At 45.9% G+C, this 57671-nt stretch carries 57 protein-coding genes, 1 tRNA gene and 1 riboswitch (2 of these 59 cut by a window edge); of the genes, 22 read left to right on the top strand and 36 right to left on the bottom strand.

Features of this window, described 5'->3' with window-relative positions:
- The 14 genes from thrS to G464_RS08470 all read left to right on the top strand — a co-directional run.
- A protein-coding gene (gene thrS, locus G464_RS0101580; RefSeq protein WP_022856471.1) for a threonine--tRNA ligase crosses the window boundary here: on the top strand, positions 1-900 show its end. Its footprint begins 1143 nt before the window's first position; the window shows 900 of its 2043 coding nt (coding positions 1144-2043); its start codon lies beyond the left edge, outside the window; the stop codon is at positions 898-900.
- 63 nt (positions 901-963) lie between these two features.
- Positions 964-1545: an HIT family protein gene (locus G464_RS0101575; protein WP_021618383.1), complete on the top strand. Its 582-nt coding sequence runs from the start codon at positions 964-966 to the stop codon at positions 1543-1545.
- Positions 1546-1549: 4 nt separating this feature from the next.
- Entirely contained in the window at positions 1550-2173 is a 624-nt protein-coding gene (gene pgsA, locus G464_RS0101570; RefSeq protein ID WP_022856470.1) for a phosphatidylinositol phosphate synthase, read from the top strand.
- Between the two features lie 53 nt (positions 2174-2226).
- Positions 2227-2982 (top strand): YebC/PmpR family DNA-binding transcriptional regulator, encoded by a 756-nt coding sequence (locus G464_RS0101565; protein WP_021618385.1) that lies wholly within the window; start codon positions 2227-2229, stop codon positions 2980-2982.
- A 10-nt stretch (positions 2983-2992) separates the two neighbouring features.
- A complete protein-coding gene (ruvC, locus tag G464_RS0101560; RefSeq protein WP_022856469.1) occupies positions 2993-3574 on the top strand; it encodes a crossover junction endodeoxyribonuclease RuvC in 582 nt (193 codons plus the stop codon).
- A gap of 57 nt (positions 3575-3631) precedes the next feature.
- Positions 3632-4273, top strand: a complete 642-nt coding sequence (gene ruvA / locus G464_RS0101555; protein ID WP_022856468.1) for a Holliday junction branch migration protein RuvA — start codon at positions 3632-3634, stop codon at positions 4271-4273.
- Positions 4274-4299: 26 nt separating this feature from the next.
- Positions 4300-5346, top strand: coding sequence for a Holliday junction branch migration DNA helicase RuvB (gene ruvB, locus G464_RS0101550; RefSeq protein WP_208853772.1), 1047 nt, complete (start codon positions 4300-4302; stop codon positions 5344-5346).
- Positions 5347-5383: 37 nt separating this feature from the next.
- The gene (gene yajC, locus G464_RS08485) at positions 5384-5752 is read left to right on the top strand and encodes a preprotein translocase subunit YajC (RefSeq protein ID WP_022856466.1); all 369 of its coding nucleotides are present in this window, start codon (positions 5384-5386) and stop codon (positions 5750-5752) included.
- 19 nt (positions 5753-5771) lie between these two features.
- A complete protein-coding gene (locus G464_RS0101540) occupies positions 5772-6350 on the top strand; it encodes an adenine phosphoribosyltransferase (RefSeq protein WP_021618390.1) in 579 nt (192 codons plus the stop codon).
- 39 nt (positions 6351-6389) lie between these two features.
- Positions 6390-7658, top strand: a complete 1269-nt coding sequence (sucC, locus tag G464_RS08480) for an ADP-forming succinate--CoA ligase subunit beta (protein WP_022856465.1) — start codon at positions 6390-6392, stop codon at positions 7656-7658.
- Positions 7658-8581: a succinate--CoA ligase subunit alpha gene (sucD, locus tag G464_RS0101530; protein WP_026472521.1), complete on the top strand. Its 924-nt coding sequence runs from the start codon at positions 7658-7660 to the stop codon at positions 8579-8581. Before sucC ends, sucD begins: the two co-directional genes overlap by 1 nt.
- 2 nt (positions 8582-8583) lie before the next feature.
- Entirely contained in the window at positions 8584-9999 is a 1416-nt protein-coding gene (locus tag G464_RS08475; protein WP_022856463.1) for a cell division protein PerM, read from the top strand.
- The gene (gene purH, locus G464_RS0101520; RefSeq protein ID WP_022856462.1) at positions 9992-11587 is read left to right on the top strand and encodes a bifunctional phosphoribosylaminoimidazolecarboxamide formyltransferase/IMP cyclohydrolase; all 1596 of its coding nucleotides are present in this window, start codon (positions 9992-9994) and stop codon (positions 11585-11587) included. Before G464_RS08475 ends, purH begins: the two co-directional genes overlap by 8 nt.
- A 21-nt stretch (positions 11588-11608) precedes the next feature.
- The gene (locus G464_RS08470) at positions 11609-11878 is read left to right on the top strand and encodes a hypothetical protein (RefSeq protein WP_022856461.1); all 270 of its coding nucleotides are present in this window, start codon (positions 11609-11611) and stop codon (positions 11876-11878) included.
- Positions 11879-11936: 58 nt separating this feature from the next.
- On the opposite strand, the gene G464_RS0101510 is transcribed toward G464_RS08470, so the two are convergent.
- Entirely contained in the window at positions 11937-12902 is a 966-nt protein-coding gene (locus G464_RS0101510; protein ID WP_022856460.1) for an MIP/aquaporin family protein, read from the bottom strand.
- Between the two features lie 99 nt (positions 12903-13001).
- On the opposite strand from G464_RS0101510, the gene G464_RS0101505 reads away from it, so the two are divergent.
- The 7 genes from G464_RS0101505 (at position 13002) to G464_RS0101475 (ending at position 22953) form a co-directional block, all read left to right on the top strand.
- The gene (locus tag G464_RS0101505; protein WP_022856459.1) at positions 13002-13775 is read left to right on the top strand and encodes a pseudouridine synthase; all 774 of its coding nucleotides are present in this window, start codon (positions 13002-13004) and stop codon (positions 13773-13775) included.
- Positions 13772-15955, top strand: a complete 2184-nt coding sequence (gene der / locus G464_RS0101500) for a bifunctional cytidylate kinase/GTPase Der (RefSeq protein ID WP_022856458.1) — start codon at positions 13772-13774, stop codon at positions 15953-15955. Before G464_RS0101505 ends, der begins: the two co-directional genes overlap by 4 nt.
- An 827-nt stretch (positions 15956-16782) precedes the next feature.
- On the top strand, positions 16783-18729 hold the full coding sequence (locus G464_RS0101495; protein ID WP_022856457.1) for a helix-turn-helix transcriptional regulator: 1947 nt from the start codon (positions 16783-16785) through the stop codon (positions 18727-18729).
- A gap of 149 nt (positions 18730-18878) precedes the next feature.
- Positions 18879-19286 (top strand): hypothetical protein, encoded by a 408-nt coding sequence (locus G464_RS08465; RefSeq protein ID WP_022856456.1) that lies wholly within the window; start codon positions 18879-18881, stop codon positions 19284-19286.
- A 16-nt stretch (positions 19287-19302) separates the two neighbouring features.
- Positions 19303-21828 carry a DEAD/DEAH box helicase gene (locus G464_RS0101485; RefSeq protein ID WP_022856455.1) on the top strand — a complete coding sequence of 842 codons (2526 nt, stop codon included), beginning with the start codon at positions 19303-19305 and terminating at the stop codon, positions 21826-21828.
- A 71-nt stretch (positions 21829-21899) separates the two neighbouring features.
- Positions 21900-22247, top strand: coding sequence for an RNA polymerase-binding protein RbpA (locus tag G464_RS0101480; RefSeq protein WP_021618402.1), 348 nt, complete (start codon positions 21900-21902; stop codon positions 22245-22247).
- Positions 22240-22953: an HAD hydrolase-like protein gene (locus G464_RS0101475; RefSeq protein ID WP_022856454.1), complete on the top strand. Its 714-nt coding sequence runs from the start codon at positions 22240-22242 to the stop codon at positions 22951-22953. Before G464_RS0101480 ends, G464_RS0101475 begins: the two co-directional genes overlap by 8 nt.
- 122 nt (positions 22954-23075) lie before the next feature.
- Here G464_RS0101475 and G464_RS0101470 read toward each other — a convergent pair whose 3' ends face one another.
- From G464_RS0101470 to G464_RS0101365, 22 genes are all read right to left on the bottom strand, one after another.
- Positions 23076-23732 (bottom strand): MerR family transcriptional regulator, encoded by a 657-nt coding sequence (locus G464_RS0101470; RefSeq protein ID WP_021618404.1) that lies wholly within the window; start codon positions 23730-23732, stop codon positions 23076-23078.
- A gap of 65 nt (positions 23733-23797) precedes the next feature.
- Complete coding sequence (locus G464_RS0101465) at positions 23798-24235, bottom strand: FHA domain-containing protein (RefSeq protein ID WP_021618405.1); 438 nt, start codon at positions 24233-24235, stop codon at positions 23798-23800.
- A gap of 5 nt (positions 24236-24240) precedes the next feature.
- On the bottom strand, positions 24241-25074 hold the full coding sequence (locus G464_RS0101460; protein ID WP_022856453.1) for a DUF881 domain-containing protein: 834 nt from the start codon (positions 25072-25074) through the stop codon (positions 24241-24243).
- Positions 25075-25085: 11 nt separating this feature from the next.
- Positions 25086-25418: a small basic family protein gene (locus G464_RS0101455; protein WP_021618407.1), complete on the bottom strand. Its 333-nt coding sequence runs from the start codon at positions 25416-25418 to the stop codon at positions 25086-25088.
- Positions 25419-25420: 2 nt separating this feature from the next.
- Entirely contained in the window at positions 25421-26389 is a 969-nt protein-coding gene (locus G464_RS08460; RefSeq protein WP_022856452.1) for a DUF881 domain-containing protein, read from the bottom strand.
- Positions 26379-26987 carry a CDP-alcohol phosphatidyltransferase family protein gene (locus tag G464_RS0101445; RefSeq protein WP_026472519.1) on the bottom strand — a complete coding sequence of 203 codons (609 nt, stop codon included), beginning with the start codon at positions 26985-26987 and terminating at the stop codon, positions 26379-26381. The genes G464_RS08460 and G464_RS0101445 overlap by 11 nt, the downstream gene beginning before the upstream one ends.
- A gap of 42 nt (positions 26988-27029) precedes the next feature.
- Complete coding sequence (gene hisG, locus G464_RS0101440) at positions 27030-27881, bottom strand: ATP phosphoribosyltransferase (RefSeq protein ID WP_022856450.1); 852 nt, start codon at positions 27879-27881, stop codon at positions 27030-27032.
- A gap of 27 nt (positions 27882-27908) precedes the next feature.
- Entirely contained in the window at positions 27909-28172 is a 264-nt protein-coding gene (locus tag G464_RS0101435) for a phosphoribosyl-ATP diphosphatase (RefSeq protein WP_021618411.1), read from the bottom strand.
- Entirely contained in the window at positions 28169-28834 is a 666-nt protein-coding gene (gene rpe / locus G464_RS0101430) for a ribulose-phosphate 3-epimerase (protein ID WP_021618412.1), read from the bottom strand. The genes G464_RS0101435 and rpe overlap by 4 nt, the downstream gene beginning before the upstream one ends.
- A 40-nt stretch (positions 28835-28874) precedes the next feature.
- The gene (lgt, locus tag G464_RS08455; RefSeq protein WP_022856449.1) at positions 28875-30014 is read right to left on the bottom strand and encodes a prolipoprotein diacylglyceryl transferase; all 1140 of its coding nucleotides are present in this window, start codon (positions 30012-30014) and stop codon (positions 28875-28877) included.
- A gap of 40 nt (positions 30015-30054) precedes the next feature.
- Positions 30055-30417: a phosphoribosyl-AMP cyclohydrolase gene (gene hisI / locus G464_RS0101420; protein ID WP_021618414.1), complete on the bottom strand. Its 363-nt coding sequence runs from the start codon at positions 30415-30417 to the stop codon at positions 30055-30057.
- Positions 30414-31196 (bottom strand): imidazole glycerol phosphate synthase subunit HisF, encoded by a 783-nt coding sequence (gene hisF, locus G464_RS0101415; protein WP_021618415.1) that lies wholly within the window; start codon positions 31194-31196, stop codon positions 30414-30416. The genes hisI and hisF overlap by 4 nt, the downstream gene beginning before the upstream one ends.
- A 27-nt stretch (positions 31197-31223) precedes the next feature.
- Positions 31224-32417, bottom strand: coding sequence for a dual-specificity RNA methyltransferase RlmN (gene rlmN, locus G464_RS0101410; RefSeq protein ID WP_021618416.1), 1194 nt, complete (start codon positions 32415-32417; stop codon positions 31224-31226).
- Between the two features lie 17 nt (positions 32418-32434).
- Positions 32435-33394 carry a phosphatidate cytidylyltransferase gene (locus G464_RS0101405; RefSeq protein WP_021618417.1) on the bottom strand — a complete coding sequence of 320 codons (960 nt, stop codon included), beginning with the start codon at positions 33392-33394 and terminating at the stop codon, positions 32435-32437.
- 591 nt (positions 33395-33985) lie between these two features.
- Entirely contained in the window at positions 33986-34540 is a 555-nt protein-coding gene (gene frr / locus G464_RS0101400) for a ribosome recycling factor (protein ID WP_021618418.1), read from the bottom strand.
- A 57-nt stretch (positions 34541-34597) separates the two neighbouring features.
- Positions 34598-35314 carry a UMP kinase gene (pyrH, locus tag G464_RS0101395; RefSeq protein ID WP_022856448.1) on the bottom strand — a complete coding sequence of 239 codons (717 nt, stop codon included), beginning with the start codon at positions 35312-35314 and terminating at the stop codon, positions 34598-34600.
- A 553-nt stretch (positions 35315-35867) separates the two neighbouring features.
- Positions 35868-36722: a translation elongation factor Ts gene (gene tsf, locus G464_RS0101390; protein ID WP_021618421.1), complete on the bottom strand. Its 855-nt coding sequence runs from the start codon at positions 36720-36722 to the stop codon at positions 35868-35870.
- A gap of 33 nt (positions 36723-36755) precedes the next feature.
- Positions 36756-37580, bottom strand: coding sequence for a 30S ribosomal protein S2 (gene rpsB, locus G464_RS0101385; protein WP_022856447.1), 825 nt, complete (start codon positions 37578-37580; stop codon positions 36756-36758).
- Positions 37581-37834: 254 nt separating this feature from the next.
- Positions 37835-38320 (bottom strand): peptide deformylase, encoded by a 486-nt coding sequence (gene def, locus G464_RS0101380; protein ID WP_021618423.1) that lies wholly within the window; start codon positions 38318-38320, stop codon positions 37835-37837.
- A 3-nt stretch (positions 38321-38323) separates the two neighbouring features.
- Positions 38324-40369 carry an AMP-dependent synthetase/ligase gene (locus tag G464_RS08450; protein ID WP_022856446.1) on the bottom strand — a complete coding sequence of 682 codons (2046 nt, stop codon included), beginning with the start codon at positions 40367-40369 and terminating at the stop codon, positions 38324-38326.
- Between the two features lie 177 nt (positions 40370-40546).
- Entirely contained in the window at positions 40547-41020 is a 474-nt protein-coding gene (locus G464_RS08445) for a hypothetical protein (RefSeq protein WP_021618425.1), read from the bottom strand.
- A 188-nt stretch (positions 41021-41208) separates the two neighbouring features.
- A complete protein-coding gene (locus tag G464_RS0101365) occupies positions 41209-42333 on the bottom strand; it encodes a GuaB3 family IMP dehydrogenase-related protein (protein WP_022856445.1) in 1125 nt (374 codons plus the stop codon).
- Positions 42334-42529: 196 nt separating this feature from the next.
- Here G464_RS0101365 and G464_RS0101360 point away from each other — a divergent pair, with 196 nt between their 5' ends.
- Positions 42530-43927 carry a substrate-binding domain-containing protein gene (locus G464_RS0101360; RefSeq protein WP_160300838.1) on the top strand — a complete coding sequence of 466 codons (1398 nt, stop codon included), beginning with the start codon at positions 42530-42532 and terminating at the stop codon, positions 43925-43927.
- Here the strand turns inward: G464_RS0101360 and G464_RS08440 are convergent.
- The 13 genes from G464_RS08440 to G464_RS08435 form a co-directional block, all read right to left on the bottom strand.
- Positions 43902-44309, bottom strand: coding sequence for a M23 family metallopeptidase (locus tag G464_RS08440; protein ID WP_039777348.1), 408 nt, complete (start codon positions 44307-44309; stop codon positions 43902-43904). The genes G464_RS0101360 and G464_RS08440 overlap by 26 nt on opposite strands.
- 720 nt (positions 44310-45029) lie before the next feature.
- Positions 45030-45102 (bottom strand) — tRNA-Asn (locus tag G464_RS0101350).
- A gap of 148 nt (positions 45103-45250) precedes the next feature.
- Entirely contained in the window at positions 45251-45898 is a 648-nt protein-coding gene (locus G464_RS0101345) for a nitroreductase (RefSeq protein ID WP_021618430.1), read from the bottom strand.
- Positions 45899-45908: 10 nt separating this feature from the next.
- On the bottom strand, positions 45909-47192 hold the full coding sequence (clpX, locus tag G464_RS0101340) for an ATP-dependent Clp protease ATP-binding subunit ClpX (protein WP_022856443.1): 1284 nt from the start codon (positions 47190-47192) through the stop codon (positions 45909-45911).
- A gap of 100 nt (positions 47193-47292) precedes the next feature.
- A complete protein-coding gene (locus G464_RS0101335) occupies positions 47293-47940 on the bottom strand; it encodes an ATP-dependent Clp protease proteolytic subunit (RefSeq protein ID WP_021618432.1) in 648 nt (215 codons plus the stop codon).
- Between the two features lie 12 nt (positions 47941-47952).
- Positions 47953-48555, bottom strand: a complete 603-nt coding sequence (locus tag G464_RS0101330) for an ATP-dependent Clp protease proteolytic subunit (protein ID WP_021618433.1) — start codon at positions 48553-48555, stop codon at positions 47953-47955.
- A 71-nt stretch (positions 48556-48626) separates the two neighbouring features.
- A complete protein-coding gene (locus tag G464_RS0101325) occupies positions 48627-49883 on the bottom strand; it encodes a chloride channel protein (RefSeq protein WP_021618434.1) in 1257 nt (418 codons plus the stop codon).
- A 94-nt stretch (positions 49884-49977) separates the two neighbouring features.
- Complete coding sequence (locus G464_RS0101320) at positions 49978-50652, bottom strand: TenA family protein (protein ID WP_021618435.1); 675 nt, start codon at positions 50650-50652, stop codon at positions 49978-49980.
- Positions 50641-50727, bottom strand: a riboswitch (TPP riboswitch). It overlaps the preceding gene by 12 nt.
- Positions 50728-50789: 62 nt before the next feature.
- Positions 50790-52154: a trigger factor gene (gene tig, locus G464_RS0101315; RefSeq protein WP_021618436.1), complete on the bottom strand. Its 1365-nt coding sequence runs from the start codon at positions 52152-52154 to the stop codon at positions 50790-50792.
- A gap of 64 nt (positions 52155-52218) precedes the next feature.
- Positions 52219-53517 (bottom strand): HRDC domain-containing protein, encoded by a 1299-nt coding sequence (locus tag G464_RS0101310; RefSeq protein WP_026472517.1) that lies wholly within the window; start codon positions 53515-53517, stop codon positions 52219-52221.
- Positions 53518-53565: 48 nt separating this feature from the next.
- Entirely contained in the window at positions 53566-54438 is an 873-nt protein-coding gene (pflA, locus tag G464_RS0101305) for a pyruvate formate-lyase-activating protein (RefSeq protein ID WP_021618438.1), read from the bottom strand.
- A 110-nt stretch (positions 54439-54548) separates the two neighbouring features.
- On the bottom strand, positions 54549-56906 hold the full coding sequence (pflB, locus tag G464_RS0101300) for a formate C-acetyltransferase (protein ID WP_022856442.1): 2358 nt from the start codon (positions 56904-56906) through the stop codon (positions 54549-54551).
- A gap of 170 nt (positions 56907-57076) precedes the next feature.
- On the bottom strand, positions 57077-57671 hold the end of the coding sequence (locus G464_RS08435; RefSeq protein WP_420834439.1) for an NAD+ synthase. 1229 nt of this gene lie beyond the right edge of the window; 595 of the gene's 1824 nt are visible here — the last part of the coding sequence; the start codon falls outside the window, past its right edge; its stop codon occupies positions 57077-57079.

Here is a 57671-nt window from a genome sequence, read left to right as displayed (position 1 = left end):
TTTGAGTTCGGCACGGTTTACCGTTATGAGAAGTCAGGCGTTGTACATGGTTTAACTCGTGTGCGCGGTTTAACTCAGGATGATTCCCATATTTACTGCACTCGCGAACAGATGCGTGATGAGCTCAAGAGCCTGCTTGAGTTCGTTTTGAATCTTCTGCGCGATTTTGGTTTGAATGACTTCTACTTGGAGCTGTCTACTAAAGACGAGCACAAGTATGTGGGTTCCGATGAAATCTGGGAAGAAGCAACGAACACGCTCGCTTCTGTTGCTAAAGAATCTGGTTTGGAGCTTGTAGACGATCCTGCAGGCGCTGCTTTCTATGGTCCTAAGATTTCCGTTCAGGCACGCGATGCATTGGGTCGCACCTGGCAGGTCTCCACGATTCAGCTTGATTTCAATCTTCCTGAGCGTTTTGATTTGGAATATATTGCAGCCGATGGCACGCGTCAGCGTCCTGTAATGATTCACCGTGCTCTGTTTGGTTCGATTGAACGCTTCTTTGCTATTTTGCTTGAACATTATTCTGGCGCTTTCCCTGCTTGGATTGCTCCAGTACAGGTTTTGGGGGTGCCTGTAGCAGAGAACTGCTTGGATCATGTCAACTCGATTATGAGCAAGCTTGATAAGACGATGGTGCGCAGCGAGGTTGATTCCTCGAACGATCGCTTCGGTAAGAAGATCCGTAACGCATCGAAGTCGAAGGTTCCGTTCATTTTGATTGTGGGCGAGGAAGATATGAACAATAACGCTGTATCTTTCCGCTTCCGCGACGGTAGTCAGCTCAACGGTATTGCAGTCGATACTGCAGTTGAGTGGATTAATCAGGCGATTGATTCGCACGCGCTGATTAATTCTGTGGATGACTTCACAGCTCATACCGACGCTCACGCTGAGTAAATAAACCTCGAAAAGACCTTGTCTTTGTGGCAAGGTCTTTTCGTATGCGTAAAGTCAGCAAGTATGACAGATGTACAGATTGATGACCCTCAGAATTTTCCACCGCAGGAAGATCATTACGAACGCTTGTGGACTCCACAGCGCATGAGCTATGTTTTGCGCGATTCCAAGCCACAAACAGACAAGCCAAAGCAGCCAAAACCATGCCCATTCTGTGAAGCACAGACAAAGAGTGACGAAGACGGTCTTATTGTATGGCGCGGTAAAAACGTGTTTATTATTATGAATCTGTATCCGTACAATAGTGGCCACGTTATGGTGTGCCCAAACGAGCATGTGGCTTTGCTCACCGATGTGCACAGCGATGCAGTTCTTTTCGAATTCGAAAAAGCTACTCAAATGGCTATGCAGGTTATGACCAATGTGTCTCATCCTGACGGTTTTAATATTGGCGTAAATCAAGGAGAAGCTGGGGGAGCAGGAGTGGCTACCCACTTGCATCAGCATCTCGTACCTCGATGGAATGGCGATTCAAACTTTATGCCTATTGTTGCGCAAACGCGCACCATACCTATTCTTTTAGAGAATCAGCGTGCCGCCTACGCAGCAGAAGCCGCTCGTATCGCTCCTGAGTTCGGACTGTAAAATCATGCTCGAAAATCTGCGCTCACCGCTCAAGAAAATCATTGAGCCACTCGCAGCTGCCTTAGTGCGCGCCCATATTAGCGCAAACGCAGTTACGGTAGCCGGTTCCGTGCTCACCATCGTGGTAGCTATCTGCACGGGAATGAGCGGCTATCTGTTTGCTGGCGCGGCCGTGCTTACTGTTCTCGTACTGTTCGATTCGCTCGATGGATCGGTGGCAGCTCTCAGCGGTGGCAGTACTGCTTTCGGGGCGTTCCTCGATTCAACTCTCGACCGTATTGCAGACTGGGTGCTCTTGCTCGCAGTCATCTTGTATTTCGCGCTGCACACGCCTATCGATAATGCGTGGACCATCATCGGAATAATCAGCGCGTTAACAGCTATGCTCACGTCTTTTGTAACGCCCTACGCGCGCGCTCGAGCAGAAGCGGTCGGCTTCGAAGCGAAAAACGGTATTGCTACGCGTGCAGATCGTATCACCATCATCCTTATTGCGCTGGCTCTACGCGGTCTGGGGGCTCCCGTGGCTGTGCTCGCGCTGGCAATGCTGCTGCTCACCGTACTGGGAATAATCACAGTTTTTCAGCGCATAGCTACGGTCTACAAGCAATCAGTGCACTCTGTCTGAAGGGGTGCATAAAATAAACACGGTTTATTCGTACGTATATTACGAGGAGAGTCATGTCAGGACATTCCAAGTGGGCTACCACCAAGCACAAGAAGGCCGCTATTGACGCAAAGCGTGGTAAGCTCTTCGCAAAGCTCGTAAAGAACATTGAAATCGCAGCACGTAACGGTGGTGGAGATCCTGATGGTAACCCAGCGCTCTACGATGCTATTACCAAGGCTAAGAAGAACTCTCTTCCAGCAGATAACATTACTCGCGCAGTTAAGCGCGGTTCTGGTGAAGAAGCAGGTGGCGCAAACTACGAGGAGATTACTTACGAAGGTTACGCTCCTGGCGGCATCGGCCTTATTATTAACTGCCTAACCGATAACCGTAACCGTGCAGCTGCAGACGTGCGTTCTACACTGTCTAAGAATGGCGGTTCCTTGGCAGAAAACGGTTCTGTATCCTTCAACTTCGAGCGTAAGGGGCAGATTGTTGTTCCAGCTGACGGCGTTGATTTCGATAAGCTCTTCGAAGTTGCTGCCGAAGCAGGTGCAGACGATGTGGTAGAAGAAGACGATGTCTTCACTATTACCACCGCCCCAAGCGATGTTGTAGCTGTGCGTAAGGCTATTCAGGATGCAGGTTTCGACTACGATTCTGCAGAATCTACTCTTATTCCTTTGAACGAAGTCGAACTCGATTTCGAGGCCGCTTCTAAGGTGAACCGTTTGATCGATGCCTTGGATGAGCTCGACGATGTTCAGGATATTTTCGCTAACTGGACCGCTTCTGACGAAGTGATGGCTCAGCTGGACGAAGAGTAGAGATTACTGAGTGATTATTTTAGGCGTTGACCCCGGGCTTACTCGCTGCGGAGTCGGTGTTATAGAAGCCGGCCATTCGCGCCGGCTTTCTTTTATTCATGTAGACGTTATTCGTACGCAGCCAAATACTCCTCAGGATGCGCGTTTGCTCACGATTTTTAACGGTTTGAGCGCTAAGCTCGACGAGTTTGCTCCCGATGTTGTCTCCATTGAACGAGTTTTCGCTCAAGAGAACCGTGCTACTGTGCTCGGCACAGCTCAAGCAGCTGGTTTAGCTATGGTAGCAGCAGCTCAACGGCGTATTCCTGTAGCATTGCACACGCCAACTGAGGCAAAACTTGCCATTACTGGTAATGGGCAGGCTGATAAGCCTCAGATGCAACGCATGGTTACTAAAATTTTGGGATTAAATTCCATTGTTAATCCTCCTGATGCAGCCGATGCTTTAGCCTTAGCTATGTGCCATGCTCTGCGTCCAGCGGGAGCTATTGAAGGCGGAGAGCGTGAGCAGCATCTCACTGCCGCACAAAAGCAATGGGCAGACGCTCAACGCAAGGCACGATTTGGCCGTGGTGTCCGCCGAGACATGTAAGCTAGATATACTTTTCGAACAAATGTTCTAACTTTTAATCCTGTTGAGGTGGTGGCTATGATTGCGAGTTTGCGCGGTGAAGTTGCTGGCGTCTACGCCGATTCCGCGATTATTGAAGTAGCGGGAGTAGGGTACAGCGTGCGCATGTCGGGTAAAGATTTAAGCCAACTGCGTGCAGGTAGAGAAGTTTATGTTCTTACTACCATGACGGTTTCTCAAGATGCTATAGCCCTGTATGGTTTTTTGCATAAAGCAACGCAAGACTTTTTTGCTCAGCTTACTAAGGTTAATGGCATTGGACCGCGTGTAGCCATGGCTATCTTATCGACGTTAACAACCGAAGATCTTATTAAAGCCATTCGCAATAACGATGTTACTGCACTGACTAAAGCTCCTGGACTTGGCAAGAAGGGCGCACAGAAAATTATTGTGGAACTAAGTGGGTCGGTCAATCTTGACTCCTTAGTCTCTGATTCATCTTCTGATTCCGCGCAACCAGCTCCTCATGGTGCATCTACAAGCGATGAAGGCGCACGCCAAGTGGTTCAAGGCTTAGTATCCTTAGGCTGGCAGCTTAAAGATGCTGCAGCAACTGTTGAGCAAACTATGACTGATTTAGGATTAGAAATTCCGTTACATACTTCTCAAGTTCCAGTCGTCTTGCGTGAAGCTTTAACTCGTTTAGATAGGGGACGTTAATGTCTGATTCTATGAATCAACCAGACATGCTCAATATGCCAAATGATGCGCGCGAAGAAGGTCTGCGCATGATTTCCGCTGAACCTCATACTAATGAACAGGTCAGCGATGAAGAGTTGCGTCCAGACACTCTCGATACTTTTATTGGGCAGCCACAACTCAAGGCGCAGATGAAGCTATTTCTTGATGCAGCTCAATTGCGCGCTGTTCCACCTGATCATATTTTGCTGGCTGGTCCTCCAGGTCTTGGTAAAACTACTTTATCTATGATTGTGGCACATGAATTAGGAGTACCGATTCGTGTTACCTCTGGACCTGCAATTCAGCATGCAGGAGATTTAGCATCGATAGTGTCATCTTTAGAAGAAGGCGAAGTTCTTTTTATTGATGAAATTCATCGTTTGCCCCGAGCTGCAGAAGAATTGCTGTATATTGCAATGGAAGATTTCCGTGTAGACGTTATGGTGGGTAAGGGGCCAGGTGCTTCCTCTATTCCGCTGACTTTACCACGTTTTACTGTTATTGGTGCTACCACGCGCGAAGGCATGCTACCATCTCCGTTGCGCGCACGCTTTGGTTTTACAGCTCACTTGGATTATTACCCAACAAGTGAGTTAAAAAAACTTATTCTACGGTCTGCCGATGTGCTTGGCATTCGCGTTGATGATGATGCAGCTTATGAGCTTGCCATTCGCTCTCGTGGCACACCACGTGTAGCTAACCGTCTACTTCGTCGTGTGCGCGATTGGGCAATTGTTCATTCCTTAGATGTTGTTAATTCAGAATCTGTGCTCGATGCTTTGGAACTGTATCAGATTGATTCCCAAGGTCTAGACCGCTTAGATATTGCTGTGCTTACAGCAATGTGCAAGAATTTTGCCGGCGGACCTGTAGGACTCAACAACTTATCTGCCATGGTGGGTGAGGAGTCTGAAACAGTAGAAACAGTATGCGAACCGTATTTAGTGCGTGAAGGCTTTATGACACGCACTCCACGCGGTCGTGTAGCTACTTCAAAAGCGTGGAATCATTTGGGTTTAACGCCTCCTGATGATGTCACATCACTGTTCTAGAATCTAAAAGTATTTTTTATCTCTCAAGGAGTTTTACATGGGTTACGAGATGCTGATTATTCTGCTCATTGCCATGATTGGTTTCACTTTTTGGAGCACTCGTCAGCAAAAGAAGCAGCAGCAAAAGGTACAAGATTACCGCGAAAGCTTGAAACCAGGCACTGAGGTTGCTACTGTTTCCGGTCTGTTAGGAACCGTTGAATCCGTTGATTTAGATCGCGATGTTGTGATTATCAACTCTGAAGGTAGCTTAACCAAGTGGCGTATTCAAGCAATTACAGAGCCTCCAGTTATTCCAGCATATGTAAGCGATGATGACGTTGATGAAGATGGCAATCCTCTAGAGTCTGAAGACCTAGACCAGAAGGACGCTACAGAAGCTGAATCAGAAACCGTAACTAAGTAGAATCGATAATCTTACCACAATGACTTCTGATATTTCGTTATCAAGCCCCAACTTACTTCCACAAGAGGATGCAGACTATCTGTGCTCTCTTATTCGCACTATTCCTGATTTTCCATCTGAGGGAATACTTTTCCGTGACTTTATGCCAGTTTTTGCTCAAGCAAAAAGCATGAATCTTCTTATTCAAGGGCTTGTTAATGCTTTACCTGTTATGCCTAGCGAATTTGACTATATCGCTGGTTTGGAAGCACGCGGTTTCCTTATTGGTACGGCATTAGCTCAAAAACTCGATAAAGGTTTTATTGCTGTGCGTAAAGCAGGCAAGTTGCCACCACCAGTGCTTTCTCAAAGCTACGACTTAGAGTATGGCAAGGCAACTATGGAAATCGAAAAAGATTTAGTTAAGCCAGGTTCTCGCATCCTCATCGTCGATGATCTCATCGCAACTGGTGGTACTGCATGGGCGGCAATGAAATTATTCGAAAGTATTGACTGTTCTGTTGCTGGCTTTAGCTTTGTTATGGAGTTGGACGGTTTAGATGGCACAGCCAAGTTAGATAACCATCCTATGTCTACCATGATGGTTATGCCTGCTTAAATAACCGCGTTCTACATGGCAGTGTGAGGAGCAATAAGAATGGATTTATACGAATACCAAGCTCGTGAACTTCTGCAGGAGAATAATGTTCCTGTTCCAGAAGGGATTTTCGCAAGCACAGTAGATGAAGCTGTTGAAGCTGCACGCTCTATCGGCTATCCATGCGTCATCAAGGCACAAGTACGCATTGGGCATCGCGGTCAAGCTGGTGGTGTAAAAATCGTGCACGATGAAGAAGAAGCTCGCTTTATGGCGCAGCATATTCTGGGAATGACTATTCATGGTCATAAAGTGCGAGGTCTGCTCATTGTTAAAGCAGCATCAATTTTACACGAATACTATGTGTCCATTTCTGTAGATCGTTCTTCACGTGATTATGACGTTCTTGCCACAGCAGCTGGCGGCACTGAAGTTGAAGAAATCGCACGCGAACATCCTGAGCATGTTAAGCGATTGCACATTAATCCTTTGGATAATTTCGATTTCGAAGCTGCTCAAAAAATGGCTCAGGAAATTGGTTTCCACCATGCAGACAATGACCAAGCTGCTCAGGTTCTCTTAGACATGTGGCATACATTTATTGAGAATGATGCAACGCTTGTGGAAATCAATCCTTTAGCTAAGATTGGGCACCCAGAAGATGAATCATCCAAACGCTTAATTGCTCTTGATGCTAAGATTTCTCTTGATTCCAACGCTGCTTTCCGTCACGATAACTGGCACCGCTTCGACACGACTTTTGAACAAGATCCACTCGAAGCTCGAGCTGCGCAGTATGATTTGCACTATGTACACCTCGACGGCGAAGTAGGAGTTATTGGTAACGGCGCTGGTCTGGTTATGAGCTCCATCGATGCAGTAGCTGATGCAGGTGCACGGTATGAGCAGCCTATTAAACCTGCCAACTTCCTCGATATCGGGGGAGGAGCATCAGCACAGATTATGGCCGAAAGCCTGAGCATCGTTATGTCGGACTCAAAGGTTCAGTCTGTTTTCGTGAACGTTTATGGTGGTATTACTTCCTGCAAACTCGTTGCTCAAGGTATTCTTCAAGCAGTAACGCAGCTGGAAGAATCTAGCGAACAAGTCAAAGATATTGTTATCCGTTTTGACGGTAATGAGGGTGCTGAAGGACTAGAGATTCTTCATCAGGCAGCACATCCACGTATTCATGTTGCACATACCATGATTGAAGCTGCTGAAAACGCTGTACGCAAAGCTGCTGAAAACGCTGTACGCAAAGCTGCTGATGCACTGCATATCACAGCTGTAGAGAGTGCAGACAGTGCAAACAGTGAGGAGGCATAATAATGAGTTTTATTCGTCCTAATGCTCCTGTAATTGTGCAAGGTATGACTGGACACCAGGGAATGACCCATACCGCACGTATGTTGAAGGCTGGTACCAATATTGTAGCTGGTGTTAATCCACGCAAAGGCGGTCAATTCCTTCAATTTGAAGACATGCAAGGTACGCGCGATGTAGCTATTTATGCCACTTGTGCTGAAGCAAAAAATGCTACTGGTGCTCAAGCTTCTGTTATTTTTGTGCCACCACGTTTCGCTAAATCAGCTATGGTAGAAGCTATTGAAGCTGAAATTCCACTCATCGTGGCCATTACCGAAGGCATACCTGTAGCAGACACAGCATACTGCGTTGCATTAGCACGCCAACACAATGTGCGTATTGTAGGACCAAACTGTCCAGGGTTATCCACCTATACGTCAGCGGATGAACAAACTGAAGGTTTATACGGCGTTAATTTAGGTATTATTCCCGATGGTATTGTATCCACCGGTAGCCTTGGTTTAGTCTCTAAGTCTGGTACCTTAACCTATCAGCTTATGTCCGAACTTGCTGATTATGGTTTCCGCGCAGCTATCGGCGTGGGTGGAGATTCTATTATTGGTACAACTCAGCAAGAAGCTCTTGAAATTCTCAACAATGATCCTCAGGTCAAAGCCTGCGTACTCATTGGAGAAATTGGTGGTAGCGCTGAACAAGAACTCGCCTTATGGGCTCGTGAACACATGACCAAGCCAATTGTTGCCTATATCGCCGGTTATAGCGCGCCAGAGGGTAAGCAAATGGGGCATGCAGGTGCTATCGTATCAGGTGGAAGCGGAACAGCTCAGGGTAAAAAGGAAGCATTGGAAGCCTGCGGTATTCAAGTAGGTCGTAATCCAAGCGAAACAGCCCAACTTATGCGCAACGTTATGGAGAATCTCTAAATATGCCACAAGGCCGCACGATTTCATCCCAGGACTACACAGCAGATACAGCTACGCCATCTGCTGCACCTGCAAGAAGTCATATGCGAAGCATCGTCTATGGTATGCTTTCTGCGGTCATAGCGTTCTTCTTATTTGCGCTGTTTGTATTTCTCGCATCCGCGTTATTCCTGCTTATAGCAGGTATGGATGCGGGAACAGATCTCAGTGATATTAGTTCCTCATTCACTGCAATGATTATTGTGCTGTCTCAAGGTATAGCCATAAAAACAGATACATTAGTCTTGTCTATTATTCCTTTGGGATTAAGTGCAATCTGTATCAGCGTTTTTCGTCGTGTATTACTGCGTCGTGCTAATACTCTTATAGGAAACATCGCAAGCATAGTCACGTGGACAGCAATTATTGCTCTTGTTGCGCTGTATATACGCTCGTCCATTGCCTCACCGTTATGGGCAGTGCTCTTGTATCCCACATGCATCGCACTCATCGCTTATCTATGGTCTCGATCTAAAGAATCACCTGAATACACATGGTGTTCCACGCAACTCAAACGCTATTTATCTGCAACAACGCGCAGAACAATTGCCTTAGGATTGCGCACTGCCTGCCGCATACTGTGGATTTATGCTCTTATAGGCATTGTCACGCTTATCATGTGGATTGCATTAGGTTATCAATCCATGCTTAAAGTCTTCTCCATGACTCATATGGGCATAGGCTCACAAATTATGACGAGTATTTTTACTCTTGCATGGTTGCCTAACCTGATTATTTGGGCTTTGGGTTGGGTGCTGGGAGCAACTATTTCCATTGGTACACTAGGGCAATTCAATTTGTGGATTGGTCAATCCTCTCATTTACCTCCTATCCCAATTTTCGGTGTTCTGCCTGAACCTGTATCTACGCAGATAGCTCAACGCGCTATTCTCCTTGTACCTATTGTGTGCGTTATTCAATTGGGTTTGTATTCTTTGTATAGTCCGCGTGAATATCGATTGCTGAAAAAGCGTCGCACTTTAACGAGCTTTATTGATTTTCTTTATCCTATTGGAAGTTTTATTACCAGTATTATTATTGTTATTCCTGTTGTTATGCTGCTTATTCCGGCTTCTTCTGGCGCTTTAGGTCATAAAAATCTTGCGCATGTTGGACTATCTATAGGCGCAAGCATGAACACTTTTGGTCGTCCGCTGCAGTGGGGGCTTATGGTTGCATGGCTTCTTGCTTTAATGATTGCTTTACTGCAAGCAGCTTTCACATATATAACCGACCGTAAGCATACTGCAACTGATGCGTCTGAAAATACAGCGACAACAGACGACAACGACGAAACTGAAAACAGCGACCTCGGTGATGAGGATGCTTCTGAGATTTTCCCAATCCACAACCACCCACGGGAGGACAATAATGAGTGAAACCACCTCACGCCCAATTAAGCGTGCGCTTGTTTCCGTCTACCACAAGGAAGGTCTTGAAGTTCTGGCTCAAGCCTTCGTTAAAGCAGGAACCGCTGTGGTCTCCACAGGTTCCACAGCTCAAGCATTAGCAAGCTATGGTGTAGATGTTACCTCAGCAGAACAGGTAACAGGCTTCCCAGAATGCCTTGATGGTCGCGTAAAAACTCTGCATCCACGTATTCATGCTGGAATTTTGGCAGATATGACTAATGCCGATCATGTTGCTCAGCTGAAGAATCTTGAGGTTGAGCCATTTGATGCGGTTATTGTTAATCTTTATCCATTCGCAGATACCGTACGTTCCGGTGCTGGTGAAGCAGATATTATTGAAAAGATTGATATTGGCGGACCTTCTATGGTACGCGCTTCAGCAAAAAATGCAGCAACAGTAGCAGTTATTACTGATCCAGCTGATTATGCTTTACTCGCCGAGCGCGTAGATAACGGTGAAGGATTCACTCTCGAAGAGCGTCGTTATCTCGCAGCTAAGGCTTTCGCTCACACTGCAGCTTATGATTCCACCATTATTGAGTGGGCAAGCAAGCAGTGGACGAAGCCAGAAAGCATGGGGGAGAAGAGCGACTTCGCTACTTATTCCCGCACATGGGATAAGGCTGCTGTATTGCGTTATGGCGAGAACTCTCACCAAAATGCATCTCTCTATGTTGATCCATTAACTAGCGGTGATTTTGCTCATGCTGAGCAGCTCGGCGGTAAGCCTATGAGCTACAACAACTATGTGGATGCAGATTCCGCTTGGCGCAGTGTGTGGGATTTCCCAGAGCAGATTGCTGTTGCCGTAGTGAAGCATTCCAATCCTTGTGGTTTAGCTATTGGAGACACTGTTGCCCAAGCACACAAGAAAGCTCATGCATGCGATCCTATGAGCGCTTACGGCGGAGTCATCGCAGCTAATACCACAGTCAGCCTCGAGATGGCACAGAATGTGAAGCCAATCTTCACCGAGGTTATTGTTGCTCCAGATTATGAGCCTGAAGCTTTGGAACTCTTGCAAACGAAGAAGAATCTTCGCATTTTGAAAGTTCCTGTATCTCCTGTGTCTCATCCACAGATTCGCCAGATTGATGGCGGTTTGCTCGTACAGGATATGGATATTTTCCAGTCTGAAGGCGATAATCCAACCAACTGGACACTGGTAGCAGGCGAAGCTGCAGATGAGCAAACCCTTGCTGATTTGCAGTTCGCATGGCGTGCTGTACGTTCGGTAAAGTCAAACGCTATTTTGATTGCGCATGACGGTGCAACTGTAGGTATTGGTATGGGTCAGGTGAACCGTGTAGATTCCTCTCACTTGGCTGTTGACCGTGCTAATACTTTGGCTGACGGTGCAAACCGTACTCAAGGTGCTGTTGCCGCTTCCGATGCATTCTTCCCATTTGCTGATGGTATGAAGATTCTCACCGATGCTGGCGTTAAAGCAATCGTTCATCCTGGTGGTTCTATTCGTGATGAGGAAGTATTCCAGGCTGCACAAGAAGCCGGCATTACCATGTACGTTACTGGCACTCGTCACTTCTTCCACTAAAAAGCACACAGGAGATTGCCCATGAAACGCACACCGGATCATATTGAACCGTTATGGCCAAGTACTATAACTCTGAGTGTTATTGTGCTCGCAGTGATCTTCACATGGTTCGATCATGTTGACTGGGCAACCTACTTGTTTGCAGCTTTTGCATTTCTCATGGGACTGTGGCGTGTTCTTGCCCGTGACAAAGCCCCATGGAAAATACGTTCCGTAGCTTTCGATGCTTTTATTAGTTTCGGTTTATCCATAGGATTAGTAGGAACGTATATAAGCATTATGGCTCTCTAATATAATTTTGCCCTATCGCTTGAAAGCGATAGGGCAAAATTATATTAGAGAAAGATTGTTATTCTTTCTCAGCGTTTGGCTCTTCAGTTTCAACAATGACCTCAGGTAAGGATTCTTCTGCATCCTCATCTGTTGCCTCATCATCACCGTCATCAGCAGCTGCAGCAGCTTCCTGTTCTAAACGTAAAGCAGCAACAGCAGCCTCAGTTTCAGCGCGCTGAGCCTGAACAGAATCACGAATAATCAAACCAAAAGCAACCACAGCAGCAGCAACCAAAGGAACAATCCAAAATACCCATAACTGCTGTAATGGGTTCGTAGTCAAACCATCAAAAGAACCTACCACAGCAATACCTGTAGAACGAGCAGGATTTAATCCCACACCGTCGACCAAATACAAAGCCATAGCACTCACGCCATAAGCAGCAGCAAGAGCAAAAGCATGATTCTTGTGTGCAGAACCGTTAGGGCGAACAGTGGTGTAGAAAGCAGTAATCACAACAATCGTAAACACAAGTTCCATAACAACAGCTGCGGTAATACCAAAGCTCAAGCCTGAGCTGGAACCGAGCAAAGTAGCAGACGTAGAGTTCGTGCCGAAACCATTAACAACAATGCTCATCCACATCTTGCGAGGTGCATTCTGAGACACAGGAGTGAGCAGATGCCATACACCTGCAGCTGCTAAAGCACCCAAAACTTGAGCGACGATATAGAGCAGACCTTGCAGCCATGTAACAACACCAGTCAACATACCAGCAAAACTCACAGCTGGATTAAAATGACCGCCACTTGCACGACCGAAGGTTAAGCTTGCGGCAGCATAAGCTAAACCAGTACCCACGCCAACCATAATCAGGCTCGAATTGGAATTAATCATAGTTCCCCAAGAGCTGATTACATAAATAGCAAAAGCAATAACAGCAGTTCCCACGAATTCTGCTGCTACACGAACTAAAAGATTATTGCTCAAGCGGTGAGATGGTTTCTCCGTTTGAGTTGTATACACTAAATTATCTGTCATAAAAACCTCACTTGTAGTGAACGTAGCTATCCTATCAACCCCTCCACCTATAATGTACATGTTTGTTATTAAAATCTTCTAGGCCACGTTGGGAGAACGATGCCACATCCATATTCCCGTGCTAAAAAAGCACACGAAGAATCCGAATCCGGAATCCGTCTTCAAAAAGTATTAGCTCAAGCAGGTTTTGGCTCTCGCCGTAAATGCGAAATTATGATTACTGACGGTCGCGTTGAAGTTGACGGTCAGCTCATTACCGAGTTAGGTACACGCGTAGATCCAAAAAAGCAAGAGATTCGTGTTGACGGTTCCCACATTCGTTTATCAAATAAGCACATTACCTTAGCTCTGAACAAGCCTAAGAAAGTGCTTTCTGCTATGGAAGATAAGAAAGGTCGCTGGACCTTACGCGATATTATTGGCGATGGCTATGAGCGCGTCTTCCATATGGGACGTTTGGATTATGATTCCGAAGGTCTTATTCTTATGACAGATGACGGTGAGCTTGCTCAGCATGTTATGCATCCAAAATATGAAATTCCTAAAACCTATATTGTTACGGTAGAAGGTCATATTGGTGGAAATATTGCTCGTCGTTTAGTACGTACCGGCGTTCAGTTAGATGACGGTTGGATTAAGTTCGACCAGTGCACAGTTCTCGATCAAACACGTGAGTATTCTATGTTGCGTGTTGTTCTGCACTCTGGACGCAACCGTATTGTGCGCCGAATTTTCGGTTCTATTGGTTTCCCCGTTGTACGTTTGGTGCGCACACAGATTGGACCAATCAAACTGGGCGAAATCAAAGCAGGTTCATACCGTATTTTGTCTAAAACTGAAGTAGATTCTCTCGCAAAGGCGGTTGGTCTATGATTACTGTAGCGATTGATGGTCCATCAGGCGTGGGAAAGTCCAGCACATCTCGTGCTGTGGCTAAGCATTTTGGATACGCTTATTTAGATACTGGTGCCATGTATCGTGCTGCCGCATGGTGGTGCCTCAGCCAGGGGGAGAGTCTTGATTTTGATTCTGCAAGCCCTGAGCAGGAGGAGCGTTTAACTGAATTAGTAGCACGCTTCTTTACTGAAGATCATTTTGATATTTCACTCGATCCCGACGTGCCCGGCGTTACCAGTGATAGTCAAGATATTAGTGACGAAATTCGCTCAACACAGGTTGCTTCACATGTGTCAGCAATTTCCTCGATTATCCCTATCCGTCACGTACTGATTGCTGCTCAACGCGCCTACATTGCGGGGGAAGAAAATCCTCAAGGTTTCTCGAATGGTGCAGGCATTGTTGTTGAAGGACGAGACATTACAACCGTTGTAGCTCCTGATGCTGATGTGCGTGTGCTTCTGACCGCACGCGAAGATGTTCGCCAGGCACGCCGTAATGCTCAAAATGCACAGAAAGCACAGAACACAACGCATTCATCTGATCTCGCTTTCGATAATGTCGCTTCTGATAATGTTGCTGCTCGTGATGCTAAGGATGCACAAGTAACATCATTCCAAGAAGCTGCAGAAGGCGTTACTTTAGTTGATAACTCAGATATGAGTTTTGACCAAACCGTGCAAGTTCTTGTTGATATGGTTGATGCTGCTATAGATGAGCAGTTGTTTAGCAACTATGTTGACCAGATGAATGAGTACGAACTTGAAGAAGGCGATGAAGCATACCTGTCTGACGATGCTTTTATCGACGCTTCTCAAGACGATGAGGAAGACGACACGGTTGGCGTTTTAGCTATTGTAGGTCGCCCAAATGTGGGTAAATCTACTTTAGTCAACCGTATTTTAGGTCGTCGAGCCGCCATTGTAGAAGACACCCCTGGCGTTACACGTGACCGCGTTACCTATGAAGCAGAATGGGCAGGAACTCGCTTCCAACTCGTGGATACAGGCGGTTGGGAAGCAGATGTAGAAGGTATTGATTCTGCTATTGCATCTCAAGCCCAAATTGCTGTGCAATTAGCAGATGCAGTAGTTCTTGTTGTTGATGGTGCTGTAGGTTTAACTGCTAGCGATGAACGTATTGTGTCTATGCTGCGCGCTTCTGGTAAGCCAGTTACTGTAGCCGCTAATAAGCTTGATACGCAGATGTCTGAATATCAGGCTGCTGAGTTCTGGAACCTTGGACTTGGAGAGCCGTATCCTATTTCGGCTATGCATGGTCGCGGCGTGGGTGATTTGCTCGATGTTGCTCTCGCTAAGTTGGCTCAAGCAGAGAAAACCTCTGGTCTGCTAACTCCATCCCATTTGCGACGCATTGCTCTGGTAGGTCGTCCAAATGTAGGTAAGTCGTCCTTACTTAACCAACTGTCTGGCGAAAACCGCGCTGTTGTTTCTGATATTGCCGGAACTACGCGCGATCCTGTCGATGAAGTTGTGAATGTTGGTGGACAAGATTGGCTGTTCATCGATACTGCAGGCATTAAGCGCCGTCTGCACAAACAATCGGGAGCAGATTACTATTCCAGCTTGCGTACGCAAGCTGCTATTGAGCGTTCCGAACTGGCTCTGGTTCTTTTTGATGTATCTGAACCAATTTCTGATCAAGACCTGAAAGTTATGAGCCAAGCAGTAGATGCAGGACGCGCTATTGTGCTCGTGTTCAATAAGTGGGACAAGTTGGATGATTTTGGTCGTCAACGCATCGAACGCTTATGGAAGACTGAGTTTAATCGTGTGACCTGGGCTCAGCGTGTGAATTTGTCTGCTTTAACCGGTTGGCATACGAACCGTTTGAAATTGGCGATGGATACAGCTCTCGAAAACTGGGATAAGCGCGTATCTACTGGACGTTTGAACTCTTTCCTTGGCCAGGTTCAGGCAGCTCATCCGCATCCTTTGCGAGGTGGTAAGCAGCCACGTATTTTGTTCGCTACACAGGCATCCAACCGTCCGCCACGCTTCGTGATTTTCACTACTGGCTTCTTAGATCACAGCTATCGTCGCTTTATTGAGCATTCCTTACGTGACGAATTTGGTTTCGAAGGAACACCAATACAGATTTCTGTGAATGTGCGTGAAAAGAAAAAGCGTAAGTAGGTGTGAATGAGTGAGCCGTCTCCCTTTTTGAACTGATAAATAAAGTTCAAGCGACAGGAGGCAGTTCACTCAGACTTCTTTTGTTGCTGGTTTCCGTGCATGTTTTGCAGACTGTGATTGGCGGATTAGTGTGCGGATTAGTGTGCGGGCGTGCGTTTCTGCTGTATCGTTCATAGCTGAGCGCAGCAGTGCTGGTAAAGCTTTTACCAGCACTGATTTGAGTGGTGAAACTGCTTTAACGAGTAGTGCTATGGATAGTTATGAAAGATAAAACACACGAATCAGAATATACCGCTCTATATAATTCGTGGCGGAACTACCTTTCAGCGTTTGACGAGCACTTTGGTATAAGGATTTCTCGGATTACGCGTGTAACAAAATTCAACGCCTTACCAAGACCTAGTGTACAAAATCTAACAAGATTACTGTGCGAACAAATCAGCCTGCGTCTGTTGTCTTTTCCCGCTCGAATCCGAACGGACAATCGATATCACAACTCAACGTCTACAACTTTCATGCTTGCAATATAGCGTTAACATTCATAAGAAGTCAGTCATCATACACATCTCAAGTTGCGATACCTAAAGATAAAAATAGTTTCGGTATATACGCGCGGCATACTCCATACGCACACGCAGGAAAACCGCTATAATCAAGTATTTTCAGCAGTATCGCTGTTTTATTACTGAACGAAAATACCTAAAAAATCAGCTGAACTAAGCGCGAATTTTTCGCAATTCGCCAAAATGTCCAGTAAAGGTGCATTTTCAAGAAAAGTACTCTATAATAGACGGAGTTATAAACAACTTAAATTAACGCGAGGGCTGATGGCTGAAGGATCTTCTCACGGTAGGCGACGATTTTCTGATAAGTGGGGCAAGCACGAACTTGACGTATTAGCAGTTTTATCTTCTGCATTCCCGCAATGGCTAACTTCCCGTCAAATAGCGCAACGTGTGAAAGCGTATGCTGATTCGTACGGTGAATTAGCTGATCAAGCAGCGAAGGCAGCTTTTGCCAAGCAATTCCAACGTGACCGCGCAAAGCTGACCGCAATGGGCATTGCTATCGAATCTCGTCAACCTGAATATTCCTCCAAGTCAGAGGGACAGGATTTTGCATCCTACCGTCTGCAGTTGGGTGACGAACCTCGAACTCGCATGCACTTTGAAGCTGAAGAGCTACCTATTTTAGCTGCAGCAAATTATTTGGCACGTTCTTTGGCTATGTCTGCAAAGTCGGACGAAAAAAAGGCTGAAGATAAGCGTAATCACAAGGCTTCGCGTACTCAGCCTCATGTTGCGCAAGCTCCGACCCCTGGTTTAGGTTTAGACTCGATAGCTCCTGGTTTAGGCACACAAACTATTCCTGAAAATCTCATGCGCGTTGTAGATTCTCGCCGTTTTACAGCTACCGTTATGGTGGACGGAGAGAATATTAACGTTGCGTATACAGATTCTGATGATTTGGCTTCGTACGTCTTAGAACATCCTGGTGCAACTATCGTCAGCCCTCAGGAAGCAGTTGATGCTTTCGTTCGTCGTTTGAATGCGGCAGTAGCGTTTGAAGAGGTAACCGTTCCTGCTGAGTCTGAGAACTTGATTGCTGTCAGCGAGTTGCGCAAGAAGCTTGAAGAACAGAACGAGGATGAGGATGGCGATTCTAAGTCGGAACGTAAGGGGTCTTCCTTCCAAACAGGTTCGGAAGTAGACCGCCGTTTGCGTCTTATGTTGTTCTTATCTGCTCATTTAGGCGAAGAATATTTGCTCAGCGAGTTGGCCGAACGTTTTATTGCTGTTCCGCATACTCCAGAAGAGGAGAAGAAGAACGTTCAGATTATCCGCAAAGATATTGGCACTTTAACTACCGTTTCGGATGATGGTGAGTTAGCAGGAAGTCAGTTCTTTGATATTGACTGGTCTTTGCTGGAGTCAGAAGGTATTGTTGCCGCTACTAATTCCTTAGGATTAGAACGTTTGGCAGGCGTTTCTGCTCAGTATATGAGCTTGCTGACAGCATCGGTTAGCTATTTAGCTCATTCACCGCTGATGTCGGAAAGCTACCGTAAGAGTGCTGAGGTTTTGTTTGAGCGTTTGCAAGAAGAAAACGATAACGCTGCACAGAACTCTACTGCTTGGTTGAGTTTGACCGACTATGAACTTGAACCAGCTAGCTATCAGGTAGTACATGATGCAATTGAGCGTGGAAAACTGCTCGATATGGATTACACTGATGGAGCCGGACGCACACGCCATAAGCTTGTTGCACCTGCACAGATTTACGTTGATGAGGGCGTGTATTACGCAGCTGTATGGACTGGCGTAAGCGACGAGGATCGTAAAGAACCAAGCACTCGTTCATATGATGCTGATTCACCACGCCACACACCAATTCGTAACGAAGCTTCCGCTCAATGGCAAACATTACGTTTAGCCCGTATTGGTCGCGTGGAAAGCGTGGAGCCAAGCCATGACATTGATATTCCTGATGTTCCATTAGCAGAACTGAGGGAGTGGAGTTTCGAAAATGGTACTCCAGCAGTCTTTGTGACCGCGCAGAAGAATTTGCCATTTATTTTGAATCTTCCAGACGCTAAGGTTGAGGATTTCGGTGAAGGACAGAAAGTGCACCTGACTGTTTCCTCCGACTCATGGTTTGTTGCTTTCTGCATTGCCCACGCACGCCACATTACTGCGGTGGGTCCTGCAACCTTGCAGTCCATGTGCATTGCTCGTGCGGAGCATGAGCTTAGCATGAATACGCAAGCTGAGTGAGTTGGTAGGATTTGTGTTGATTGGGTTGCTTAGTGAGTTGTAGCGTCTGTTCAATGGCTGACTTGCGGTAGTGGCTTTCCAGTTGCTACTTATACTGTCTGTCTGGTTGAGAATTATTTGCGCTTTAGTGAAGAATAAGGAGAATTAATATGGTTCCGTTCTGGGTATGGATTCTACTGTGGATTTTCCTTTTCGCTAACTTTGCGTATGGAGTGTATTACGTTGTACGCCACGGGTTGGATGCACTTGCGAAAGTTGGTAGCACTGCCGACGAAGTGGGGCAGATTATGGGGCGCATGAGTCCACAGGAGCGCGATGCTGCTCTGGACAACTCTGTGCCATTCTTCACTAGGCCGCTGACTGATGCGGCGGATAGGTATGCCAGGACGCGCGAAGCAGTAGAGAAGAAGCATATAGCACGTTCATTACGTCATGAAAAAGCTTTTAACCGCTGGACGAGCTACTCTCAGAAAGATCTCGAACAGATGAGCGAGCAGTTGGAGCAAGCAGCGCAGATTAGCGATGAACGTGCTCGACTTAATACTAATCTAGACTAATACAGATTAAGGGTCTATGTCCGAAGAACAACTAAGTCCTGCACAGCGTTATGCTGCTTTCCAGGCATCCCAAAAACAGCGTAAAAGCCTAACAGGGCTTTTTTCTCAGTCTTTAAGTTTCGATATCGATGATTTTCAACGTGATGCATGCCAAGCACTCGAAAATAATCAGAATGTTTTAGTAGCAGCGCCTACAGGAGCGGGCAAAACTGTTGTAGCAGACTTCGCTATTTTCTTGGCGCAGCAACGTAATGTGAAGGCATTCTATACGACGCCAATTAAAGCTTTAAGTAATCAGAAGTTCCATGAGCTGGCTGCCGCATATGGTGAAGATAGGGTAGGGCTGCTCACCGGCGATGTCTCTATTAATTCCGAAGCAGATATTGTCGTTATGACTACTGAAGTGTTGCGCAATATGCTCTATGAAAAATCAAGCACACTCAACGCTTTAGGATACGTGGTTCTTGATGAAATTCATTACCTTGCTGACCGTATGCGCGGCCAAGTATGGGAAGAAGTTATTATTCATTTACCAGATACTGTTAAAATTATTGGCTTATCTGCAACAGTGTCGAATATTGAGGATTTTACTGCGTGGATTCGCTCTGTGCGAGGAGATACTGCGCTGATTATGTCAGAAACACGACCTGTTCCGCTGTTACAGCATGTTCTGCTTCAAGACTCTGCACGTAAAGAACCGCAGGTTTTTGACCTGTATCAAAGCCCTCAATCCACTAAAATTAACCGTTCGCTTGTTCAAGCTTTAGCGAATTTAGATGATCAAGCACGTCGTGAAGCAGCAAGTCGAAACCGTAAATCTTTCGGACTGGACAATCATGGCAGAAAACGTTCGCGCGCTCTTCCGGCACCTATACGCCATTACACGCCGAAAAGGTGGGCGGTTGTAGACGAACTTGACTTTCTTGGTATGCTACCGGGAATTTATTTTATTTTCTCTCGAACAGGCTGTGATAAAGCTGTTCAGCAGTGCTTGCAAGCAGGTTTAGAGCTGACAACGCCGCAAGAAGTTCATCGTATCCGCTCGATTGTTAACGAGATGATTGATGGTCAACTGAGCGCTGATGAGAAGAAAGCTCTGCATTTCCATCACTTCTTAGCAGCTCTAGAGTTGGGATTTGCGGCACATCACGCGGGCATGATTACACTTTTCCGTCATATCGTTGAAGCTCTTTTTGAGCAAGGTCTTATTAAAGTTGTTTTCGCTACAGAAACTTTGGCTTTAGGTATTAATATGCCAGCACGTAGCGTTATTGTAGAAAAACTCGTGAAATTTAATGGGGTAGGACATGTGAATCTGACTCCTGGCGAGTTCACGCAGCTCACTGGACGTGCAGGTCGTCGTGGTATTGATACTATTGGGCATGCTGTAGTCGTAGATCACCAAGATTTTGTGCCGGCAGCTGCAGCTAATTTAGCTTCGAAGCGTGTATATCCTTTACACTCAAGTTTTACGCCTACTTTTAACATGGCTGTAAACCTTTTGCATACGCATACTTTAGAACAGTCACGAGCTACTTTAGATCATTCTTTCGCTCAATGGGAAGCAAATGCTTCTGCAGACAGTTTGGTCGCCACCTTAGAAGAAACACGCAGCATCGTAGGCTCGTATAGTGAAGCAATGCACTGCGATATGGGCGATTTCGAAGACTTTATGCGTATTCGTATGAAGATTTCCGATATCGAAAAGCATGACCGTCGTATTCTTAAATCTACGGTTTTCCGCTCTGAATCGCAGCGCAAAAAGGCTTTTGCCCAGTTAGATAAGAAACTTGCTGTTCTGAAAAATAAGGAAAAAACCCATTCGTGCAAAAATTGTCCTGATTTTTCTGATCATGTGCGTTGGGGTCATCGCTGGGCTCGTCAAACACGAGAATTGGAGCATTTAGAAAACCGAGTAGCTTCTCGTACGCAATCCGTATCTCGTCATTTTGACCGTATTTGTTCAGTACTAACTCACTTGGATTATCTTCGCGAAGGTTCTAGGGGAGAGCTAGAACTCACACAACGCGGAGATTTACTGCGTCACGTGTATAGCGAAAATGATTTATTACTCGCTCAGTGCATTGACGAGGGAATTTTTAACAATCTCGATGCCCAAGAATGTGCTGCACTGATGGCAGCTTTTGTCTATGAATCTCGATATGGATCAACTCGTGAACCTTCACATTATCCAGGTGGAGCGAGGGGAGTGCTAGCTACTACAGTTAACCGCATTAAAGTCATAGATAAGGAATTGCAGTTCATGTGTGAATCCTTTGATTTGGATACGAACGCAGATATTGATTTTGGTCTTGTAGAAGTCATGTTTGATTGGGTTAGTGAGAAGCCTCTTACTGATGTCTTACGCAACGCACCAGATTTAACAGCAGGAGATTTCGTGCGTAGCTGTAATCGTACATGTGATGTACTCACACAGTTAGCTCATATCGGCACCATTCTCGGCAACGATGATCTCTCGCGAGTAGCTAATGAAGCTTATGATGTGATTAATCACGGTATCGTAGCATTAAATCCGATTTAACAGCTACGGGAATAATACTTCAGTCTGCTGTGTTTTGTACGGTAGATAGGGAATAACTAAGGAGAAAATGTATGGCAGAGCGCAGCCTTCGTGGTATGAGCATTGGTGCAAAATCTCTCGAATCTGACGATAACGTCGAGTTCGCAGACCGCACCGATGTGAGTTATGTATGTCCACACGGACATAAAACAATTTTGCCTTTATCTTCTGAAGCAGAACCACCATTAGAGTGGGAATGCCGTTGCGGTCAAACCGCAAAGCTGGAAAATGCAGAAGACGAAGAGCCAAATGAAATTACCAAGCCAACACGAACTCACTGGGATATGTTACTAGAAAGGCGTACACCAGAAGAGCTCAAGACTTTACTTGAAAAGCGTTTACAAATGAAGCGTGAAGGATGGTTCCCAGATTATGAGTAATCGACGCATTGTTTTACTTGACCTTGACGGCACAACAGTTGAATCCCATCCAGGTATTTTGGCATCTGTGCGCTTGACTTTCGAGCATTTCAATAAGCCGCTACCTACAGATGACGAGTTAAATACTTTTATTGGCCCGCCATTGCTTGATTCCTTTAGCACACACGGCTTTGAAGACAATGCTCAGGAAGCTGTTGATTTCTTCCGTGAGTCTTATACCAAGCCATATTTCGACGACCCTCAAAGCCCTGGACAGCTTATTCCTGGACTGTATTTGAGCCGCATGTATTTCGGATACTTAGGTCAGCTCCAAAAATTGCGCGAGATGGGCTATATGCTCGTGGTATGTACAGCAAAACCTCAGCGTGAAGCAATTTTGCTGTGTGAACATATTGGTTTGGAATATCTCGTAACAGGAATATTTGGAGCTACAGGCGGCTCAGATACCAGCCGTTTACACAAGAATGAAATTATCCGCTACGTATTCGAGAAAATCCATTACAGCGAAGATGACGGCGACCATGCAGTTATGGTTGGAGATCGTTGGACAGATATTGATGGCGCTCACGAAAACGGTATTCCAGCTATCGGCGCTGGATGGGGTTATGCGGCTGAAGGTGAGTTCGAAGAACATAACTGTGATGTTGTTGCTCCAACAGTAGATGGTCTTGTTGAGGCTGTAGAAAAAGCTTTCAATAATAATTAAGATTATCCCGATAATGTACGTTATGTCAGATTTGATATGACGTGATTACTGAATACGTTTAGATATACAAGACCGCTAATCCTCCTCTCAAGAGTTTCAGCGGTCTTGTTTATAAAAATTACTTAAATAACTTGTGCTTGATGTAATGCACGCTGCTGTAATTCCAACTTGCGACACATACGACGCTGCGCTAACTCATCAATAGTTTGTACTGAATTATTGCGTACCCGTGGCGCAGCATTCTCTGGCTGAGACGATTCTTCATTGCGTAACGCTTCAGTAATTTCGGTATACAAAACACCCACGGAAATGCCAAATACAGCATGACCCGCACGCAATAATTCAAGCATTTCAGCTTCGCTTGTGCATTCAAAAATATGCATACCATCAGACACAATAATGGCTGTTTCAAGCTTATCCATGCTGCTGGTATTCAAATAGCTCAAAGCTGTGGTCACATTATTGAGGTTCACACCCGTATCGAGCAATTTCTTCGCTACAGCTAAAATAATAATATCTTTAAAAGAATATAGCCTACGTGAACCAGAGCCTGTCGATGGGGTAATGCTTGGTTCCACAATATGTTTACGTGCCCAATAATCGAGCTGGCGATAGGTGATACCGGCAACTTTAGAGGCTACTACTCCCCTGTACCCCACCTCTTCACGATTATCATCAAGAGTAAAAAGTGTACCCTGAATGGCATTATGATTACTCAAATCCTGACGTTCAGATAACCGCACATGCAAACTTAACTGTGGACGTTCTGTTTCTTCCATAACCCCAACTTTCACATTTTTTCTAGTACATATTGTAGAGCGAGAAATGTGTTGATTGTGTTGACTTACTGCACAACAGCTGGAGACTTTGTGAAGAAAGCAAAGCGGAAACGCCCGATAATAATCTCATCTCCGCTGTTCAGGCGTGCAGAATCAACGCGTTCACGGTTCACATAAGTACCGTTTAAGCTTCCTGCATCTTCAACAGTAAAAACACTTCCTGAGCGCTTAAAAATCGTATGCTCACGCGATACAGTGTTATCGTCGAGCACAATATCGCTGGCCGCATCACGTCCTGCAGTAATAACGTCTGCATCCAAAAGATAACGTGCTCCATCGGCTCCGCGTGTTGCAATCAGTAGAGCGGATGTATCAGAAAGCTGAGCAATCGTGTTCATATCTTCCTGCGTTAATGGGCGCTCCCCTGTAGCTGTAACAGGAACTGTTATAGCTGGTAAACCAATACTTGTTGTCTCTCCGGCTGTCGGAATTGAAATAACCATAACTCTTATTCTACTGTTTGGGCGTACTTATATTCAAAACTGTTAGCCAGCGCAGTAATATTTACCTCGTTAGCTTGCTTGACCACAACTCTCGCTCCGTAATTCACGCGCAGTGACGAACCTATTCCACCATTAATATCCACAGCATTTTGGAGGTTCGAAGGGTCTCCTATTGCTTTAATCGTGTACGGCGCACTCAGATATTGGCCGTCACTCATTAATCCTGATTCGGTATCAACAATATATGTGGAGGTGACCACACGAACATTGCCAATTTGAATAACCTCTGCTCCGGCATTGCGTAGTTCTTCAATCAACGTATATAAAGCTGCGGCAGAAATTTTTTTCTTAGTTCCCTGCGTTACTGTAATAGTGATACCTTCACCTCGAGCTGCTACACGTCCACTCAAAATATCGTTGGCATCTTTATTTTCCTGCACAACGCGTTCAATTTCTTTTTGTTTATCTGCTGCTGATTGAATGGACTGCAACTGCTGACTGAGCTGAGAACGTTGACTTTCAAGTCTCGAGATTTGATTATCTGTTTCACTTAAAAGAGTAACAAGTTCTGACTCGCTCAGTGATGTATACGACGTATCGGTAATGCGTTGCTGAACCATAAATGCAAAACCTACCGATGCCCCCAAACACAGCAAAATAAGGGAACTAATAGCCCCTCGCGCATGACGATTCGTACGGATAGCATGAGCAAACTCGCTCCATGAGGAAATTACACGGGTATTGCTTCCTCGAGGTGAACGTTTTTCAACTGCGGGAAAAACGCCTGTCTGAATTTCGTCTGCTTCAGGCTTTGAGTCGTGCTGAGTATCTCCTACCATATCTACCCTGCCTAGGATCTAAAGATAAAGCGTCGAATAGCCGACACGTTCGAGAAGATACGAATACCAAGAACCACAATAACTGCAGTAGTTAACTGCGAGCTTACTCCTAGCAACGTTCCAATATAAACCAACAGCACTGCAGTACCAACGTTAGAAATAAAGGAAATAACAAAAACTCGGTCAGAAAAATTACGTTCAAAGAAAGAGCGTGCAGCTCCAAGTAATGCGTCTAAAGCAGCTACGACCATAATTGGCAAATATGGTTGAAGCCATACAGGAACATCTGTTCGAACAAAAATGCCAGCAACAACGCCAACAATAATACCCAATACCGCTGCCATAGTTACTCCTTTCGTGCTCGTTCAATACTCACAGCATTTGCCGCAGGAAGGCCGAGAACTTTGCTGTGAGTAACTGTCATAGAAACTCCAATCGGGGTGAACAGTACAGAAGCTATACGTGAGGAATCCACAGCATTCTGCATAATCTGTGCATTACCAATAGCGCGAATTACGTAAGGGCTTTGCACTGCCGTAATACCCACCAGTATAGTGCCTCCAGCTGAACGTACAGCAGTTTGAGGTCCTATACGCACATCATTAATACTGATAGCTTCAGCACCTGCTTGCCAGAGCAAAGATAAAATATATTGCAATTGCGCATCGCTTACTAATGCGTTTGACTGACCATCTGTAACACGTCCTTTGGTCGCTGAATCATCCGTGCTCGGATTAGTCAGCGTCATCGTTATACCTGAACCTCGCACTGCTGACTGTGCGGTAAGAATATAGGAATCACGTATTTTACTGATAGTATTGGCTTCGTTTTTCGTTTGTCGCGTAAGATTGAGCAGTTCTTTTTGCTGTTTTTTAACAGTATTTTCGAGGTCCTGTGCATTTTTTGTAGTAGCAACAAGTTGCGCTGCTAATTGTGCACGCACTTTTTCTCGAGATTGACCCTGTAAGATCCGTACTGCTTGAGAGCTGCCAAAACCTACAACCACGCACAGAATAAAAGAAATAATATGCGTAATAATGCGCTGTGTACGCGATATTGTATGCGCTGTTAAAGTAGCGTCCTCAAAAAGAGGATCGAGCGGATGGCGCATTAAGTCCTCTAATAATTGAGAGGACTTGGGAGTTCTGCGCGACTGCGAACGCGCTGACTGTGAGTTTCGTGATGAGCGCGTTTCGATGCGTCTTTTACTGAGTTTTCCGGCATCACTGGAAAAAGTAACACGTGAACGCTGCTGCGCTTCTTCGCTTAACTGCGGCGGAATAACACTAGGAACGGGTGAAGGCTTATTCTCCATCACGTTTCTCCTCGTGAGCCTGGCGAATAAGCCTCATCCCCTGCTTAATATAAATAACACCAGCAACCCAGTAAAGTGCTACTCCCCAGATCGCAAGAGCTACTCCAAAATTCTCTAATGCGTTAAAAATCCAAGATTGCCCCATACCTGAGATCATTAGAACAGGAATATCCGTCATAATCATTGCTGTGGCTGTTTTTCCCACAAAATGCACAGGAAGCGGACCGTAATCATACTGTGCCAGAACAATAATCTGCACACCCAAAATAAAATCGCGTAATCCCACCACAATAATGAACCACCATGGCAGGAAACCTGCAAATCCCAAAGCTAAGATAGAGCTGACAATAAGAAGACGGTCGGCAATCGGGTCAAGAATCTGACCGAGCTTCGTAATCTGATTTAATCGTCGTGCTAAAAATCCGTCTATGCCATCGGTTAAAGCGGATATAGCCAAAACGATTAAGCCGATAAAAAGATGACCTTGAGTAATCTGAATCGCAATCAACGGAATAGTCAAAAGACGAATGAGGCTCACAAAATTTGGCCATGTAATAATCCTATTACTTGGCTTTAATAGTAAAGTCTCATCTGCCATTGTATCCGTATCGTGTGTTTTCTCTGCAGCCAATCCGATCCTCTACATGCGTGAAGCTTGAATTCCTGTAATAATAATAGCGCGAGCACCTACTTCATAGAGCTGATCCATCAGTATATTCACTTCGGAACGTGGAACCATAGCGCGCACAGCTACCCACTGTGAATCATGCAGAGGAGACACTGTAGGCGATTCAAATCCAGGCGTAATCGCTACTGCTGTCCCCACTTTCGATACAGGAATATCGTAATCCATGAGCACGTAATTATGTGCAGTTAAAACGCCCTTGAGGCGGCGCTGGAAAACAACAAGTTCAGGATTATTTTCAGCAATGCGTGGAGAGCGCACCACAATGGCTTCCGACGTCACTATTGGATCACCAAAAATACGCAAACCTGCATTGCGTAAAGTAGTTCCCGTAGACACAACATCGGCAATTGCATCTGCCACACCAAGCTGAACTGAGGATTCTACTGCCCCATCAAGATGGACAATACGTGCCTTCAAGCCGAGGTTTTCCATATAATCGGCAACAACTTTGTCGAAGGAGGTGGCAATGCGTTTACCATCCAAATCCTCGACAGTCATAATATTGCTCTCATTTGGAGCTGCAAAACGGAAAGTTGAGTCTCCAAAGCCCAAAGGCATCTGCTCAATCGCATCTGTTTCGGAATTCAGCAGCATATCGCGACCAGTAATACCTAAATCAATAATGCCGCTTCCAACATAAACTGCGATGTCGAGAGGACGCAAGTAAAAAAGTTGAATACCGTTATTAGGGTCTTCTACTACCAGTTGGCGTGCATTGGTACGCAGACGGTAGCCTGCTTCTTTAAGCAAATCCCACGCTGGTTCAGACAGCATACCCTTATTCGGCACAGCAATTTTTAACATGCGTCTTCCCTATCTTTTGTTCACAATTTAGAGGTACTTGTAGAGATCCTCTAAAGAAATACCTTTTTTAATCATCATGACTTGCACGTGATAAATGAGCTGACTCATTTCTTCAGCAGTGCGTGCAGCACCTTCATATTCGGCTGCTGTCCAGGTCTCGCCTGCTTCTTCCAAGATTTTCTTGCCAATAAAATGAGTGCCTTTATTCAGCTCGTCCACGGTTAAAGAGCCTTCAGTGCCTTCAGCCGCTTTTGCGCTTAATTCAGTAAAGAGTTCTTCAAATGTTTTCATGCGCGGAATGCTTCCTCTGCTTTTTGACGGATCGCTGCAATAGCTTCAGCCGGATTATCTGCACCGTAGACTGCCGAACCTGCAACCAGTACGTCTGCACCTGCTTCTGCTACGATAGCTGCTGTAGATGGGCTTACACCACCATCTACCTGAATCTTGGTGCTTAAACCGCGGCGTGTAATTTCGTCTCGTAAACGGCGAACCTTATTCATCTGATTGTCTAAGAATTTCTGACCGCCGAAACCAGGTTCCACCGTCATAATCAAAATCATGTCGAATTCTTCGAGAATATCGAAAATTGGCTCTACCGGTTCTGCTGGACGAACTGCGAAGCATGCCTTAGCTCCCATATCATGAAGCTGTCGAGCCAAACGTACAGGAGCATGAGCGGCACCCATATGGAAGGTTACAGAATCTGCGCCAGCCTTAGCAAATTCTGGTGCCCAACGATCAGGATCTTCAATCATCAAATGAGCATCTACAGGAATAGGGCTTACTTCACAAATACGCTTAACGATTGGCTCACCCAAAGTCAAGTTAGGAACAAAATGGTGATCCATAACATCGACGTGAACTAAATCAGCGGTAGCGATTGCGTTAAGTTCGCTCTCGAGGTTGACGAAATCAGCAGATAAAATACTTGGTGCAATTTGAATAGTCATAGTTCCTCATTTTATGGTGAAAGACAGACGGAGATGTCTTTTAGTTTTGCGTTTTCTCAGATTCTGAAGATTCTTCGGATTCTTGGGATTCGCTGCTATGTTTTGCATTTTTATGATTGCTAGCAACCAAAGCCTTAGCTTGTTCATACAAAGATTTCTCGGCTTCAGCATGAATCTTTTTCTGATCGAGATCTTCAGCTTGCTTTTGCTTGAGTTCACGCTTTTCTTCCAGAGATTCCTCGTCAAGCTGAGCGCGCAACTGGCGGCTCGTTAAATCTCCAGAAGCTACTTTATTTTCTAACTCAGTAACGTGAGCTAGGCGAGTCTGAAGATTGCTCGTTTGAGGATTACGCTTTTGAATCACAACAAATGCGATAACGCCAGTAATGAAAGTCAATAAAGCAACCCACACGTTCAGTCGTAATCCGAGGAATTCATGGGAGCGATCAATGCGAAGCATTTCAATCCACGTGCGTCCTGCTGTGTACCACATAACGTACAGAGCAAACTGAGTGCCAGCTTTAAAGCGTGCAGTAATCTTAGATCCAAGCCATAAGAGCAAGCCGGCACCTAAGAAATTCCATAACATCTCATACAAGAAGGTTGGATGGTAAAGATTGTCGTACAGGCTCGGGCAAGACGTGCCATCATAGCAAGCTTGAGTTGAACCTATAGCCGATGCGTGGGAATTGAGCTTCAACCCCCATGGTAGCGTGGTTGGTGCACCGTATAGTTCTTGATTGAACCAGTTTCCTAAACGTCCTATACCCTGGGCAATCAGCAGACCTGGGGCGACTGCATCCATTAATAATGCCATAGAGTATTTCTTGTAACGGCACCATGCCCATACAGCAAGAGATCCGAGCACAACTGCTCCCCAAATGCCTAGACCGCCATTCCAAATGCGCAGAATATCGCCTAGATTGCCATTTTTACCAAAATACAGTTCAGGGGTAGTAAAAACATGATATAAACGTGCGCCAATAATTCCCGATGGAACAGTTATGAGGGTAACGTCAATAACCTGGTCGAAAGATCCTCCCAACTTTTTCCAACGCACAGTGGTCAGCCACACTGCTACGCATAGACCAATGAGAATAGCCAAAGCATAGAAGCGAATGGTCACCGGACCAATATTAAAACTGGATATTGATGGTGAAGGAATGAATGCTAAGTTCATGAAAGTGTCCTCACAATACTGTGTTCTTCTAATGTCGAGACTACTCAGCTGTACCTACATAAGCTTCTAACTGGCCACCAGTGTCGAAACACGAGTATTCTCCTGTGTGACAAGCAGCTCCTACTTGGTCTACTTGAATGAGAAGAGCATCACCATCACAGTCAATCTCGACCTTTTTCACGTACTGCGCATGACCAGAGGTATCGCCCTTACGCCAGTATTCCTGCCGTGAGCGAGACCAGAACGTAACTCTGCCTTGCGTCAAGGTACGATGTAATGCCTCGTCATTCATATACCCCACCATCAGCACACGACCAGAATCATACTGCTGAATAACTGCAGCAACTAAGCCTTTGTCATCGTGTTTGAGGCGCTGTGCGATTTCTTCTACACTTAACGTCATAACCGTACCTCATGTCCGTTATTGCGCAATTCCTCTTTTACTTGTGCAATAGTTAACTGTCCGAAGTGGAAAACAGATGCCGCGAGCACAGCATCTGCTCCTGCTTCAATAGCTGGAGGGAAATCTTCTACTCGTCCTGCGCCACCGCTGGCAATGATCGGTACCGACACCACAGACCGAACATCGCGAATCATTTCAATATCGAAGCCATCTTGAGTGCCATCTGCGTCCATAGAATTGAGCAGAATTTCGCCGGCTCCTAATTCAGCCGCTTTTTGTGCCCACTCTACGGCATCAATACCTGTTCGATGTTTTCCTCCCATTGTGGTTACTTCATACCCAGATTGTGTGTGCCTAGAGCCGTCAGGGTTATTTTCACGACGAGCATCAATAGACAGAACTAAAACCTGAGCGCCAAAACGATCTGCTACCTGACTAATTAAATCAGGATCATTAATAGCAGCAGTATTCACTCCTACTTTATCGGCTCCGCAACGCAAAAGCTTATCTACATCTTCTACTGTGCGCACACCACCGCCAACAGTCAACGGTATAAACAGTTCTTCAGCTGTACGGCGTACCATATCGTACGTTGTTTCGCGTCCTTTACTTGACGCAGTAACGTCGAGAAAGGTCAGTTCATCAGCACCCTGTCGATAATATTCACGTGCTAATTCAACAGGGTCTCCGGCATCGCGCAGGTTCTGAAAATTCACGCCCTTAACCACGCGACCTGCATCCACGTCTAAGCACGGAATAACGCGCACTGCAATAGACATACTTCTCCTTGAGCTATTCAAGCACGTTTAAGAACGGCTTACTAAATTATTCGCTAATTCTTTAGCTGCTAACTGACCGCAGGCTCCATCAATATCGCTTCCTCGAGTATCGCGTAAAGTAGCAGAAATACCCGCGCTGCGAAGAATTTCTATGAAGCGTTGCTCATCTTCTGGCTTAGAAGCTGTCCACTTGGATCCTTCAATAGGATTAAGAGGGATAGGATTAACATGCACCCAATCGTCACCATAATGATTCAAACGCTTAGCTAATAGCTTGGCATGTTCAGCTTGATCGTTAATACCGCGCATTAACGCATACTCAATACTGACGCGACGTTTTGAGCTCAGATAGTAATCATGCGCTGCATCCAAAACCTGGGTAGTATTAAAACGCTTATTCATAGGTACGAGTTCGTTGCGTAATTCATCGCTTGGCGCGTGTAAAGAAACAGCTAAGCGTACAGGAATATGCTCATTAATAAGCTTACGTATACCCGGAACAACGCCCACGGTAGACAGCGTTATATTACGTGCAGAAATACCTAAACCTTCAGGAGGTAAAGCACTAATTTGACGAATAGCCGTCATCATTGCCTTATAGTTACCTAAAGCTTCGCCCATGCCCATAAAAACAATATTGCTTAAACGTGTTGAACCGCCTGGCAACCGGCCGTGCGCACATTGGTATGCAGCAATGCGCACTTGCTCCACGATTTCTCCAGCGGACATATTGCGCGTCAGCCCCAATCGCCCCGTCGCGCAAAATGGACAATCCATACCACACCCCACTTGGCTGGAAATACACAGCGTAGTGCGCGTCGGATACTTCATCAACACCGATTCAATGCGCGAATCGTCGAAAAGACGCCACAAAGTTTTAATCGTCTCGCCATTATCGGCTTCTTGTTCAGCCACCGGTTCAATCAGTGTAGGGAAAAATGCTTCTTTCGCAACGTCAGCAAAGCGAGCAGGGAAATCAGAATAATTATGAACGTCTGTATCTCCATGCGCAAAATAATGCTGGGCCAACTGTTTCACGCGAAAAGCGGGCATGCCTAATTGAGCCGCTACCTCTTTGCGCTGTTCATCAGTCATATCCACTAAATGTAAGGGAGCCTTACCACGTCGGGAATGATTTTTTGCTAAAACATCACGAAAAGCACCCTGAGTGCCGCCCTCAGTAATACCACTTCCTAAATCGTGTTCGCGCTGAATTGCCATACTATCCTTCACACGTCCTACAAGCCAAAAGCCATTACTAGCATACAAATAACTGGTGCGCACATCAAAATCGAGTCTGCACGATCTAAAACGCCACCGTGTCCAGCCAAGATATGTCCCATATCTTTCAGTCCCATATCTCGCTTGAGCATGGAAGCACATAAATCACCAAAAAGACCTACAATTGCAACGCACACACCCAAAATAACCAATGCAGGAAGATGCATCACAAAATCAGATCTGGAATAGGTAAAGAAACCTATAGCTAAGGATCCAACGACGGCAAACAGAATAGAACCAAGCAAGCCTTCTACGCTCTTCTTAGGCGAAATTCGAGGAGATAACTTATGCGTGCCAAAAGCTGCGCCGAAAATAAGCCCACCAATATCGCCCAGTGAAGGCAAGAAAATAATCATAAATTCAAAAGCTACAGGATGGTCTCTTGTCAGCGGCAAAACAATAAAGCTGGCAAGAACCGTAACATAGAAAACGGCAAGCAAAGACGCTCCTACATGCGTCATAGTTTTCGGTTCACGCGCAGATACTTGCGAATGAGGGTGCACTCGTTTTTTAGCCACCGCTTTGTCTACTCCCTGATGATTGCTACGCACAATCGTTGAGATAAGAGCCACAACAGCAGCTGTAAGTAAACAACCGATTGCAGCCACAACGGTATGAGAAACCCCGGGAAGATAGAATGTGGCAAGCATAGTGGCTGTGCTCATAATCCACAATGCCACAATAGGAATGCGTATGTCAATGACTGCAAAGTCAACACGCAACTCCCACAGAGCAATAGCAACGAAAACAATAACCAGAGCTAAGAAAATCTGTTTTTCAAAAACCAAACTTCCCACAACCATGGCAACGAGCAGAGCACCTGTTGCCACAGCCTGCACCATATTACGCCCCGTACGTTTATTTATAGCATCAAGCGCGTTTTCTTGTGGTTGATTCGTTGGTGAAGTATGTGTCATCGTGTTCTCCTCGTCAATACTGCTTGCCTCAGTTCATCTGCTTGATTCCAGCATAACTAAGGCAAGTGCACTGAGACCTCCGCATTTTTAGGATAAACGTATAAGTCCTAACGTATGAAATCCTACTGATACTTCTGCAATATATCGCAACAGTAATATTTTCGCTTAACCTACTGAAATTCTATCTTGGTACGAGCTTTGGCATGATGCCCATATTCGTGCCGAGCGCCAGAACAAGCTCACACATGAGAGCTACTGTATAGACTCATACTCGTTTAATCGCAACTCACCCCTACGCACCTGAGACGAGAGCCTTACCACACAAGTTAGATTCAGCATCAACTTACTCATTCAAGCTCAATATCGCTTCGTAGCACAAGTCCGCGTCATTCGTTTCATCTGGGTAGTCCTGAGCAATACTATTCATCGTAATTTAACCCAAAAAATCCAGCAATTCGTACCTGAAACAGACGATGCTCGTCATCTTTTAGTCTTTTCTAGTCTTCCAAGTACGAATTGCCATTTAAGCATGAACTTATATAAGCCAAGCATGCATCCGCCAGATAGAATGCATCCGACAGATAGAATCTCTTAGACGGACAGAATTTCTTTTTCCTTGCTTGCTAACATGGTATCGATTTCATCAGTAATCTTCTTTGTAGCGTCTTCCAAATCCTTAAGCAAACGCTTACCTTCGTCTTCTCCGAAATCGCCATCTTTAATAGCAGCGTCAATATTTTCTTTTGTCTTACGACGAATATTGCGCACAGCAATCTTGCCGTCTTCTGCCTTCGTACGAGCAATCTTTACGTATTCCTTGCGACGCTCTTCAGTCAGCTCTGGCATGGTTACGTGAATAACATTGCCGTCACGACGAGGGTTAACTCCCAAATCAGAATCGCGAATAGCCTTCTCCACAACATTAGCTTGGGAAGCGTCGAATGGGGTTACAGCCAAAGTACGTGCATCTGGAACACCGATGGTAGCCAGAGCTTTCAACGGTGTTGGAGCACCATAATAATCAACCATAATTGGGTTCAAAAATGCTGGGTTTGCACGACCAGTACGAATACCAGCAAAATTCTCTTGAGTAGATTCAACGGTCTTTTTCATCTGTTCACGAGCTTGATCAACGATTGTTGCCATCTTATCCTCTTTCTTTGAGTATATAGAATTCTTGATTTCTCAGAATACCTGTATTCTTTATTCTTCGTTCGATACTATCGTACCGATATTTTCACCAGTTAATGCAGCAGTGACGTTTCCTGGTGTTTCCAAACCAAATACGCGAATATGCATATTGTTATCGCGAGCCATAGATAATGCAGAAGCATCCATAACAGCTAAGTTATCAACTAAAGCTCGATTAAAACTCACATGACGAAGCAAAGTTGCTGATGGGTCTTTACGAGGATCAGCAGTATACACACCATCTACCCCATTCTTTCCCATAAGAACTTCTTCGCAACCAATTTCAAGAGCGCGCTGAATAGAAACAGTATCTGTGGAGAAGTATGGCATACCCGCACCTGAACCGAAAATAACCACACGTCCCTTTTCCATATGACGAATAGCTTTGAGCGGAATGTAAGGCTCTGCTACCTGCCCCATAGTAATAGCAGTTTGCACCCGTGTTGGCTGTCCCTCCTGCTCGAGGAAGTCTTGCAAAGCCAAGCAGTTCATAACTGTTCCAAGCATACCCATGTAGTCAGCACGGCTACGTTCCAAACCCGCTTGACTGAGTTCCGCACCACGGAAGAAATTACCGCCGCCAACAACAATTCCTACTTGCACACCTTTATTTACTGCAGTGTGGATTTCCTGAGCAATACGGCTAATAATCTGTGTGTCAATTCCCACAGAACCTCCGCCAAAAGCTTCACCGGAAAGCTTCAGTAAAACGCGACGCTGTGCACTCACTATGACGTTCCTTTCGTCAGCATACAAAATTGTTTTAAGTCTACCTTTTCGCCCCTACAAGGGTGCTGCGTGCACTATAGAGAAAAAGCTACGAAAGCGCTCGTGTATAGAGGGGGGGGTCAGGGCTCGTGTGATTGGTAGGTCTTACCGACGTGTGTCTTGATATGGCGGTACTGACACAGCTGGTTACACTAACTGTTTTCCGCGCGTGCTATGGAGGCGAAGATGAGCGCGTTTTCTGTTGCAACTTACACAGCAAGCGTTAGCTGTACATGGTAAAGCTTTTACCAGCACTGGTTTAGAGGCTCTGATAGCTGTAACGAATAAAGCTATTGATAGCTATGTACGATACAGCACTCGGATAAAATACACTCGATCAATTCGTTGCGAGCTTACATATGACCTGCCACGTTAGGCATTTTATGATCAACACGTGCGGGTATCAACAACTTAAACCCCGAGACTCAGCATAAAAAACAAAAAAGAGGGCAGACACCCGAAAGTGTCTGCCCTCAAAGTGCTTCATGTTGAGTGTTGAGTAAAGTTTTAACGCTTACTCAGCGTCTTCGCCCTTGCCAACTTCCACACGAGCGAATGCTACAGCGGAACCGCCAACCTGCTTGAACAGGTCGCCAATAGTCTTGGATGGGTCCTTTACGTAAGCCTGCTCGAGCAGAACAACTTCCTTATAGAAAGCGTTCATACGGCCTTCTACAATCTTTGGAACGATTGCTTCTGGCTTGCCTTCTGCCAAGGACTTCTCGGTAGCTACGCGCTTCTCGGATTCCACAACATCTGCTGGAACATCTTCGCGAGTGAGCCACTGTGGAGCCATTGCAGAAATCTGCAAAGCTACTTCGTGAGCAACTTCTGCACCAGCTTCATCGGTTGCCACCATAGCAACGATGGATGGTGGAAGTTCCACAGACTTGCGGTGAGCATAAACTTCCACGTGTGGACCGCTCACGGATGCAACCTGGCCGAGCTTTACGTGCTCGTGGAAGAGTGCACCTGCTTCGTCAATGGTGTCCTTCACAGTGCCAGCATCGGTGGATGCTGCCAAAACTGCTTCTTCATTGCGAGCATCTGCTGCCTGAGCAGCTGCTACAACGGTATCACCGAGCTCTACGAAAGCATCAGTCTTTGCTACGAAGTCAGTCTCAGAGTTAAGCTCAACTGCGTAACCAGTCTGACCTTCCGCTGTGTTAGCTACGGAAGAAGCAATAAGACCTTCCTGAGCCTTACGACCTTCACGTGCACCAGCAGCCTTAATACCGCTTGCACGGATGATTTCCTTTGCGCGTGCAATGTCGCCTTCAGCTTCAGTCAAAGCCTTCTTAACGTCCATCATGCCTGCGCCTGTAGCGTCACGCACTTCCTTAATAAGAGCAGCAGTAATCTGTGCCATTTTTATCTCCTCAAAACCTGAAAAGTTTGTTTATTACTCAGCCTGAGCTGCCTCAGCTTCTGGTGCAGCCTGAGCTGGGGCAGCTTCGTTAGCTGCGTCAGACTTCAAGAGTTCAGTTTCCCACTCAGCAAGTGGCTGCTGTGCAGCTGCTGCATTAGCACCCTTGCCACCACGAGCAATAAGACCTTCTGCTACTGCATCTGCCATCAAAGCTGTGAGAAGTTCGATAGCGCGGATTGCGTCATCGTTTGCTGGGATTGGGTAATCCACAGAGTCTGGATCGGTGTTGGTATCTACAAGAGCTACTACAGGAATGCCGAGCTTGTGAGCTTCTTCAACTGCAAGAGCTTCCTTGTTGATGTCTACAACGAACATTGCGGAAGGAGTGCGATCCATGTTACGGATACCGCCAAGCTGCTTAACGAGCTTGTCCTTTTCGCGCTCAAGAAGAAGGAGTTCCTTCTTGGTCAAACCGCTGGAACGTACGTCATCGAAGTCCATCTCTTCGAGTTCCTTCATACGTACAACACGCTTAGACACGGTCTGGAAGTTGGTGAGCATACCGCCCAACCAACGCTCAGACACGTATGGCATGTTCACGCGAGCAGCCTCAGCAGATACTGCCTGTGCAGCCTGCTTCTTGGTACCTACGAACAGAACGGTGCCGTTGTGTGCTACGGTCTGCTTGATGAAGTCATAAGCCTGATCGATCAAATCGAGAGACTTGAACAAGTTGATGATGTGAATGCCGTTGCGCTCAGCCAAGATGAACTGCTTCATCTTAGGGTTCCAACGACGAGTCTGATGACCAAAATGAACGCCAGCCTTGAGCATCTGGCTCATGGTAATTTCTGCCATGATATACCTTTCTGTCGGTTCTTGCCTGGCTATGCAGATTCGCATACAGCTGTATAAACAGCCGACCGACACGAATCGTCGCACACATAGCGCGTTTTCACATATCTATAGACAATAAAAGTTTTTTACGAGTATTTGTGCGAATATACCCCTAAAATGGCGATATGCAAGCTTTATAGTACTAGAACCTGCATACTAAGTTCGCGCGACACGCCTGAAAAGTTATCGCTTCAGACAGCGCTACCTCTCGCCTATTAAGCGTGATGAGCACGCATGTAGCGCAAAGCCTCTCGCCTTTCTTCTTTTTCTAAACGATCTAGATACACGTGACCGTCAAGATGATCGCATTCATGTTGAAGCATACGCCCCATAAGCCCTGAGCCTTCTAGAACGATTTTTTCTCCTTCGAGATTAATGCCTTCTACCTTGGCATAATCGCTTCTGCGGGTTTTATACCATAGTCCAGGCACAGACAGGCAACCTTCATCACCGTATTGCTCGCCAGATTTTTCTACCAGCACAGGGTTTAAGATGTAGCCCACTTTACCTTCAATATTGTATGAGAAGGCACGCAAACTCACTCCAATTTGGTTAGCCGATAAGCCTGCACGTCCTGGATCATCGACGGTATCGAGCAAATCCTGCACGAGGTTGCGTACTGCTGGCGTAATATTGGTAATTTCATCGCATGGCGTGCGCAATACTGGATCAGGAACAACGCGAATATCGCGAATGGCCATAAATTATTTCTCCTCGTTCTCAGTTTCTGCGTCATCGTGTGTAGCCGTTGAGCGCAAACGTTCGCTAAGCTGTTCAGAGAACTCAGCTACGTTATCTTTAACATTTTCCATAGCCTTGTTATACATCGGTTCAATCATGTCGCGTGCAGCTTTAACTGTTGGCTGTACCTGCTTGTTGAACTGTTCTGCTGCTGCCATGATTTTAGCTGTTGCTGCATCTGTCATAGCTGATGGCTTTGGAGCATACAGAATTTCGTCAATAACCTGACCATATTGTTTAATAACACGTGGACGGACGATTTTCAAGCTTGGAGTCAATGTTCCAGCTTCTTGGCTGAATTCTGATGGCAATACTACGAATTTACGTACGGATTCAGCTCGAGACACATTAGCATTTGCATGGTCAATATATTCTTGAATAAATGCGCGCACTGCCTCGTTCTTTGCAGCTTCCAAAGGAGTCATATTTGCATCTAATCCATGACCTTCTAGCCACTGACGCAACATGTCTGGTTCCAAAGTAATTAAGGCTGCAATAAACGGTTTATTATCTCCTACTACCACAACATGAGACACAATTGGGCAGGTGGCAATAATATCTTCTAACGGTGCAGGAGATACATTCTTACCACCAGCAGTAATAATCAAATCTTTCTTGCGACCGGTAATATACACATAGCCGTCATCATCGATGCTGGCTAAATCACCTGTGCGCAACCACTCACCATTCATTACGTCAGCAGTTTGTTCAGGAGCGTTAATATATCCCAAGAAAACACTTGGCCCCTTAATTTCCAGTTCATCTTCATCTGTTAAACGAGCAGAGAAACCAGGACCTACTCGGCCAACGGAGCCGACGTGATTCTTTGCCTCAAAGTTCACCATGCATGGAGCAGAGGTTTCTGTTAAACCATAGCCTTGAATAAAGGTTAGATCGTCAATGCCGTTGAAGAAGTGAGCTAAATCAACATTCATTGGAGCTCCACCACAAGCCATAAAGCGCATTCCATTGCCCATTGCCGAGTGGATAGAAGAACCTACCACACTCATAAAGAACTTATGATGCAACTTTTGGCGCCACGTATGAGCTTTGCCTTCTTGCTCATCTTTACTCCACTGCACAAAATGCTTATATGCAGCTAAGAACACATGACCTTTCAAGCCATTTCCGGCCTTCTGAGATGCTGCGTTATATACCTTTTCGTATACGCGAGGAACAGCCAACATATATGTTGGACGGAAGCCGCGCAAATCTGCCAGCAAATGCTTTGTATCCGATAAGTAGCCAACAACACCGTGAGCACCAATCGCAGTGTACTGAATATAGCGAGCAAAGGCATGAGCCAAAGGCAGGAATAAGAGCAGTCGTGTTGGGTCTGCCATAAGCATTGTTGGCAATACAGCCCAACCACTTTTAACAGTGTGCACAAAATTACGGTGTGAAATAAGAGCACCCTTTGGCTTACCTGTAGATCCAGAAGTAAAGATAATGGTGAGCGGGTCATCTGCATGAATGTGTGCGATAGCCTCATCTAAGGTCTCATCGCTCACCTTTTTACCCCAGTCCGTCACAGCTTGTAAACCGTTGGACTGCATATTGAAACTATAACGCACAGAATTATCAGGTGACTGACGCATCGCTTCAAGCGTTAACGAACGTTCATCTCCACCAGCAAACGCAACTTGTGGAGAGGTTTCCGAAACGATTTGAGCAACCTGCTTTGGTGAATCCGTATCGTACACAGGCACAGAAATAGCGCCGATAGATGCACATGCAAAATCTACTACTCCCCACTCATAACATGTTGGAGAGTAAATCAGAACGGAATCTCCCTTGCTAATGCCCATTGCAAGCAAGCCTTTAGCAACTTTGCGTACATCGTCTAGCATCTGGCTTGCAGTAATATCTACCCATTGACGACGTGGACCGCGCAAAGCCTGAGCAACGACGCTATCTGGTTCACTGGCAGCTCGATCGGTGAGAAGTTTGAAAATAGTATCATCATCAGTGGTTGTATACACTGGTTCTGTGGTATATTCGCGTAACATACTTCCCCAGTATAGAGGCACGCCTTAACACACAACGATGTTGGGCGCTGTTATCTTGGCGTTACACAATAGTTTTTGATTAGTTTTTGATTGGATTGCGTTTTGAGCTTTGCATATGCTTATGTTTGGCTAGAAACTGCAGGCTAGCCAAACATAAGCATAGATCAGATAAAGCGCTTACCAGAAATCACAGTGTGTGCATGACCATTTGTGTCCGCAAGCACGCATCACAACATTAGCCCAGCATGGCTGTCCACCTAATGTCAAACCAATATTAGATTCGAAATATACAGGAGACACTGCAAAGCCGTTCATAGTCCGTAAAATAACGGGCATATGTTTACGCGAAGCATCAGCCCATGGAACTTGTTGCGCAGACGGCTCTTCTCTCAAGAGGCGCGCCAAATTTTCAATTTGATTAATCACGCGAGGTTGCGCTAAATTTCGCAACATATTTGACCCAAGACGTCCGCGTACAATATCAATAGCTAAGCATGCGATATTGCAGGAGTTATAGGCAAGCTTTACACATGTCCTCTTATCTATGTCTCCATCGACGCATTGCGAGATATGAAATTTTATAACTTCTTTTCTGTTCTGTCCGATACGGTAATACGTATCGAATGCTAATGAACCAGCCTTATCATCCATAGATAGTGCTCTTCCACTATCACCCTCGAATAATTGAACGATTGGGGGCGTTCACTGCACGTCAAAAGCCTGCAGCACTTTTATTGTACTGCAGGCTTTTATCGTATTCACGTTTATGAATCACATAGTGACCGTTTTTGTGATCACTGTGCACATCGTTCTACAATGCCTAGGATTTCACAGACTTCTTAACGGTGATCGTATGGCGTAGCTACCACTGGGCAATTCTGGAATGGGCGCAATTGAGTGTATCCTGTTGAGGACATTGCACGCTTGAGAGCACCAATATAGTTCATAGAACCATCTGCGCGTGTGCTTGGTCCCATCAGAATCTCTTCCATAGTCCCTACAGTATCCAAAGATACGCGACGACCACGAGGCAAATTCTTATGCGTTGCTTCACGTCCCCAGTGCATTCCGTGTCCAGGAGCTTCAGTTGCTCGTGCAAGAGCGCTACCCATCATCACCGCATCAGCACCCATAGCGAAGGCTTTAACGAAGTTGCCGGATGTTCCCAAGCCGCCATCTGCAATCACTTGCACATAACGACCATCAGATTCTTCCATATAATCCTTACGTGCAGCAGCAATATCGGCAATAGCGGTGGCCATAGGAACATGCATACCTAAAATAGTTCTAGACGAGGAAACAGCTGAGCCACCTGAACCAACTAACACACCCGCAGCACCTGTGCGCATAAGATGCATAGCAGCACGGTATGTGCCAGCACCACCAACGATAACTGGAACATCGAGCTCATAAATGAATTTCTTCAGATTCAATGGTTCGTGTGTTTGGGAAATATGTTCAGCAGAAACCGCGGTACCACGAATAACGAATAAATCTACTCCAGCAGCAACAACAGTTGAATAGAATTCCTGGGTACGCTGAGGTGTTAAGGCTGCTGCAACTGTTACACCTGCATCGCGAATTTGCTGAATGCGAGCGGTAATCAGTTCTGGCTTAATTGGTTCGGAATATACTTGCTGAAGTACGCGTGTTGCTTCTTCATCGCTAGCATGTGTAATTTTTTCCAGCTGTGGCAGTGGATTCTCGTAACGTGTCCATACACCTTCCAAATCCAAAACACCCAGTCCACCAAGTTTTCCTAAGGTAATAATGGTGTCTGGACTCATAGAAGAATCCATAGGAGCACCCACAATAGGGATGTCAAATTCATAAGCATCGACTTGCCATGAGGTATTCACATCTTGTGGATCTCGTGTGCGACGGCTTGGAACTATTGCTACGTCATCGAGCGCATAGCACATGCGTCCGGATTTACCCATACCGATTTCAATTTCCTGTGTCATGCTTTATAGACTAGACTGCGCGCGTGACGTTATCATTCCGTAATGTTCAGCTCTCGTAAGCTTGTCAAAGGTCATTAGACATGTTGCGCTAAACTGTATGGCAGATGACTCGCTCTAAGGAGAAACATATATGATGGCGTGGAAAGTCTACAGACGGCGTGTATGGATGGTTTTCAGTGCACTCATAGTTATTGTCATGATTGTATTATGCAGTGCTTGCCAGAAGAAAACAACGCCTTCAGTAACGCATCCTACTTCTCTTACTCAGTCACATGTCGATATTCTCACGCCCGAAAGCAGTAATGATATCGATCCAAATGCTCCATTAAACACATGGGATAACGTCACGCATAGCATCGTTGAGCAGATGCAATCTCAAGGTTTTTCTAAAAATAATATTTCTCGTTCAATGTCTTCTAATCTGTCTGAGCAAGTCAAAAAACTTAAAAAAATAGTCAGTAATGTTTCTACTTCTACCGAAAAAAACAGTCATATTCTGCTTTTTTCCCCAGCATTAGATGAAGATTCTCCTCGATCAGCAGCTATCCGTCATCGCTATGGAGATTTAGTAACAAGTACTGCAACTATTGCTGATAATTCGGACGATGATAATACAGATATACCCGATACATTAGTCGAGCAGCTACGCAAAGCACAGAAAGCAGGAATTACTGTTGTGCTTATGGGTCAAAAAATACCTAATTTTACGGAAAACTATTATGTATCTTTTTCCACTGCTCAATCTATTGCGCGCATTCAAACAGAAAATTTAGTCAAGAAGTTGCAACTGAATAAGGCAACAGCACAGAATCCTCAAGCTATTGAAATGCTTCTGCCTATGAATGTAGGAAAGGAGTTCAACGAACACGCGTTTGCAGCAAGTTGGAAAATTCTTAAGCCATACTTTGTAACAGGTGTTGCTTATAGCCCTTCTGGTCTTTTGGATGCTCATACAACCGCTCAAGATTGGAGGAACGTTGCTGTGTCTGACGATTCGGAATCTAGTATTTCCGACGCTCTTCAGGCACGTCTTTCGTCTTCTCAGAATACCAATGCCCATATTGACGGCATTATTGCGTTTAATGACTACGCTGCTCACCATGTTATTCGTGCTCTCAAAAATATGGGATATACGGGATCGAGTGCAACGATTAACCCAGATATTACCTTGGAAAGTATTGTAAAAACTTTAGCTGGTGATGCTGATGTCAATAAGCAACGTGTTCCTATGCCAACGTCTCCTGAAGATGAGGAAACTGATACTACAGGCAGAGATAAGTCTTCCGCAACGAAAAAGACGTCTTTAACATGGCCAATTATTACGAGTTTCGGCGTATACATTAATGACGTTCCTCATATTATTACCGGAAAACTCTGGACATCGAGTATGGAAGATCGCGCTGATATAAGCGAATCGGTAGCTCTTTTATGCGCTCAGATTGCTCAGGGAAGAACTGGCGCACGGCTAGAACGCAGCATACCAAATGTGAGATCTACTACCCTAACGACCGCATTATTTGCTGTATCTGCAGATAATCTCAAGAAAACTTTGATAGATACAAGCTATATCACTCCCGCGGATGCAGGATTATAATCGGGCTTGCCTCAATCATTCGTTGAGGATTGAGATAGCGCTGTTTTGATATTTTTACGCCCCAATGTATGCAGGTGTCTTCACAGTGATTACTTTCTCCAGACGATCGCAGGGCAAAGACTTCGCCTCTCTTGAGCGCTTGACCTTGACGTGCTACTGCTTGCGCAGGTTCGAAAGTGCTGCGAAAACCTTGTGGATGAGTAATAACCACCACATCTTTTCCTGCAACTTTACCAGCGAATGATATATACCCGGCAGCAGGAGCTATGAGTTCATCTCCTTCATGACTTGCTAAATCAACTCCTCTATGTCCAGCTAGCCAGGGTTTGTCTGGAGCGTCGAAATCTTGAAGCACTTCAGGATGGCGAACAGGCCAATCCATCAGCTTCACACACTGAGTCTGCGTATGTACGCTACGTGTATTCTGTGAGACCGCTTGTTCTCGTGTGTATGCATCTGCATGAGCACTAATACTGAAAGTGGTGCATATTGCAAGGCATAGTAGCGTGCTTAGCATGCGTCTAATGTACAGTAAATAAATATTCCTCATATGTCTACTGTGACAGAAAAAGTCTGTTTTATTGGTATTGCTATGAATATGTGAACCAATGTGGATAACACGCCAAGAAAGGTTCTATTGCGACTGACTTACAGCTATGGCTCTGCGATGTCGTATCGTTTACACGTGTTTCAAACTATAGGGATTCTTGTGGCTTAGCGGGGTTTGGGGACGGATGTTGCTCAGTAGGTTCTAGTTGATTCCTCTGGCTGGTATGCGTCAAGGCATCGCTGCGGTATGAAGGTGCTTTTACTTTATGCGTGAAGTCGATACGCGCAACCGATATGCCACGTGTGAAGCCATTTTGCGCATAAAACTGGCATAACAGGTGTATGAATCGGTTAAGCAGAATGCGTGCGAGTAAGAAATCGTTGGGTGTAACGCGGTTTGAAGTCTAATTGTGTGGAACAAGCTGCTAGTCACGCACATACAATCTCGAAAAACCCGCTCAAAGCCCTCGCAACAGCTTAATCTCCGCTCCACATCAAACGCAACACAAAGCGTCGAAAAGCAAAAAAGCCGAGACGAATCCCGGCTTGGAAGCTCCCCGTGCTGGACTTGAACCAGCGACATTCTGATTAACAGTCAGACGCTCTGCCAACTGAGCTAACGGGGAATGTCAGCTATTCAGCTGTGTGCTGTGCACAAGACATATATACTAACGACATTCATGTCATTTAGCAAATCCATCAACGTACATGGCGTGTTGCGTTGAAATTCTGCCGTTTTCAGCTGCACTATTTGCACGTAGAATCCAACCATATTTAGGAAATAAAACGCACTATATTTTCAGTGCTCACACGACTAGGCACAAAAGTGTTTATTGCATCATCGCTGGCATATCCTAGTGCAATACCTATCACAAGTATTTCATCGTCTGGAATTCCCACAATGCCCCGCACTTCCTCAGGATAAATAACTGTAGAGTATGCGGCAATCGAATCCACTCCCCGACTCTTGGCAGCGAGCATAAGCGTATTTGCAAAGGCACCAGCATCGAAAAGTGCCCAATCGAAGATTCCTGATGGAACGGTAAGATACGCGAAAGCCGGAGCGTTATACAACACTTTTTGAGCATGATTAAAATGTACTTGGCCAGGAGCAAATTGCTTCTTAAACTCAACAGTCCATTGTCCCATCACTTCTTGGTTCCATTGTGGCCATTGGCTTCGTGGCATCGCCGCTATATCACTGTGTGATTCCTCATGTGATTCAACGCGCTGTGCATGTTCAGCACGTAAACGCACAGCAGCATCACCTGAAACTATATACACACGCACAGGTTGAGAATTTGCCCACGTTGGCGTTCTCTGCGCCATGCGCACAATATCTTCAAGCACCTCATGCGGCACCTGTTCATCGCGAAAATCACGCACAGAATGACGAGCATGAACAACTGTTTCGAACTCCATTGTTCCTCCTTTAGTCTTTCATTTCCAATCCAGCGGACTGTTTTCCCAGAACCACGTCTTCGTTAATGATTACACGGCGAATATCGTTACGATCAGGAATAACATACATCGCTTCTTCTAATATTTTTTCCATAATTGAACGCAATCCACGCGCTCCCGTGCCGCGCTCTAATGCCAGAGCAGCTATCTGCGTGAGAGCCTCTGAAGTGAAGCTCAGTTCTACTTCTTCTGCTGCAAAAAGTTTCTGGTACTGCTTCACCAATGCATTATGAGGTTCAGTTAAGATTTTCACTAAATCATCTTCATGTAACGCACGTAAGGAGGTAATAATCGGCATTCTGCCGACAAATTCAGGCAGTAATCCGAACTCTGCTAAATCTTCAGGAGTTACGTGTTCAAGCACATCTTCAGCGCTCATTTCGCTCACGCTCCAATCGGCTCCAAAACCAGAGGCGCGTGTTCCCAAGCGTTTGCGAATAATATCATCTAATCCTACAAAGGCTCCACCGCACATAAATAGAATTCCTTCTGTATTTATGCGCACCATTTCTTGTTCTTCGTGCTTGCGAGTACCTTTAAGTGGCACGGTAGCGGTCGTCCCCTCAATGAGCTTCAAAAGTGCCTGTTGCACTCCTTCACCGCTCACATCACGCGTTATGGACGTGTTCTCACCTGTTTTTCGGGCAATCTTATCTATCTCATCAATGTAAATAATGCCACGCTCAGCACGCTCTATAGAGCCGTCAGCAGCGTTAAGAAGAGATTGCAAAACTGTTTCTACATCATCGCCAACATAACCCGCTTCTGTGAGCGTGGTGGCGTCAACAATTGTAAAAGGCACATTCATCATGCGTGCCAAACTTTGAGCTAAATACGTTTTACCCGTGCCTGAGGGTCCGAGAAGAAGCACATTCGATTTAGAAATTTCCACCTGAGATAGAGAAGAATCCTCAGCCATTATGGAATGAGCGAGTTTATTAGCTTCATCGATTAGCTGCAGATTAACACGCTTATAGTGGTTATAAACAGCTACGGATAAAGTACGTTTTGCGCTATCTTGCCCCACTACAAAGCGATTCAAAAAGGCAGTCATACGGCTCGGAGATATAAGTTTTACCGAATCATGATCTGCTTGATTTAAGCGTTCTTCAGAAATAATCTCGACGCAAAGTTCAATGCATTCGTCGCAGATAGCAGCATTATTTCCGGTAACGAGCTTATGAACTTGATCTTCAGTTTTATTGCAAAAACTGCAGCGTGGCACATCCTCGTAATAGCTAATGACTTCGCCCATAGCTCTCCTTATACATAAACGCACCTCTAGTTTATCAAACTGCTGTTTAACACAAGAGGTGCGTTTTTATTGTGCTGCGCAGGCGCGCAGAATACTTTTATTACTGACGCTTGTCGAGAACAGCGTCCACCATACCGTATTCCAAAGCTTGAGGCGCAGTCAAAATAGTATCAGTTTCAATATCTTTATGAATGCGCTCAATACTCTGACCTGTATGAGCAGCCAAAGTTTCTTCTAACCATGTGCGCATACGTTCAAGTTCACGAGCCTGAATTTCAATTTCAGTAGCCTTACCAAAATCCTGACCCATTGCTGGCTGATGAATCAAAACACGCGCGTTAGGAAGCATCAAACGCTTACCGCGTGTTCCCGCTGCTAACAAAATAGCTGCTGCAGAAGCTGCCTGACCCAAGCATACGGTTTGCACATCTGGCTTAATGTATTGCATAGTGTCATAAACCGCAGTCATAGCAGTCATGGATCCACCTGGAGAATTAATGTACATCATGACGTCACGGTTTGGATCTTGGCTTTCCAAAACCAAAAGCTGAGCCATAATATCATCTGCAGAAGCGTCGTCTACCTGCACACCCATAAAAATAATACGGTCTTCAAACAGCTTGCTGTATGGATCAGAACGCTTAAATCCGTACGCTGTTTTCTCCTCAAATTGAGGCATAACATAGCGGGCTTGAGGTCCAGCAAGACGCTGAGCGCGAGAAATAAATTGTGCTTCTTGAGATGCCATGCTGTTCCTTCCTTAGTTCATGCTTTCTGGGGTGTCTACGATTTTATCGATAAATCCGTAGTCCAACGCCTGTTGTGCGGTAAACCAGTGATCGTACTCATTATCACGGTAAATTTCTTCTACGGTATGACCTGTTTGCTGTGCCGTCAGCTCAGCTAAGGTCTTCTTCATATCCATAATGAGTTCGGCATTAATACGCACTTCGCTTGCAGTACCGCCTACACCGCCAGATGGCTGATGCATAAGTACGCGCGCATGCTTCGTAATATAGCGCTTTCCTGGGGTTCCGCTAGACAGCAAGAACTGCCCCATAGAAGCAGCCATACCCACAGCTACGGTCGCCACATCTGGCTTAATAAGCTGCATGGTGTCGTAGATTGCCATACCTGCAGTAATAGAACCGCCTGGAGAGTTGATATACAGCCAAATATCTTTATCTGGATCTTCTGCAGCAAGCATGAGCATTTGTGCGCAGATAATATTGGCGTTGGAATCTTTAACTTCCTCACCTAACCAGATAATACGATCTTTAAGCAGACGAGAGAAAATTGGGTCTCCCGCCATGGCTGCTTCGCCATCATTCATGACTGGCATTTCAGTCGTGGATAGTGCCATAGTGTCTCCTTACATTTCTTGATACCTAAGAGATTACCGCGTTTGTTTGACCGCGCTCGCCTGTTGCGCAATCAGCGCAAATTTCGCTGACTGAAAAAAGCTGTGAGCGTATGCGAGACCAGTACCGAAAGCGCTACAGCAGTTCCAACTGCAACGAGAGCATGAACGGAACTGTGCGATAGCTCTATCATTAAACAGCTTGCCATAAGAGGCGCTTTTTGACTGGTGGCAAGGAAAGCTGCTGATGCGATGAGCGCTACAACACTGATAGATAGACCGGGCAGAAATGGTGTTGCACAGATTGCAATAACTGCTCCGATAGCACCACCTGCAGCGATTGCTGGGGTAAGCACACCACCTGATGCTCCTGATTTCACGGTTGCGATTGTAATAACTGTTTTAAGAACTGCCAATACGAGCAAAAGTATGATTACTGTATGGTTCTTCGCATTATAGGCGGTTTGCGCTAAGCCGCGACCATTGCCCATAATCTGAGGCAGATAAAATGCTATAGCAGCTGTTACTGTTCCCACTAAAGGCAGCTGCCACAGAATATGTATTGAGCGCGTTTGGTGCTGCGAAGCCCATGATGTTCCCCTGCGAAAGAAATAGCCGAACACTCCCATAATTGGGCCAATAATCATACACATAGCTATTAATCGTGGGCTTACTACAATCGGATCAATATGGTAAAACGCGGCATTACCCCTGATCAAACTTGCCGAAAATGCAGCTATAACAGATGTTCCTAGCGCCACACCTACTGTGCGTATACTCACATCAACAAGAAGCATCTCTACAGCAAAGAACATGCCTGCCAGTGGAGCATCATATACTCCTGCAAAACCAGCGCCAGCACAACATGCAGTAATCAACGCCATATCCTGCGTACTCACGCGCAGCAAGCCCGACAATTTCTGTCCAATAAGCGCACCCAGCTCGCGTGGAGCAGTTTCTCGTCCAATAGATAAGCCGGAGCCAACAATAAAAATCTGGGCAATAATATGCACTAGTGAAGCGAGAACAGGCATGCTCTTACCGTGTACCGCTTGCCCTACAGATGGAATTGTGTGACGACGACGAATAAGCCACCAAATAACAGCCGCAACGAAACTAGCTACAAGAATGCTAACAACTCTCCGTATAGGAAGACTAACGCCTTCGGGATGAGCCACACTTTCTACCCCTCCCAGCATGACGTGTTGAGTCATTTCTAAGAGTAACGACAAGCTCGCTGCAGCAACTCCGATAAGAGGACCAGCCACCACAATGACCATCAGTAAAACACCTATGTCGCGCATACTGTTCTCTTGACGAGTCTGCTCCATACTCACCCCACATCCAACTTGTGTACATGAGTATTGTAATGAAAAAGCTCTACACTACGCCTCGTAGTGTAGAGCTGGCTGAGTTTTCAAGGACTTAAGCGAGGAAGTCTCGTTGCGAATCATACGCATTATCGAAGAAAGCGCGTTCAAGAGCAACAGCACGTACGAAAGTATCAGTAATCTTCGTATCTGTTATATCTGCTACTCGATTGAATTCGCTTATGAGAAATGCGCACCAATCATCGAAGTATTCTCCCCTATGCACGTCCACCCAACCGCGATATTCTTCCCTGTCTGGCAAGTTGCGACCATAGTTTGTGCTCTCTTCGGCCCAATCACGATAAATCGTTTCTGCGACCACCAGCACTGCCAAACCTTGCGCGTACGAGCGCGACAGCACAGCATCGCCATAGAGCTGTCTAAAGCCGCGGCTTGCAGGAGTTAGTACTGGATTATCAATATCTTCATCGGATACGCCGTACTGCTTAAAACGGTCGAGAAAGTATGTGTTCTCGTCGTTGCCGATAAAACCGAGCTGTTGGGCTAAACGAACTTTCGCGTTCATGGTATCCGCGCTCGCTAAAACCTGGCCAAGCAGGCTCAGGAAGTCTTGAGCGAACTGATAGTCCTGGATAAGATAGTCGCGCAGAACCGCATGATCGAGCGTTTGTGCGCACAGTTCTTGAGCAAAACGATGATGTACTGTTTTCTCCCAGTTATTGCGCGCTAACTGTTTACAGTATTCGTATGGTGTGAGATTTTCTGACATATATATCCCTTCGTCAGCATTATCTGAACAGGTTCAATGGGTATGATCTCAGCCGTAGCACCCCATAGGTGTAGCCTAGCAAAAGGGCTCCACATCTTATCGATGCGGAGCCCTCGTTAGGTTATTAAGCAAAAAGCTTAGTTAGCTGCGTTTGCTACTTCGTCTGCAACTTCAGCTGCTGCAGATGCTGCTGCTACGCTGGCATCTTCTTCACTCTCGTCTGCACCCAAGAAGCGGGACAGGTCGAGCTCAGCGCCTTCGGAATCCTTGAAGGTTACTGCGCGCATAGCTGCGAGCATACCCTTAGAGCGTGCTACTTCCTGTACAGCCGATGGCAACTGGCCACCCTGAACGATGGAGTTGATGAACTGGTTTGGATCCATGCCATACTGCTGTGCTACGGAAGCCAAGAAGTTCATAACATCAGCCTGACCAACCTTTACATCCATGGCTTCTGCCAAGGTATCGAGAAGAATCTGGTCGCGCAGTTCCTTCTCTGCAGATTCAGAAGCATCCTTCTTCTGTTCTGCAGTAGCCTTGTCTTCAGTTACACCCATGTTGCGCAAATGTTCTGCTACGTGGTTAGCAAGCAAGCCCTTTGGTACTGGGATTTCGAGACCTTCAGCAACCTGTGCGAGGAAAGCATCGCGTGCTGCGTTAGCTTGACGACCTTCGAGATCCAGCTCTGCCTGCTTCTTAATGTCTTCCTTCAATTCGTCCAAAGTGTCGAATTCAGAAGCATCCTGAGCAAAGTCATCATCCAATGCTGGAAGTTCCATGGTCTTTACAGAGTTCAGGGTAACCTTAACTTCTGCTTCTTCGCCTTCATGTTCACCTGCTGCGAGAGCCGACTTGAAGGTGGTCTTTTCTCCAGCAGACAAGCCAATCAAAGCTTCGTCAATGCCGTCGAGCATGTTGCCTGCGCCAATCTGGTAGCTTACGCCATCCTGGGAGTCAACAGTTTCATCGTTAATCACAGCTTCAAGGCTAATGTTTGCGTAGTCACCCTTATCTGCTGGGCGGTCAACGCCTACGAGAGTACCGAAGCGCTGCTGCAAAGCTTCAAGACGAGCGTTAATGTCGTCATCAGATACAGTCTGCTTCTCTACTTCTACAGTCATGCCGTCTAATGCTGGCAATTCGAACTGTGGACGTACTTCTACTTCTGCAGTGAACTTAAGCTTAACGCCGTCGTTCTTCTCCTGTGGCACATCCTTAAGATCGAGCTCTGGCTGATCCATTGGACGCAGGTTCTTCTGCTCGATTGCATCGTTGTAGAACTCTGGAACAGCTTCGTTTACTGCTTCACCAACAACAGCTGCATAGCCTACGCGCTGGTCTACAATCTTGCCTGGAACATGACCCTTACGGAAACCAGGTACGTTAATCTGGTCTGCGATAGCCTTACGAGCCGTGTTCAAGTGTGGCTCAAGTTCTTCCTGGTCTACAGTGATGGTGAGCCTTACCTTAGTTGGCTCGAGGTTCCTCACGCTAATCTTCACGTGGCACTCCCATTCATAATCGTCAAATCTAGCCTATCTCTGACGCAGTGAGACTAGGCAACCTTTATATAATAACCTTACTCAGGGACGGAGCTAGCAGTTCTACCTGCCAATTTCGTGCTCCTTGTAAGGTTAAAAACTCTGCAATATCGTTCGGCGTATACGCAATATCGTCGCGCCAGCATAAATTACGCACATATTGTGGTTTCAGTAGCACTTCTACAGGCGTATGCGTATCTTGACTAACCTGACCGATCAGTTCCTTCACGCGATGCAATCTCGCATAGCGTTCCGGGTGATGTTCACGCCAATATTTCATAGACCGAGGCGCTGAATTTCCTGGTTTTTCAACAGGCTGGGTTAGTTCACGAATCTCAGCATATTTCGTTTCAAGTGCACGCCCAATAGCTTCTTTCCATACTTGTGGTTTTATTTGGCGCTGCACTGATGCATAACGCTCGAACATTTTTTCGCGTTCATCGCCCGTGCGAATACGCACACGTTCATTGAGCAAACGAATTGCTTTGAACTGTTTAGAATTGCGCGGTTTCCGTTGAGCAGCAACAATAATAGCCTCATCGCTGAGCAAGAGATTAGGAGCGATATCGAGCTGTTGTGCATAGTGTTCGCGAGTCATCCATAGTTCGCGTACAACTGCCAGCGAGCGAACGTCACCTCGCAGGTCGGTTATATGCGAAACGCGACGCCACGGTTGCGGATGCACAGCTTTCTCCTCTAAACCATGCTGACGCAAATGTTCAAAGTCTTCTAAAGCCCACTGCCACTTACCGGTCTTTTTTAGCTCCGCAGTCAAAGCATTATCTAGCTCAATAAGCACTTCTACATCTAAAGCAGCATAATTGCGTAAATCACGGTTCAGTGGTCGGTAAGACCAATCTGCAGCCGAATGTTCTTTCGCTAAAGTTAGACCTAAATAATGTTCTGTAATTGCTGACAAACCGAAACGTTTTCGTCCTAATAATCGTGCTGCATGTTCCGTATCGAAAACAGCGTCTATCTGCAAACCATTGGCTACAAAAGCAGGAATATCTTGCTCGCAGTCGTGAATAATCCACGCAGCACCTTGTACTGCTCGATTAAAAGCATTCCAATCCACACGCTGTTCATCCAAAGCTATAGGATCGAGCAACGCAATGGGCGCACCAGAACGCTTAAATTGAATAAGATAATTGCCTTTAAAATAACGGAAACTCGAGGCACGTTCCGCGTCTGCAGCTAAAGGACCAGACGCTGTGGTATAGGCGTGCACAAAAGTATCAAATTGCTGCCGGGTGTTAATAACCTCAGGAACTCCCCCAGCTGGTTCGGCAAGTAATTGAATATCTGTGCTACTTAAGCTCATAATAGGCATGAGTTTAGCACTGTACGAGTAAAACGTGCAGACATGTGATTAATACACTTTGAAACCATGATTTTCAAACTGCTCTTTAACACGTGTGCGCAAAGCTGCTGAAGGACCTTTTGCATCTTCTAGTGGATAAGGAATACGCATTTCATGCCATTTTGGGCGACCAAGCTGATGGAATCCTAACACATCAATATGTTCAACAGCATCGCCAAATTCTTCACATATACGAGCAACCTGTTCCACGTTTTCGTAATCATCGGTTAAGCCAGGAACGAGCACGAAACGTACCCAGATTTTCTTACCATGATCTGCTAAACGTTTACCGAACTCAATAGTTGGCGCGAGAGTTCCACCTGTTACCTTTTTATAGGTTTCTTCGTTTCCTGATTTCACATCGAGCAAACATAAATCAATGTCGTCAATCTGTTCGTCTGAATAGTTACGGCCTAAAAAGCCTGACGTATCTAAACAGGTGTGCACACCCATTTCTCTCGCTGCGCGGAAAACACGCGAAACGAAAGCTGGCTGCATCATAGATTCTCCACCAGAGAAGGTTATGCCTCCTCCTGTAGCTTTGAAAAGATCCTTGTAGCGGTCAACTTTTTTAATCATATCGTCTAAATACACTGGCTGACCGTCACGCATTTTCCACGTATCAGGATTCTGACAGTACTGGCAACGTAAAGGACATCCGCTCATAAAAACGGTCATGCGTGTGCCTGGTCCATCAACAGAAGTATTGATATCCCAAGAATGTACAAAACCAATATCACCGCTTTTTAATGCTTGCAGACGATCGCGGCGATCTAAACCTACTGGAGATTCAAAACCAGAAAGACCGCCCATCAGTGTTTGGCGAGCATACTCCTTCGATTCACGAAGCATATGTGCTGTTGTGCTACGAAAGGCTGCCATGCTAGTCTCCTTTGACTATATCGTGCTCAAAGCTATCACTCAAAGTTACCGTGTTGATTATATAAAAGGGCGAGGTAGAAACACCCCGCCCTTGCATATTTTCTTATTTTTTAGTCAGACACGGCGCCTGCGTGGAAGGTACGAGAAATAACATCGAGCTGCTGTTCCTTAGTGAGCTTCACGAAGTTCACAGCATAACCAGATACACGCACAGTCAAATGTGGGTACTTATCTGGATTCTCTACTGCATCTTCAAGCTGTTCCTTACGCAGAACATTGATGTTTGCATGATACAAACCATGACCATTACCTGCGTCGAGAATGCCCACAAGGTTGCCGATACGCTCGTCCTCATCACGACCCAAACCATCAGGAGTGATGGTATTGGTTAGAGAGATACCGTCGAGAGCATCATCGTAGTCAATCTTTCCAACAGAGAACATGGAAGGCAACATACCATGAGAATCCATACCATTCTCTGGGTTTGCACCTGGGGAGAATGGGGTGCCCTTCTTATGACCAGATGGGAAGGAACCAGTGTTCTTACCATATTCCACATTAGAGGTGATGGTCAGAATGGACTGGGTTGGAACTGCACCACGGTATACAGGCAGGCGACGAACCTGACCCATAACAGTGGATACAACCCACTTTGCCAAGTCATCTGCACGATCATCATCGTTACCGTATACTGGGAATTCACCTTCAGTACGGAAGTTAACGATAAGATCGTCTGGTGCGCCTTCTACATATTCTTCGGTGCCCTGAGCGTCCTTATTGTAGATTGGGAAGACCTTTGCGTACTTTACGGCTGCCAAGGAGTCTGCTGCAATAGACAAACCGGACATACCGCAACCAAGGGTACGGTACACTTCCTTGTCATGCAGAGCCATTTCGATGGATTCGTATGCATACTTATCGTGCATGTAGTGAATGATGTTCAAAGCTTCAACGTAGGTCTCAGACAACCATTCGAGAGCCTTTTCGTAGTTTGCACGAACGGACTCGAAATTGAGGGAACCATCGTCGTTAAACTTGACTGGCTCGATAACACCGGAGTCGATAACGCGCATACCGGTCATCTCATCGCGACCATCGTTCAAAGCGTAGAGGAATGCCTTTGCAGTGTTTACGCGAGCTGCGAAGAACTGCATCTGCTTACCTACACGCATTGGGGATACGCAGCATGCGATTGCTGCATCGTCGCCCCAGTGGGAACGAATATCCTTATCGGATTCGTACTGGATTGCGGAGGTGTCGATGGAGATACGAGCGCAGAAACGCTTGTAGCCTTCTGGAAGCTTTGGATCCCAGAAAATGGTGATGTTTGGTTCTGGACCAGGTCCGAGGTGCTCCAAAGTCAACGTGTTGAGCAGACGGAAGGAGGTCTTGGTTACCAAAGTACGACCATCATCGCCGAAACCTGCATCGGACCATGTTGCCCAGTATGGATCGCCGGAGAAGATGTTGTCGTAATCCTTGGTACGCAAGAAGCGTACGATACGAAGCTTCATAACGATGTTATCGATAATTTCCTGAGCTTCGGTTTCGGTGAGGATACCGCGTTTGAAGTCACGCTCGAAGTATGCATCGAAGAAGCCGGACAAACGACCGATAGACATTGCTGCGCCATCCTGGCTCTTAATAGATGCCAAGTAGCCCATGTAGGTCCACTGTACTGCTTCCTTAGCGTTCATAGCTGGACGACCCAAGTCCAAACCATATTCATTGCCGAGAATGATGAGCTTCTTTAATGCCTTAATCTGCTCATCATGCTCTTCACGGAAACGAATCCAATGTTCAATTTCAGTCTCGGTGAAGTCGTTACGGTAAGGAACGGAATCCTTATCGCGCTTCTTGAATTCAATCAAAGTATTTACACCGTACAGAGCTACACGACGATAGTCGCCGATAATGCGACCGCGACCGTATGCATCTGGCAAACCGGTGAGAATCTTTGCGTGACGTGCGCGCTTAATACGAGGTGTGTATACGCCGAATACGCCATCGTTGTGTGTCTTGCGGTACTTAGTGAAGATCTTCTTCACTTCCGGATCTGGCTCCTTGCCAGCTTCCTTAATAGCCTGCTCAACCATGCGCCAACCGCCGTTAGGCATCATGGCACGCTTACATGGCACATCAGTTTGCAAACCGACAACAACGTCATCTTGGTCATCGATATATCCAGCTGGGAATGCGTCGATATCTGCTGGAGTATGTGTGTCTACGTCATAAACACGCTGCTTACGTTCTACAGCGAGGTACTCGTCATCGAGCTTCTTCCACAAATGCTTGGTCTTATCTGTTGCATCTGCAAGGAAGGATTCGTCACCTTCATATGGGGTATAGTTCTTCTGAATGAAGTCGCGTACATCAATGTCGGACTTCCAATTACCGTCTACAAAGCCTTCCCAAGCCTGTGCTTGGAGTTCTTCAACGGAAATAGCATTAGCTTCTACAGCTGCCATTATGTCTCCTTGTGGTTGCATCTACGGCGATGTATATGTTCAACGCCGAACACCATCCATTTTAGACTGCGTAATCAGAAAAAAATACCATTTTCGCGTGACCTTGCTCACATTTGCATAGTCACGCGAAAGAAAATATAGTAACGGTACTAACAGCGAATATATGTATTTTATTCGCGGAAAGCGCTGGTAACAGGCAGACGACGGTCGCGGCCGAAAGCTAAAGCCGTAACTTTTGGGCCGAGAGGATATTGACGTCGTTTCCATTCTGCACGGTCTACCAAACGCATGACTGTATCAACAGTTTTTTCATCAAAACCATCGGCAAGTAAGTCTGCACGACCATGAGCTTTCTCGATATAGGCTTCGAGCACGGCATCAAGAAGCTCATATTCTGGTAGCGAATCTGAATCTTTCTGACCTGGACGTAGCTCCGCACTTGGAGGCTTAATAATAGAATTTTCTGGAATTGGTGGCACTTCACCATGCTGCAGCGCCCATGCATTACGCCAACGCGACAGCTGCCATACGCGCGTCTTCAACACATCCTTAATCGGCGCATATCCCCCCACTGCGTCACCATAAATAGTCGAATATCCACACGCGCACTCCGACTTATTTCCCGTGGCCAGTGCCAGCAACCCATGCGCATTCGAATACGCCATCACAATAACACCACGCAGCCTAGCTTGCAGGTTCTCTTGGGCAACACCGTCCAAATGAAGTTGCTGTTGATAAGCATCGAACAATGGCTCAATCGGCTGA

This window comes from Alloscardovia omnicolens DSM 21503, assembly GCF_000420505.1.
Taxonomy (GTDB): Bacteria; Actinomycetota; Actinomycetes; order Actinomycetales; family Bifidobacteriaceae; genus Alloscardovia; species Alloscardovia omnicolens.
Note: the sequence above shows the minus strand (reverse complement) of the source record. Positions and strands in the feature narration are given on the sequence as shown.

Bases quoted from the DNA above. Each gene is read 5' to 3' on its own strand.
- G464_RS0101575 (WP_021618383.1), top strand. From the start codon at position 964: ATGACAGATGTACAGATTGATGACCCTCAGAATTTTCCACCGCAGGAA.
- pgsA (WP_022856470.1), top strand. From the start codon at position 1,550: ATGCTCGAAAATCTGCGCTCACCGCTCAAGAAAATCATTGAGCCACTC.
- G464_RS0101565 (WP_021618385.1), top strand. From the start codon at position 2,227: ATGTCAGGACATTCCAAGTGGGCTACCACCAAGCACAAGAAGGCCGCT.
- ruvA (WP_022856468.1), top strand. From the start codon at position 3,632: ATGATTGCGAGTTTGCGCGGTGAAGTTGCTGGCGTCTACGCCGATTCC.
- ruvB (WP_208853772.1), top strand. From the start codon at position 4,300: ATGCTCAATATGCCAAATGATGCGCGCGAAGAAGGTCTGCGCATGATT.
- yajC (WP_022856466.1), top strand. From the start codon at position 5,384: ATGGGTTACGAGATGCTGATTATTCTGCTCATTGCCATGATTGGTTTC.
- G464_RS0101540 (WP_021618390.1), top strand. From the start codon at position 5,772: ATGACTTCTGATATTTCGTTATCAAGCCCCAACTTACTTCCACAAGAG.
- sucC (WP_022856465.1), top strand. From the start codon at position 6,390: ATGGATTTATACGAATACCAAGCTCGTGAACTTCTGCAGGAGAATAAT.
- G464_RS08475 (WP_022856463.1), top strand. From the start codon at position 8,584: ATGCCACAAGGCCGCACGATTTCATCCCAGGACTACACAGCAGATACA.
- purH (WP_022856462.1), top strand. From the start codon at position 9,992: ATGAGTGAAACCACCTCACGCCCAATTAAGCGTGCGCTTGTTTCCGTC.
- G464_RS08470 (WP_022856461.1), top strand. From the start codon at position 11,609: ATGAAACGCACACCGGATCATATTGAACCGTTATGGCCAAGTACTATA.
- G464_RS0101510 (WP_022856460.1), bottom strand. From the start codon at position 12,902: ATGACAGATAATTTAGTGTATACAACTCAAACGGAGAAACCATCTCAC.
- G464_RS0101505 (WP_022856459.1), top strand. From the start codon at position 13,002: ATGCCACATCCATATTCCCGTGCTAAAAAAGCACACGAAGAATCCGAA.
- der (WP_022856458.1), top strand. From the start codon at position 13,772: ATGATTACTGTAGCGATTGATGGTCCATCAGGCGTGGGAAAGTCCAGC.
- G464_RS0101495 (WP_022856457.1), top strand. From the start codon at position 16,783: ATGGCTGAAGGATCTTCTCACGGTAGGCGACGATTTTCTGATAAGTGG.
- G464_RS08465 (WP_022856456.1), top strand. From the start codon at position 18,879: ATGGTTCCGTTCTGGGTATGGATTCTACTGTGGATTTTCCTTTTCGCT.
- G464_RS0101485 (WP_022856455.1), top strand. From the start codon at position 19,303: ATGTCCGAAGAACAACTAAGTCCTGCACAGCGTTATGCTGCTTTCCAG.
- G464_RS0101480 (WP_021618402.1), top strand. From the start codon at position 21,900: ATGGCAGAGCGCAGCCTTCGTGGTATGAGCATTGGTGCAAAATCTCTC.
- G464_RS0101475 (WP_022856454.1), top strand. From the start codon at position 22,240: ATGAGTAATCGACGCATTGTTTTACTTGACCTTGACGGCACAACAGTT.
- G464_RS0101470 (WP_021618404.1), bottom strand. From the start codon at position 23,732: ATGGAAGAAACAGAACGTCCACAGTTAAGTTTGCATGTGCGGTTATCT.
- G464_RS0101465 (WP_021618405.1), bottom strand. From the start codon at position 24,235: ATGGTTATTTCAATTCCGACAGCCGGAGAGACAACAAGTATTGGTTTA.
- G464_RS0101460 (WP_022856453.1), bottom strand. From the start codon at position 25,074: ATGGTAGGAGATACTCAGCACGACTCAAAGCCTGAAGCAGACGAAATT.
- G464_RS0101455 (WP_021618407.1), bottom strand. From the start codon at position 25,418: ATGGCAGCGGTATTGGGTATTATTGTTGGCGTTGTTGCTGGCATTTTT.
- G464_RS08460 (WP_022856452.1), bottom strand. From the start codon at position 26,389: ATGGAGAATAAGCCTTCACCCGTTCCTAGTGTTATTCCGCCGCAGTTA.
- G464_RS0101445 (WP_026472519.1), bottom strand. From the start codon at position 26,987: ATGGCAGATGAGACTTTACTATTAAAGCCAAGTAATAGGATTATTACA.
- hisG (WP_022856450.1), bottom strand. From the start codon at position 27,881: ATGTTAAAAATTGCTGTGCCGAATAAGGGTATGCTGTCTGAACCAGCG.
- G464_RS0101435 (WP_021618411.1), bottom strand. From the start codon at position 28,172: ATGAAAACATTTGAAGAACTCTTTACTGAATTAAGCGCAAAAGCGGCT.
- rpe (WP_021618412.1), bottom strand. From the start codon at position 28,834: ATGACTATTCAAATTGCACCAAGTATTTTATCTGCTGATTTCGTCAAC.
- lgt (WP_022856449.1), bottom strand. From the start codon at position 30,014: ATGAACTTAGCATTCATTCCTTCACCATCAATATCCAGTTTTAATATT.
- hisI (WP_021618414.1), bottom strand. From the start codon at position 30,417: ATGACGTTAAGTGTAGAAGAAATCGCACAGCGCCTCAAACACGATGAC.
- hisF (WP_021618415.1), bottom strand. From the start codon at position 31,196: ATGTCTATTGCAGTGCGCGTTATTCCGTGCTTAGACGTGGATGCAGGT.
- rlmN (WP_021618416.1), bottom strand. From the start codon at position 32,417: ATGGCAATTCAGCGCGAACACGATTTAGGAAGTGGTATTACTGAGGGC.
- G464_RS0101405 (WP_021618417.1), bottom strand. From the start codon at position 33,394: ATGACACATACTTCACCAACGAATCAACCACAAGAAAACGCGCTTGAT.
- frr (WP_021618418.1), bottom strand. From the start codon at position 34,540: ATGGCAACAATCGTTGATCAAGCTCGTGAACAGATGAAAAAGACCGTT.
- tsf (WP_021618421.1), bottom strand. From the start codon at position 36,722: ATGGCACAGATTACTGCTGCTCTTATTAAGGAAGTGCGTGACGCTACA.
- rpsB (WP_022856447.1), bottom strand. From the start codon at position 37,580: ATGGCAGAAATTACCATGAGCCAGATGCTCAAGGCTGGCGTTCATTTT.
- def (WP_021618423.1), bottom strand. From the start codon at position 38,320: ATGGCCATTCGCGATATTCGCGTTGTTCCTGATCCAGTATTGCGCACG.
- G464_RS08450 (WP_022856446.1), bottom strand. From the start codon at position 40,369: ATGTTACGCGAATATACCACAGAACCAGTGTATACAACCACTGATGAT.
- G464_RS08445 (WP_021618425.1), bottom strand. From the start codon at position 41,020: ATGGATGATAAGGCTGGTTCATTAGCATTCGATACGTATTACCGTATC.
- G464_RS0101365 (WP_022856445.1), bottom strand. From the start codon at position 42,333: ATGACACAGGAAATTGAAATCGGTATGGGTAAATCCGGACGCATGTGC.
- G464_RS0101360 (WP_160300838.1), top strand. From the start codon at position 42,530: ATGATTGTATTATGCAGTGCTTGCCAGAAGAAAACAACGCCTTCAGTA.
- G464_RS08440 (WP_039777348.1), bottom strand. From the start codon at position 44,309: ATGGATTGGCCTGTTCGCCATCCTGAAGTGCTTCAAGATTTCGACGCT.
- G464_RS0101345 (WP_021618430.1), bottom strand. From the start codon at position 45,898: ATGGAGTTCGAAACAGTTGTTCATGCTCGTCATTCTGTGCGTGATTTT.
- clpX (WP_022856443.1), bottom strand. From the start codon at position 47,192: ATGGGCGAAGTCATTAGCTATTACGAGGATGTGCCACGCTGCAGTTTT.
- G464_RS0101335 (WP_021618432.1), bottom strand. From the start codon at position 47,940: ATGGCATCTCAAGAAGCACAATTTATTTCTCGCGCTCAGCGTCTTGCT.
- G464_RS0101330 (WP_021618433.1), bottom strand. From the start codon at position 48,555: ATGGCACTATCCACGACTGAAATGCCAGTCATGAATGATGGCGAAGCA.
- G464_RS0101325 (WP_021618434.1), bottom strand. From the start codon at position 49,883: ATGGAGCAGACTCGTCAAGAGAACAGTATGCGCGACATAGGTGTTTTA.
- G464_RS0101320 (WP_021618435.1), bottom strand. From the start codon at position 50,652: ATGTCAGAAAATCTCACACCATACGAATACTGTAAACAGTTAGCGCGC.
- G464_RS0101310 (WP_026472517.1), bottom strand. From the start codon at position 53,517: ATGAGCTTAAGTAGCACAGATATTCAATTACTTGCCGAACCAGCTGGG.
- pflA (WP_021618438.1), bottom strand. From the start codon at position 54,438: ATGGCAGCCTTTCGTAGCACAACAGCACATATGCTTCGTGAATCGAAG.
- pflB (WP_022856442.1), bottom strand. From the start codon at position 56,906: ATGGCAGCTGTAGAAGCTAATGCTATTTCCGTTGAAGAACTCCAAGCA.